This is a genomic window from Micromonospora sp. NPDC018662, from assembly GCF_044391475.1.
Lineage (GTDB): Bacteria > Actinomycetota > Actinomycetes > Mycobacteriales > Micromonosporaceae > Micromonospora.
On sequence record NZ_JBISAC010000006.1, the window covers coordinates 115108 to 172778 of the forward strand.

A 57671-nucleotide genomic window follows, 5' to 3' on the forward strand; every position below is an offset into this window, starting at 1 on the left:
CTCCAGTCCTTCGCCCGACGGTGCGCCGAGGCCGGTGTCACATTCCTCGGCGCCAGCGCGTCACGCAGCGAACGCACCGTGCCGCTGGAGGTGATCCGGCAGCTCGTCCGACGGGCCACAGTGGACGACACCGACCGGGACCGCGTCGGCCGGCTGCTGGACCGGGCCGTGCTGCGCTGGGGCGAGACGGCCGACGAGGAGGCGCTCGCCCCGCTCACCGCCGCGATCGGTGGCGAGCTGCTGGAACTCGCCGCGCAGGCACCCGCCGTCGTCGCCGTCGACGACGTCCAGCACGCCGACGCGCCGTCGCTGCGGTGCCTCGACCACCTGGCCCGACGGGTCACCGGCCTGCCGGTGCTGATCGTGCTGACCGAGGCGCCGCGCACCCGGCCGTGGCACCCCACCGCGTACGCCGACCTGCTCCAGCCGGCCCGGCTGCACCGGGTCCGGCTCCCGCTGCTCTCCACGGACGGGACGTACCAGATCCTGGCCGACCGGCTGGGCGCGGCGGTGGCGCGGCGGATCGCCGACGAGGCGTACCGGATCAGCGGCGGCAATCCGCTGCTCGTGCACGCGCTGGCCGACGACCACCCGGCCGGCGCCGAGACGCCGACGCCCGGCGAGGCGTTCCGGGAGGCGGTGCTGAGCTGCCTCTACCGCTGCGAGCACCTGGTGCTGAAGACCGCCCGCGCGCTGGCGGTGATCGAGGAGCCGCTGCACGGCCCGCTCCTGCCCCACCTGGTCGACCTCCCCTCCGAGCTGAACCTGCACGCGGTCGACGCGGCCACCAGCGCCGGTCTCGTCGTCGCCGACGGGCTCCGGCACCCCGCCGTACGGCGGGCGGTGCTCGACGGCATGACAGTGGAGGAACGAGCCCGGCTGCACCGGGCCGCCGCCCACCTGCTGCACGACGACGGCGCCCCGCCGCCACGGATCGCTCCGCATCTGCTGGCCTGCGACGAGCTGACCGAGCCGTGGATGGCGCAGACCCTGCTCGACGCCGGCGAGCACGCGCTGGCCGACGGCGACGTGGACACCGGCCGTCGCTATCTGCGCCGCGCCAACCGGGACTGCGCCGACGAGTGCCTGCGGGCACGGATCCGCTCCGCCCTGGCCCGCGCCGAGTGGCGTCTGGACCCGCAGGGCGCGGTCCCCCACCTCCTCGGCGTCGCCACCGCCGTACGCGCCGGCCACCTGGGCACCCGGCAGGCCGCCGGGCCGATCCAGTATCTGCTCTGGCACGGCCAGATCGGCCGGGCCGTCGAACTCATCCACCATCTCGGCGAGCGCGCCGACGGCGTCGACGCGCGTTCGGCCGCCGACTTGATGATCATCAAGGGGTGGATGGCCACGCTCTATCCCGGGGTTCCGCTCGACGGGGCCGCCCCGGCCGGCACCACCCGGGACCCGCTCGCCCTGGCCCGGGTCAAGCACCGGCTGCGCGGCGTCCTCCTGCTCGACACCGTGTTGGGTCGCGGCGACCTCGGCGCGCTGGAAGACGCCGAACGTACCCTCGGGACGCTCGGGCTGGACGACGAGCCGAGCATGTGGAACGCGGTCTGTGCGGTGATCGCGATGATCTACGCCGACCGGCTCGACCTGGCCGGCGAGTGGTGCGACCGGCTGGACCGGATCGCCTCCGCCCGCCGGCACCGCACGCCGCGCGCGCTGCTCACCGCCGTCGCGGCCACCGTGGCGGGCCGGCGCGGCGACCTGCGCCGGGCGCGCGAACTCGCCGAGTCGGCACTCAACCGGTTGTCCCCGAAGGGATGGGGCGTCGTCATCGGCGCACCGCTGGCCATCCGACTGTGGACGCTGACCTGCCTCGAGGAGTGGGACGAGGCCGCGGCGTGCCTGCGGACGCCGGTGCCGCCGGCGCTGTTCGAGACCCCGTTCGGCCTGCACTACCTGCACGCCCGGGGCGTGCACGCCCTCGCCGCGGGCAGCCCCGAGGCGGCCCTGGCCGACTTCCAGCTGTGCGGGCAGCTGATGACCTCGTGGCGACTCGACCAGGCGCCACTGGTCCCCTGGCGTACCGAATCGGCCCGCGCGCTGCTGCGGCTGGGTCGCCGGCAGCAGGCCGAGAAGGTGATCCGGGAGGAGCTGGACCGGCTCCGCCCGGCCGACTTGCGCTACCGGGGCGCCGCACTGCGGGTGCTCGGCACCGTCCACGAGGGGCCCGAGCGGATCCGGCACCTGCGGTGCGCGGTCCGGCTGCTGCGCCAGTGCGGGGACCGGGTCGAGCTGGCGCGCGCCCTCGGCGATCTCGGCCAGGCCCAGCAGCAGGCCGGTGACCTGCGCCAGGCGCGTAGCACGGCCCGGGCCGCACGGGACCTCGCCGAGGAGTGCGGGCTCCCGGTGCTGCGGCCGACCGCGGCCGGCCGGGCCACCGCGACCGGCCGCGCCGCGTCCCCGGATCCGGGCGCCGACGCCGGGATCCTGCTCACCGGCCTCAACGACGCCGAGTCGCGGGTGGCCGCGCTGGCCGCGCAGGGGCACACCAACCGGGAGATCGCCGAGCGGATGTTCCTCACCGTCAGCGCCATCGAGCAGCGGCTGACCCGGATCTACCGCAAGCTCGACGTCAACTCGCGCAGCGAACTCGCCGCCCGGCTGCGGCTCGACCGCTGAGCCCCGCCGCCCGGCCATCCCGCACTCCCCCGACGGTCGACCACGGCTGGCCACTCGGTCCATGGTGACCTGCCGGGATGCGGCCTCCTCTCCTCGATCGGCCGTCACCTGCTGTCCATCGTGGCGAAACCCGTCCGTCATCCGGCCGGCCGACGCCCCCCCTTCCGGTCGACCACGCAACCCCTAACCCCCCGTCGGCACCGCAGGTTTACCGCCGAAACGGTGGGGTCCCGGGACCGTTGTCGCACGCCAGGGCCGATGCCAGACTCGCCTGGAGCCGGAACGTCAGTCCCACGACGCGTTCCGGTGGGGCGGATTCCAGGGTCCACCCGGCCGGCGACCCGGTGCGCTTCACCCCTGTTTTCGCGTCTGCGACGGGTGTGGGGAAGGGGTTGCCGACGACACCGGGCGGAGCGGCGTGCCGGCGGCGGTGACCCCGTCGCGGCGCCGCCGACGAGAAGGGCTGACGAAACACGTGCTGGTACAGCGAGAGGAACAGCTCACCCTGCTGCGCGAGACCTTCCAGAACTGCGAACGGCAGCGGAAGGGACACGTCTCACTCGTCACCGGCGCGGTGGGCAGCGGCAAGACGAGCGTGCTGGAGTCGTTCGGTGACTGGGCGGCCTCCGCCGGCGGCCGGGTGCTCAGCGCGACCGCGTCGCGGGCCGAACGCGGACTGCACCTGGGGGTGCTGGGTCAGCTCCTGCAGGGGGCGCGGCTCGACCCCGAGACAGGGGTACGGGTGGAGCGCCTGCTGCGCCACACCCCGACGGCCCCGCCGGAACCCGGTCGCGACGGCAGCGACGACCCCGCCGACGACCAGGTCTGGGCGCCGGTGCTGCACGGCCTGTTCAGCACGCTGCTCGAGCTGGCCGAGTCGGCGCCGCTCGTGCTGACCGTCGACGACGTGCACCACGCCGATCCGGCGTCGCTGCACTGCCTGCTCTACGTCGCCCGCCGACTGCGGCACACCCCGATCATGGTGGTGCTGGCCGAGGCCCGCACGCTGCGCCCGTCGCACCCGCACTTCCGGGCCGAACTGTTCAGCCAGCCCCACTTCACCCGGATCACCCTGCCGCCGCTGACCGTCGAGGCCATCGCCCGGCTGGTCGACGACGACGTCGAGCCGGCGGCCCGCGAGGCGGCCGAACGCTGCCTGCGGATGACCGGCGGCAACCCGCTGCTCACCCGGGCGCTCATCGAGGAACGGCCCCGGCCGGCGACGGACGAGGAACCGGCCGCCGACGCCGCCCTCGGCGACGCGTTCGACCAGGCGGTGCTCGGTTGCCTCTACCGGCACGAGCCGGGCGTACGCCGGGTGGCGCAGGCGATGGCGGTGCTGGACCGGCCGGGCGGCCCGGCGGACCTGCTCGGCCACCTGCTCGACGTGGTGCCGGAGTCGGTCACCCCGATGGTCCGGATGCTGCGCACCACCGGCCTGCTCGACCAGGACCGGCTGCGACACCCCCGGATCCGGCGGTCCATCCTGGCCGACATGTCCGTCGACGAGCGACGCGGCCTGCACCAGCGCGCCGCCGAGGTGCTGCACGAACACGGCGTCGAGCCCGGCGACGTGGCCGAGCACCTGGTCGCCGCCGGCTGGGCGGAAGCCGGGTGGACCGTGCCGGTGCTGCACGACGCCGCCGCCCAGGCGCTCGCCGCCGGCCGGCCCGACGTGGCCGCCGGCTGCCTGCGCCTGGTCGGCCGCGCCGAGGTGGACGACGAGCAACGCGTCGCCATCACCGCCATGCAGGTCAGCGCCCGCTGGCAGATCAACCCGCTGGCCGTCAACGGCCAGCTCGACCAGCTCGTCGACACCGCCCGGGCGGGCGGCTGGCCGGCCGACGCCGCCCTGTCCGCCGTGCCGTACCTGCTGTGGCAGGGACGGGACGAGGAAGCCGACGAGGCGCTCGCCGGCTGCGCCGGGGACGACGAGCAGGCCCACGCCACTACGGCCGGCCGCCGGCGGACGATGCACCTGCTGCTGGGGCTCTCCCACCCGGACCACCTGGCCGCCGTACGCGAGGCGGCGGGCACGCCGCGGACCGCGCTGCTGGCCGGCGGCTCCTCTCCCGCGCAGGCGCTGAGCCTCGTCGGCGCGGCGCTCACCCCGACCGGCGACCACGACCCGGTGGCCGGCGCCGAACAACTGCTGCACCGCCACCACTCCGACGACGGCATGCTCCCGCTGCTGGCCGCGCCGCTGCTGGCGCTGCTCTGGGCCGGCCGCGCCGACCGGGTGGCCGCCTGGACGACGGCGCTGCTGGACCGGCCGGCGGTGCGGCACGCCCCGCTCTGGCGGGCGGTGCTGCGGGCGCTGCGCGCCGAGGCGGCGCTGCGCCTGGGCGACCTGACCGTGGCCGACCAGCAGGCCCGGGCCGCGCTCGACGACCTGCCGGTGGCCGCCTGGGGAGTCGCCGCGGCGGGTCCGCTGGCCACGCTGATCGCCTGCGCCACCGAGTCCGGACGGCACGCCGAGGCGGACCGCTGGCTGGCGCAGAGCGTGCCGGCCGGCGCGTTCCGCACGCCGCTCGGCCTGCACTACCTGGCCGCCCGGGCGCGCCACCACCTGGCGCTCGGCCGGGCTCACGCGGCCACCACCGACCTGCGCCGGTGCGGCGAACTCATGCGCGCCTGGGGCGTGGACGTCGCCGGGCTGGTGCCCTGGCGGCTGGAACTGGCCCGGGTGCAGCTCGCGGTGGGCAACAAGGCGCATGCCACCCAACTGCTGCAGGAGCAGCTGCGGGCGCCGCACGGGGTGGACGACCGCACCCGGGGCCGGGCGCTGCGGCTGCTCGCCGGCACCACCGCGCCGGACCACCGGCGCAAGCTGCTCTCCGAGGCGGTGAACCTGTTGCAGGGCTGCGGCGACCGGCTGGAGCTGGTCCGGGCGCTCGGCGACACCGGGCAGACGCTGCAACGGGCGGGCGACTCGGCGCAGGCCCGGCTGCTGGTCCGCCGGGCGTACCAGCTGGCCCAGGACTGCGGCGCGTCGGTGCTGGCCCAGCGGCTGGTCCGGCGCGAACCGGGCAGCGTGCCGGCGGGCCCGCCGGCCGAGGCGCCGGAGCCGGAGGACGGGCTCAGCGAGGCCGAACGCCGGGTGGCGGCGCTCGCCGCGCAGGGCCACACCAACCGGCAGATCTCCAGCAAGCTGTTCATCACGGTGAGCACGGTGGAGCAGCACCTGACCCGGGTCTACCGCAAGCTCGACGTCAAGCGCCGCTCCGACCTGCCAGCCCGGCTGGTGGCCTTCGCCGAGCCGCTGGGCGAGGAGATCCAGCCCGCCGCGTCCTGACCGCCCACGTGTAAGGCGGGGGCCCTTGTTAACACCGGGTGTTAACAAGGGCCCCCGCCTCTACCGAAAGCGTTAAGAAGGGCCCCCGCCTTCTAGCTCAGCACGAGGTCGGCGGCGGCTGTCACGCCGCCGGCGCGGCGCAGGCAGTCGCGCCAACGGGTGGCGCGGTCGCGGAACGACGGCTCGGCCAGCAGCCGGCGCAGCTTGCCGACGACGTCGTCGACGTCGAGCGGGTCCTCGTGCTCGACCGCCAGCGCCACGCCGGCGTCGACCACCCGCACCGCGCCGTCGTAGCAGTCGAACCAGAACGGCATCACCAGCTGCGGCACCCCGAACCAGGCCGCCTCGTGGATCGCGTTCGCGGCGGCGTGGTTGAAGAAGACCCGGACGTGCGGGTGCGCCAGCACCTCCACCTGCGACGGCAGCCACGACTCGACGCGCAGGTTCGCCGGCAGCTCGTCGGCCGGCGGGAGCAACCCGTGCCGGGCGGCGGGCAGCTTCCACAGCACCTGGTGCTCCGGCCCGAGCCGGGCGGCCACCTCGACCAGCGCGGCCACCTGCGCGGCGGTCGGGCGCATGATGGTGCCGAAGCCGACGTAGACCACCGACTCGTGGGCGTCCAGCCAGGCGCGCAGCTCGGCGCCGTCCGGGCTCGGCACGATCTCCCGGGGCACCATCGAGCCCACCATGCGCAGCTTCGCCGGCGCGGTGTCGAACGGGTACTCCAGCCCGAACACGGTGTAGGCGAGCAGCGCCTCGGCCGCCTCGGCGTACTGCGAGGGGCGCAGCTCGACGTTGCTGATGCCGGCGTCCGCGCGCCGCGCGGCGGCGGCGGTGCTGCGGGCGAGCCGCTCCGGCTCGGTCAGCGTGGCCACCAGCGCGGCCCGGTAGCGGTCGTTCGCCGCCCGCTGGCTGGGGTTCATCGCCAGCGGCAGCCCGGACAACGACATCGGGTACGCCGGCGGCAGGCTGTCCTGGAGGAAGTTCGACGGCGGCACCGTGACGCTGATGACGAACGGCACCCCGCGGGTGATGGCCGCGTCCATCCCGAACGAGGCGAACGAGTCCACCACCGCCCGCGCCGGACGCACCTCGTCGATGACCGCCAGGCACCGCTCGTACAGCTCGTGCAGGTGGTCGAAGTCGGTGGAGGCGTCCACGTAGCTGGCGAAGTTCACCACCCGGGAGCCGGTGGACATCCGGCGGTGCGTCTCGTCGTCCCAGTGCTCCGGGCGGACCTCCACCCGGGGCGGGCCGAGCGAGACGAAGCGCAGGTCGCCGTCGCCGGGCAGCGCCTCGATCTCGGCCCGCCGCTCGTCCGTGCAGGCGAACCGGACCGGTCGGGCGGCCCGGCGCTTCAGCTCGCCGGCCAGCGTGAGCAGCGGGTTGAACAGCCCCGCGCTGCCGGAGCTGACCAGCAGCAGCGGTCCGTCGTCGGGGGTCATCGCGGCCGGCCCCTAGTCCATCGCCCGGCGCATGAAGCCGCGGATGCCGACGGCGGTGAAGACCACGAACACCCCGGCGAGCACGACCAGATCCAGCCAGAGCGGCACCGACTCGACGCCGGGCGGGGCGACCAGCGAACGGGTCCCCTCGCTGACGTAGGTGAGCGGGTTGATCGCGCAGACGACCTGGAACCAGGGCAGCGAGTCCAGCGCCCGCAGCGGGAACTGGGTGGCGCCGGTGAACATCAGCGGCGTCAGCGTGACCGTGAACATGATCTGGATGCGCTGCGGCGGGACCAGCGTGCCGAACGTCAGGCCCATGGCGGCGCCGACCAGCGCGCCGGCCGCCAGCACGCCGATCACCGGCAGCAGCGTGGACAGCGGCCAGGTGACGCCGAGGATCAGCATGCCGACCGGGATGAGCACCAGGCCGGCGACCAGGCCGCGGATCGCCCCGAAGACGATCTTCTCGAACGCGACCAGCGGGATCGCCATCGGCGACAGCAGCCGGTCCTCGATCTCCCGGGTGAAGGAGAAGTCCATCACCATCGGCAGCGCGGTGTTCTCCAGCCCGATCAGGAACGCGTTGAGCGCGATGACGCCGGGCAGCAGCACGTTGGCGAAGTCGTCGGAGGCGTACCCGAGGTCCTTGAGCACCTTGCCGAAAATCAGCAGCATGAACAGCGGCTGGAGGAACACCTGGGCGAGGAACGCGCCCACCTCGCGGCTGGTGACGAACATGTCGCGCCACAGCACCGCCCGGAACGTGGTGAGCTGGTCGCGCAGGCGTACCGGCGGGGGTGCGGTGACGGCCGGCGGCGCCGGCGCGGCGGGGGCGGTGACGGTCACCGAAGTTCCCTTCCGGTCAGGTGGATGAACACGTCCTCCAGGCTGGGCTGGCCGACGCTGAGGTCACGGACCTCGCAGCCGAGGTCGGTGAGGACCTTCAACGCCATCGGCACGGCGTTGGCCGGCGCGCCGGCGGTGTAGACCCGGAACGACAGCGGCGCGTCCGGGTCCTCCGGCGTCGGCATCGGCGGCATGCCGGGGAACATCGGCATCTCCATCCCACCGGCGCGCAGCCGCTCGACCCGCTCCACGTCGGGGATGTCGCCGAGCGCGGACTGCACCGCCTCGACCGGGGCGCCGGGCGCGACCACCAGGGTCAGCGTGCTGCTGCCGGGCAGCGTCCGGGTCAGCGCGGCCGGCGTGTCCAGGGTGAGCAGCTTGCCGTGGTCGACGATGCCGACCCGGTCGCAGAGTTTCTCCGCCTCCTCCATGTCGTGCGTGGTCACCACGACGGTGACCCCGGACCGCTTCAGGTCGGCGATCCGCTCGTGCACGAACAGCCGGGACTGCGGGTCGAGGCCGGCGGACGGCTCGTCGAGGAAGAGCACCCGGGGGGCGTGCATCAACGCCCGGGCGATCATGGTGCGCTGGGCCAGGCCGCCGGAGAGGAAGTCGGTGCGGGCCTTCGCGAAGTCCTTCAGACCCATCTGTTCGAGCAGCTCGTCGGCCCGCCGGGAACGGCGGGACCGGGACACCCGGTGGTACGCGGAGTGGAACAGCAGGTTCTGCCGGACGGTCAGCGACCGGTCCAGGTTGACCCGCTGCGGCACCACCGCGAGCAGTTGCCGGGCCACGGCCGGCGCGCGGGACACGTCCGCGCCGCAGACCACGGCACGGCCGGCGGTGGCCCGTACCCGGGTCGTCAGCACCCCGATCGTCGTGGTCTTGCCCGCGCCGTTCGGCCCGAGCAGACCGAAGACCTCGCCCGCGGCGACCGAGAAACTCAGTCCGTCCACCGCCGGCGGCATGTCGGGCCGGTATTTCTTGACCAGCCCGTCGACCACCACTGCCTCGTCCACGTCGTCATGCTCCCGTCCTGGTTCCTGGTAAGACAGTTGTCCGCCACCGCGATAGGGGGCGCTAGGGGCAGCCAAGGGGCGGCCTCACAGCCCTTGCTCCGCGAGCCATCCGTCGACGGTGACGCCGAGCTCCGGGCCACGTTCGCCGACCATGGTGAAGTGGTCGCCGGCCGCGTCCCGCGTCTCGTGCGGGTACGGCCACACCGACCGCCACCCGCCGGGTTCCCCGGTCCACTCCCCCAGCGGCTCGCTGGCGCGTACGAGCAGCGTCGGCGCGGCCATCGGCACGGGGTGCCAGTCGAGGAACAGCGGCAGGTAGCCGGCCCACGCGGTGGCGCGGTGGTCGTCCATCGGGGTGTACGCGCTGTCCCGCTCGACCATCCCGTCGAGCAGTTGCGAGGTCCAGCCGCCCAGCACCTCGCTGCCGGGCGGGTAGGTGTCCATCAGCACCACCGCGGCCGGTGGCCGGCCCTGCCGGTCCAGCTCGGCGGCGAGCAGGTTGGCCACCATGGCGCCGCCGGAGTGGCCGGCCAGCACGAAGCCGCCGGACCCGACCGCGCGCAGCACCGTGTCCGCGTGCACCCGCAGCAGCGCGTCGAGGTCGGCGGGCAACTCCTCGCCGACGCCGAAGCCGGGGTTGGGCAGCGCCCACACGTTCCGCCGGCCGCGCAGTCCGGCGGCGACCCGGGCGTACTCGTGGGCGCCGGAGAGCAGCGACATGGTGCAGCAGCAGACCACCGGCGTGGCGGGCCCGTCGGCGAGCCGCATGACACCGGCCGGCCGGGTGAGGTCCGCCGGGCTGGTGAAGCTGGGCCGGAACTGGGCCAGCTTCACCAGCAGCTCGGCGTAGCCGGCCGCGTCGGCGCGCGCCTTGGGCTGCCGGAACAGTCCGCCGAGCAGGCCGCCCGCGCCGTCCGGTGAGCCCGCGTCGGCGGGCGCGTCGGCGGCCGGCCCGCCGAGGATCGCGCCGAGCAGGTGCCCGGCCAGCGCGACCGGGGTGGGGTGGTCGAAGAGCAGGGTGGCGGACAGCTCGGCGCCGGTCTCCTGCCGCAGCGCGTCGCGCAGCTCCAGCGCGGTGAGCGAGTCGAAGCCCAGTTCCAGGAAGTCCCGGTCCGGCTCGACAGCGCCCGGGCCGGCGTGCCCGAGGACGGTGGCCGCCTGCGCCCGGACCAGGTCCAGCAGGATCCGTTGCCGGTCGCCGGCGGGTACGGCGGCCAGCCGGTCCCGCAGCGCGGTCGCCGGGTCGGAGCCGGTTCCGGCGGCCGGGCCGGCGGCGTCGGCCACGGCGGCGTCGGGCACGCCGCGCAGCAGCGGGGCCGGGCGGACCGCGGTGAACGCGGGCACGAACGCCGGCCAGTCGACGTCCGCGACGGCGATCTCGTCGCCGCCGTCGGCGACGACCCGGTCCAGCGCGTCGAGGGCGACGCCCGGGTCCAGTGGGCGGATGCCCCGGCGACGGAGCTGCTCCGGGTCGGTGGCCTCGCCGTGCCACGGCGCCCACGCCAGCACGGTGGCCGGCCGGCCGGTGGCACGGCGGCGGGCGGCGAGGGCGGCCAGGCCGGCGCCGGTCGCGGCGGTGACCGCGGCGCCGCCGCTGCCCCAGGTGGCGGCCGTGGAGACGAAGATCAGGAACTCGTCGACCGGGTGGTCGGCGCAGGCGGCGTCGAGCCGGGCCACCGCAGCGAGGTGCGCGCCGACGGCGCCGGCCAACCGGTCCGGGTCGGCCGCCGCGACCGGCTCGCCGGCCCCGCCGGCGTCGGCCACGTGCAGCACGGTACGCACCGGCGTGCCGGCCGCGGCCAGCCGCGCCAACGCGGCGGCCAGCGCGTCCATGTCGTCCACGACGGTCACCTCGACGCCGTGCACCGTGGTCCGCTCGAAGCCGTCCACTGTGGTCCGCTCGACGCCGTGCGCCCCGGTCGCCTCGATGGCGGTCCGCTCGACGCCGTCCGGGCCGGCCCGGTCGGTGCCGGCCGGCAGCGGCGGACCGGCCAGCAGCAGGTGGGTCGCGCCCGCCTCGGCGAGCCGGCGCAGCAGGTGCGGGCGGCGGACCGGGGCGTCACCGTGCACCAGCACCGCGCCACCCGGCCGCCACGGCTGGGCGGCGCCGGCCGGCGAGCGTTCCAGGCGGCGGGCGCGCAGGCCGCCGGCGCGGACCGCGAGCTGGTCCTCGACACCGCCCCCGGCCACCACGCGGGCGAGCCGGGCGACGTCGGGGCCGGCCGGTTCGGCGGGCAGGTCCAGCAGGCCGCCCCAGAGCCGGGGGTGTTCCAGCGCCAGCACCCGGCCGAGTCCCCAGACGGTGGCGACCGTCGGGTCGGGCGCCGGATCGTCGGCGTCCACGGCGACCGCGCCCCGGGTGACGCACCACAGCGGCGCGGTCACCCCGGCGTCGGTGAGCGCCCGCACCAGCGCGACGGTGCCGGCGAGGGCGTGCGCCCCGGCGGGCAGCAGCGAGACCACCCGGACCGGGGTGAGCGTGTCGAGGTGCTCGCGCAGCGCGGCGCCCGGGTCGACGCCGGACGGCACCGGCACCGGGTCCAGGCCCTCGACGCGTACCGCGTCGGCGACGGTGTCGAGCAGGTCGCCGGGTGGGCCCACGATCAGGCACGGCCCGGTGGGCGCGACGCCGGTCGGCGGGTCGACCGGGGTCCAGCCGGTCCGGTAGCGCAGTCCGTCCAGGGTGGCCGCCCGGCGGCGGCGGTCCCGGTAGCCGGTCAGCGCCGGCAGCAGGTCGCCGAGCGGGCCGGCCGCGTCGTCGTCGAGGCCGAGCAGGTCGGCGAGCGCGGCCGGGTCGCCGCCCTCGGCGGTGGACCAGAACTCGCCGTCGGCCGGGTCGACGGGGCGCGGGGTCAGGTCGAGCCGGATCGGGTCGGGCCAGAACCGCTCGTGCGCGAACGCGTACGTGGGCAGGTCGACCCGGGTCGCGTCGGTGCCGGCGAACAGCGCGGGCCAGCGTACGCCGGCGCCGCGCAGGTCCACGGCGGCGAGCGCGGCGAGCAGGCCGGCCGGTTCGGACAGCTCACGCCGGGCGACCGGCACGAACGCGGCCGGTTCGGCGTCGGGCAGACACTCGCGGGCCAGCGCGGTCAGCGCGGCGTCCGGGCCCAGGTCCAGGAAGGTGCCGGTCCCGGCGGCGGCGAGCGTGGCCACCGCCGACGAGAACCGCACCGTGTCGCGGACGTGCTCGACCCAGTAGCCCGGGTCGGTGGCCTGCGCGTCGGTGAGCGGCTCGCCGGTGCGGTCGGAGACCAGCGGCACGTTCGGCGGCTGCCAGGTGAGCTTCTCGGCGACCACCCGGAACTCGGCCAGCATGTCGTCCATCCGGGCCGAGTGGAACGCGTGGCCGACCCGCAGCCGGCGGGTCCGGCGGCCCTGGGCGGCGAGCCGCTCGCCGGCGGCGAGCACCGCGTCCTCGTCGCCGGAGAGCACCACCGACTCGGGGCCGTTGACCGCCGCCAGCGCCACCCGCGCGTCGAGCAGCGGGGTCACCTCGGCGGCGGACGCGCGGACCGCGAGCATCGCGCCGCCGGCCGGCAGCGCCTGCATGAGCCGGGCCCGGGTGGCCACCAGCGTGGCCGCGTCGGGCAGCGACAGCACGCCGGCGACGTGCGCGGCGGCCAGCTCGCCGACGGAGTGGCCGAGCAGCTGCGCCGGGCGCAGGCCGAGCGCGGTGACCAGCCGGTACGCGGCGACCTGGTAGGCGAAGAGCGCGGGCTGGGTCCACTCGGTGCGGTCCAGCAGCGCCGCCTCCGGGGTGTCCGGCGCGGCGAACGCGACCTCGCGCAGCGGCCGGCTCAGGTGCCTGTCGAGTTCGGCGGCCGCCTCGTCGAACGCGGCGGCGAAGACCGGGAACCGGCGGTGCAGCTCGGCGCCCATGCCGGGTCGCTGGCCGCCCTGCCCGGGGAAGAGGACGGCGAGCTTGCCGGCGGTCCGGGCCACGCCGCGGACCACGCCGGGGAGGGGCCGGTCCTCGGCGACCGCGCGCAGCCCGGCGCGCAGCGCCGCCGGGTCGTCGCCGGTGACCGCGGCCCGGTGCGGCAGCGCGGCCCGCGTGGTGAGCAACGCGTATGCCACGTCGGCCGGGCGCAGGTCGGGGTGGGCGTCGAGGTGCTCCAGCAGCCGGCGGGCCTGCCCGGCGAGCGCCGGCCCGGAGCGCGCGGAGACCACCCAGGGCGCCGGCGGGGCCTGGCGGCCGGCCGGCGGGGTCGGCAGCTCCTCGGCCTGTTCGATCACGGCGTGGGCGTTGGTGCCGCTGACGCCGAACGCGGAGACGCCGGCCCGGCGTGGGCGGCCGGTCGCCGGCCACTGCCGCGCGCCGGTCAGCAGCTCCACCGCGCCGGCCGTCCAGTCGACGTGCGGGGTGGGCCGGTCGACGTGCAGCGTGGCCGGGAGCCGGCCGTGCCGCATGGCGAGCACCATCTTGATGATCCCGGCGACGCCGGCGGCGGCCTGGGTGTGGCCGATGTTCGACTTGACGGAGCCGAGCAGCAGCGGCGTGGACCGGTCCTGCCCATAGGTCGCCAGCAGCGCCTGCGCCTCGATCGGGTCGCCGAGCGTGGTGCCGGTGCCGTGCGCCTCCACCACGTCCACGTCGGCGGCGGTGAGCCCGGCGTTGGCCAGCGCGGCCCGGATCACCTTCCGCTGGGCGGGGCCGTTGGGGGCGGTGAGGCCGCTGCTGGCGCCGTCCTGGTTGACCGCGGTGCCGCGGACCACGGCGAGCACCGGGTGGCCGTGGCGGCGGGCGTCGGAGAGCCGTTCCACCAGCAGCATGCCGACGCCCTCGGACCAGCCGGTGCCGTCGGCGGCGGCGGCGAACGACTTGCACCGGCCGTCGGTGGACAGGCCGCGTTGCCGGGAGAACTCCACGAACACGGTCGGGGTGGCCATCACGGACACGCCGCCGGCCAGCGCCAGCGTGCACTCCCCCAGCCGTAGCGCCTGGCAGGCCAGGTGCAGCGCGACGAGCGACGACGAGCAGGCGGTGTCCACGGTGATCGCCGGGCCCTCCAGGCCCAGCGCGTACGCGATCCGGCCGCTGGCCACCGCCGCCGCGCTGCCGGTGCCGAGGTAGCCCTCGACGCCGCCGCCGACGCCGGTGAGCAGCGCCGCGTAGTCGCCCTGGCTGCTGGTGGCCGCGTAGACGCCGGTGGGCGCGCCGCGCAGCGTGGTGGGGTCGACGCCGGCGGACTCGAACGCCTCCCACGCGGTCTCCAGCAGCAGCCGCTGCTGCGGGTCCATCGCCAGGGCCTCGCGCGGGCTGATGCCGAAGAACGCCGGGTCGAAGTCGCCGGCGTCGGGCAGGAAGCCGCCGTCGCGGACGTAGGAGGTGCCCCGGCTGGCCGGGTCGGTGTCGTAGAGCGCGTCGAGGTCCCAGCCCCGGTCGGCGGGGAACGGCGCCATCGCGTCGCGGCCGGCGTCGACCAGCTCCCAGAGCTGCTCGGGCGAGCGCACGCCGCCGGGGAAGCGGCAGCTCATCCCGATGATCGCCACCGGCTCGGTGAGCCGGTCGGCGAGCTGCTGGTTCTGCTGCTTGAGTTTCTGGTTGTCCAGCAGCGACGCGCGTAGCGCGCCGACCACCTCGTCCAGCGAGACGCTCATCGGGCCCTCCCTGCGGCCGGCCGGGTCACGAGTCGGATCCTTCGAGCGCCATCCGGACGAGCCCGGCGACGTCGAGGTCGTGGATCTCGGCCGCCGGCACGTCCGGGGCCGGGTCGGCGGCCGGCGCGGCGGTGTCGTGGCCGAGGCGCAGCAGCTCGTCGAGCAGGCCGGCCTGGCGCAGCCGGTCCAGTGGGATCGCCGCGAGCACCCGCCGGACCGTCTCCTCGTCGGCGCCGCCGGCCGGCTCGTCGCCGCCGGGGAACAGCTCGTCGTCGAGGTACGCGGCCAGCCCGGCCGGGGTCGGGTAGTCGAACACCACAGTGGTGGGCAGTTCGCGCCCGGTCGCGGCGGTGAGCAGGTTGCGCAGCTCCACCGCGGTCAGCGAGTCGAAGCCGAGGTCGAGGAAGCCCCGCTCCGGCTCGACCGCGTCGACCGAGGGGTGGCCGAGCACCTTCGCCGCGTCGGTGCGTACCAGGTCCAGCAGCGCGTCCCGGCGGTCGTCGGCGGTCAGCGCGCGCAGCTCGGCGAGCCGGTCCCGGCCCGCCAGCCCGGTCGTCGTCGCTGGCGGCGGCTCGGCGGCGGCGGTGGCGAGTGCCCGCACGGCCGGCAGGTCGGCCAGCAGCGGGCTGGGCCGCAGCGCGGTGAACAGCGGGTGGAACGTGGCCCAGTCGACGTCGGCGACAGTGACGCAGGTGTCGTCGGCGGCGAGCGCGTGCCGCAGCCCGGCCATCGCCGGTTCGGGCGGCAGCACCCGCAGGCCACGGCGGCGCAGTTGCTCCGGCGCGTCGTCGTCGAACATGCCGGACTCGGTCCACGGCCCCCAGGCCACCGACGTGGCGGGCAGGCCGCGGGCCCGGCGCCGCTCGGCGAGCGCGTCCAGCGCGGCGTTGCCGGCCGCGTACCCGCCCTGCCCGCCGCTGCCCCAGGTTGCGGCGATCGAGGAGAAGAGCACGAACGCGTCCAGCTCGACGCCGTCGAGCAGCTCGTCGAGCAGCTCCGCGCCGGCCAGTTTCGGCCCGATGACGTACGCCAGGTCCTCCAGCGTGGTCTCGGCCAGCGGCACCACCTCGCTGACGCCGGCGGCGTGCACCACCGCGCGCAGCGGCGGCCCGTCGGCGCGCAGCTCGGCGATCAGCGCGGTCATGGCGGTGCGGTCGGCGGCGTCGGCGCGGGCGACCCGGCAGTCGACGCCGGACGCGGCCAGCTCGGCCAGCAGCTCGGCCGCGCCCGGCGTGTCGACGCCGCGCCGGCTGGTCAGCACGATGCGTTCGGCGCCGGCGTCGGCCACCCAGCGGGCCACGTGCCCGCCGAGCGCGCCGGTGCCGCCGGTGATCAGGACCGTGCCGCGCGGCTGCCACGGCGTGCGCTCCCCGTCGGTGGCGGCGGGGGCGAGCCGCCGGGCGTACGTCGCGTCGCCGCGTACCGCGAGCTGGTCCTCGGTGGTGGTGGTCAGCAGCGTGGCGAGCCGGCGGGCGGTCTCGTCGTCCCCGGTGGCGGGCAGGTCGACCAGGCCGGCCCAGCGGGCGGGCTGTTCCAGCGCGGCGACCCGGCCGAGGCCCCACAGCGCCGCCTGCCGGGGGCTGGGCGGGGCGTCGCCGACGTCGACCGCGCCCCGGGTGGCGCACCAGAGCCGGGCCGGCGCGTCCAGGTCGCCGAGCGCCTGGAGCAGTGCGACGGTGGCGGCCAGGCCGCGCGGCAGCGTCGGGTGCTCGGCGTGCGGCGTCTCGTCCAGCCCGAGCAGGGACAGGATGCGGGCCGGCCCGTCGGCGGTCGCGGCGGCGACCAGGTCGGTCAGCCGGGCGGCCAGCTCGTCGGCGTCGGCGGCGGTGTCCACCGGTGCGGTGGTGGCCGCCGGGCCGAGCGCGCCGGCCAGCGCCACCAGGTCCGGTTCGGCGGCCCGGTCGGCGGGCAGCAGCACCAGCCAGCGGCCCGGTCCGTCCGGCGCGGGCCCGCCGGTGGCGTGGGCCGGCTCCCAGCGCACCCGGTAGCGGCTGCCGTCCACCACTGACCGTTCCCGGCCGCGTCGCCGCCACGCCGACAGTGCCGGCAGCACCGCCTCGAACGGCTGGTCCGGGGCCACGTCCAGCTCGGTGAGCAGGCCGTCCAGGTCCTCGGCCTCGACGGCCGCCCAGAACCGGCGTTCCACGGCGGTGTCCTCGGCGGGCGGCGCGGTCAGCCAGGCCGGCGGCTGCGGCCAGTAGCGCTGCCTGTCGAACACGTGGGTGGGCAGGTCGGCCGGTTGCGGGTCGGCGTCGGCGTAGAGCGCGGGCCAGTCCACGTCGACGCCGTGCACGTGCAGCGCGGCGACCGCGCGCAGCAGGGTGAGCGGTTCCGGCCGGTCCCGGCGCAGCGTGGGCAGCACCGGCGGGACCGGCCCGTGGGCGGCCAGCACGCCCTGGGCCGGCGCGGTGAGCACCGTGTCCGGGCCGACCTCGAGGTACGCGGTGCAGCCGTGCGCGCGCAGCGCGGTGACCGCGTCGGCGAAGCGGACGGTGTCGCGGGCGTGCCGGGCCCAGTAGCCGGGCGCGCCGATCGCCGCCGCGTCGACCGGCGCGCCGGTGACGGTGGAGATCAGCGGCACGGTCGGCGGGTGGTGCGGCAGCCGGGCGGCGAGCGCGGCCAACTCGTCGAGCACCGGTTCCATCAGCGGGCTGTGGAACGCGTGGCTGACGGTGAGCCGCCGGGTGCGTACCCCTCGGGCGGTCCAGTCGGCGGCGGCCCGGTCGACGGCGTCGGTGGGGCCGGCGACCACGACGGCGGCGGGGCCGTTGACCGCGGCGAGCGCGAGCCCGTCGGCGAGCGTGGCGCGGACGTCGTCCTCGCTCGCGGCGACCGCGAGCATGGCGCCGCCGGCGGGCAGCGCCTGCATGAGCCGACCGCGGGTGGCGACCAGTTCGGCGGCGTCGGCCAGGGTGAGCACGCCGGCGGCGTGGGCGGCGGCGAACTCGCCGATGGAGTGCCCGGCCACCGCGTCCGGGCGCAGGCCCCACGCGGTGAGCAGCCGGAACAGCGCCACCTCGACGGCGAACAGGGCCGGCTGGGTGAACTCGGTGCGGTCCAGCAACGCCGCCTCGTCGCTGCCGGGGTCGGCGTCGAGCAGCGGGCGCAACGGCCGGGACAGGTGCGGGTCGAGCGCGGCGCACGCCTCGGTCAGCGCGGAGGCGAACACCGGGTACGCGGCGGCCAGGTCCCGGCCCATGCCGGGGCGTTGCGCGCCCTGCCCGGAGAACAGGTACGCCACCCGGGGCCGACTGGTCACCGCGCCGGTGACCAGCGCGGGCGAGTCGTCGCCGGTGGCCAGCGCGCGCAGCCCGGCGCGCAGCGCCCGGCGGTCGGTGGCGAGCACCACCGCGCGGTGGTCCAGCGCGGCCCGGGACACCGCCGCGGACCAGCCGACGTCGACCAGCGGCGGCGCGGTCGGCCCGGCGAGCCGGTCGGCCCACGGCGTGGCCTGCGCGGCCAGCGACGCGGCGGTACGCGCGGACAGCAGCACCGGCACCACCGGCGGCTCCGCCGGCTCCCCGGTCGGCACCGGCGGCTCGGGGGCCTGTTCCAGGATGGTGTGCGCGTTGGTGCCGCTGATCCCGAACGAGGAGACGGCGGCGCGGCGCGGCCGGCCGGTGAGCGGCCAGGGCCGCCCCTCGGTCAGCAGGTCCACCGAGCCGGTCGTCCAGTCCACCTGGTCGCTGGGCGCGTCGACGTGCAGCGTCGGCGGCAGGTAGCCGTGGCGCAGCGCGAGGATCATCTTGATCACGCCGGCGACGCCGGCGGCGGCCTGGGTGTGGCCGATGTTCGACTTGATCGAGCCGAGCAGCAGCGGCCGGTCCTCCGGCCGGCCCTGCCCGTACGTGGCGAGCAGCGCCTGCGCCTCGATCGGGTCGCCGAGCCGGGTGCCGGTGCCGTGCGCCTCGACCGCGTCCACGTCGCCCGCGTCGAGCCGGGCGTTGGCCAGCGCCGCGCGGATGACCCGCTGCTGGGCCGGCCCGTTGGGAGCGGTGAGGCCGTTGGACGCGCCGTCCTGGTTGACCGCGCTGCCCCGGACCACGGCGAGCACCGGGTGGCCGTTGCGGCGGGCGTCGCTGAGCCGCTCGACGAGCAGCACGCCGACGCCCTCACCCCAGCTCGTGCCGTCGGCGCCGGCGGCGAACGCCTTGACCCGGCTGTCCGGGGACAGTCCGCGTTGCCGGCTGAAGCCGACGAACACCCCGGGGGTGGACATCACGGTGACGCCGGCGACCAGGGCCAGCGAACACTCGGCGGCGCGGAGCGCCTGGCCGGCCCAGTGCAGCGCGACGAGCGAGGAGGAGCAGGCGGTGTCGACGGACACGGCCGGCCCTTCCAGCCCGAGCGTGTACGACACCCGGCCGGAGAGCACGCTGCCGGCGTTGCCGGTCATCAGGTGCCCCTCGGCGCCCTCGGCGGTGAGCATGAGGTTGCGGTAGTCCTGGTAGTTGGTGCCGACGAAGACGCCGGTGGGGGTGCCGCGCAGCGTCCGGGGGTCGATGCCGGCGCGTTCGATCGCCTCCCACGAGGTCTCCAGCAGCAGCCGCTGCTGCGGGTCCATGGCGAGCGCCTCGCGCGGGCTGATGCCGAAGAAGCCCGGGTCGAAGTCGGCGACGTCGGGCAGGAAGCCGCCCTGGCGGGCGTAGCTGGTGCCCTCGACGGCGGGGTCGGTGTCGAAGAGCCGGTCGAGGTCCCAGCCCCGGTCGGTGGGGAAGTCACCGATGGCGTCGCCGCCGGCGGCGAGCAGTTGCCACAGCCGTTCCGGGTCGTCCGCGCCGCCGGGGAAGCGGCAGCTCATCGCCACCACGGCCAGCGGCTCGTCGGGGGTGGCCACGGCGGCCGGCCCGTCGACCGGCGCGCCCGCGCCGGTGAGCAGCTCGTCGAGGTGCCCGGCCAGCACCGCCGGGTTCGGGTAGTCGAACGCGAGCGTGGCGGGCAACCGCAGCTCGGTGGCGGTGGCGAGCAGGTTGCGCAGGTCCACCGCGGTCAGCGAGTCGAGGCCGAGGTCGCGGAACGGGCGGGTGACGGGCACGTCGTCGGCGGCGCCGTAGCCGAGCGCGGTCGCGGCGCACTGGCGGACCAGGTCGCGCAACGTCTCGGTGCGCTCGGCGGCGGTCCGACCGGCGAGCTGCCGGGCCAGCGCCGAGCCGGGCTGGTCGGCCGGTTCGGGCGTGGTCGGCGTCTCGGCGGGGCGCAGCGCGTCCCGGACCTCGGGCAGGTCGCCGAGCAGCGGGCTGGGCCGGACCAGCGCGAACGCGGGCGCGAAACGACCCCAGTCGACGTCGGCGACGACCACTGTGGGTTCGTCGCGGCCCAGCGCCCGGGCCAGCGCGGCGACGGCGAGGTCCGGGTCCATGGCGACCATGCCGCCGCGCCGCAGCCGCTGCTGGGCGCGTTCGTTGTCGGCGGGCAGGCCGGCGCCGGCCCAGGCGCCCCAGGCCACCGAGAGCGCCGGCAGCCCGTCGGCGCGGCGTCGGTGGGCGAGCGCGTCGAGGTGGGCGTTGGCCGCGCCGTACGCGCCCTGGCCGGCGTTGCCGGTGGTGCCGGCGACGGAGGAGAAGAGCACGAACGCGTCCAGCTCGTGGTCTCGGGTGAGCGCGTCGAGGTGGTCGGCGGCGGCGCTCTTCGGCGCGGCGACGGTGTGCAGGCGGGCCGGGGTGACGGTGTCTACGATGCCGTCGTCGAGCACGGCGGCGGTGTGCAGCACGGCCCGCAGCGGCGCGTCGTCGGGCAGGTCGGCGAGGAGCGCGGCGAGCTGGTCGCGGTCGGTGACGTCGCAGCGGGCCACGGTGACGCGTACCCCGAGGTCGGTCAGCTCGGCGGCGAGGTCGCCGGCGCCGGGTGCGTCGGGGCCGCGGCGGCTGGCCAGCAGCACGTGCGCGGCGCCGGCGCGGGCGGCCCAGCGGGCCAGGTGCCCGCCGAGGCCGCCGGTGCCGCCGGTGACCAGCACGGTGTCGCGGAACCGGATCGTGTCGTCGGCGAGGTCGATGGTCCGGGTGAGCCGGCGGGCGTGGGCGCCGGTGTGGCGGACGGCGATCTGGTCCTCGACGCCGTCGGCGCCGAGCACCGCGCCGAGGAGCGCGGCGGTGGTGGCGTCGAGCTGGTCGGGCAGGTCGACCAGGCCGCGCCAGCGGGCCGGGTGTTCCAGCGCGACGGCCCGGCCGAGGCCCCAGACGGCGGCGGCGGCCGGGTCGGGGGCGGGATCGGTGTCGCCGGTGGTGACGGCGCGGCGGGTGGCGCACCAGAGCGGTGCCTCGACGCCGAGCGCGCCGAGCGCCTGGACCAGGTGGGCGGTGCCGGCGACCCCGAGTGTGGTGGCCGGGTGCGCGGGGTGGGGACGCCCGTCGAGCCCGAGCAGGGAGAGCACGGCGGCGGGCCCGTCGGCGGGCAGCGCGGCGCGCAGCCGGTCGGCGAGCGCGGCCGGGTCGTCGGCCGGGTCGACCGGCACGGGTACGGCTTCGGCGCCGACGTTGCCGAGCGCGCCGAGCACGCCGGTGACGAGCGGGTCGTCGGCCAGGTCGGCGGGTACCGGGACCAGCCAGGCGCCGGTGAGCCGGGTCAGCGGCAGGTCGGGCAGCGGGGTCCAGGTGACGCGGTAGTGCCAGCGGTCGGGGTCGGGTTCGTCGTCGCGTTCGGTGACGAAGCGCGGCGGGGCGGGCCAGTACCGCTGGTGGTCGAACGCGTAGGTGGGCAGCGCGACGGTGTTCGTTCCGGCGAGGACCGTGGTCAGGTCGACCGGCAGGCCGATGCTGTACGCGGTCGCCAGGTTGGTCAGCAGCCGGGTCGGGTCGTCCTCACCGCGGCGCAATGTCGACAGCGTATGCCCGGCCGTGCCGGTGTCGTCAAGGATCGCGGTGACCGGCATGGTCAGCACCGGATGCGGGCTGATCTCCACGAACGTGCTGTGCCCCGCCTCGACCGCCGTCCGCACCGCCGCGTCGAAGCGGACCGTGCGGCGCAGGTTGTCGTACCAGTAGTCAGCCGTCATCGTCGCCGGATCCACCCAGTCCCCGGTCAACGTGGACACCAGCCGGGTGTGACCGACCTGCGGCGTCACACCCGCCAGGTCGGCACGCAACTGCTGCGCGACCTCCTCCACGGCGGCGGAGTGCGAGGCGTAGTCCACCGGGATCAGCCGGGCCCGGATCCCGTCGGCCTGACACGACTCCACCAGGTCGGCGACCGCCTGCGGCGGACCGGAGACCACCACGGTCGCCGGGCCGTTGATCGCCGCGATTCCCACGCCCGCGAACCGTGATCGGTTCGCGGCCGGACCGGTGTCGCCGACGGACGCCGTCGCGCTGCCCGCCAGCCGCGCGGTGACGTCGTCGGCCGACAGGTCGACCGACGCCATCGTGCCGGTGCCGCGCAGCACCGACAGGGCACGTGACCGCAACGCCACCGTCTTCGCGGCGTCGTCCAGGGACAGGATCCCGGCGACGCACGCCGCGCCGATCTCCCCCTGTGAGTGCCCGATCACCGCCTGCGGCGTGACCCCGACGTGCCGCCACACCGCGGCGAGGGCGATACCGACGGCCCACAGGACCGGCTGCACCACCTCGACCCGGTCCAACCACGACTCGTCGTCGCCGGTCAGCACCGACACCAGGTCCACGTCCAGGTACGGCGCCAACGCCGCCTGACACTCGGCCAACGCGGCGTCGAACACCGGCGTCCGACCCACCAGACCGGAAGCCATCCGCGCCGACTGCGCACCCTGACCCGGGAACACGAACACCGGACCGGCGGGCCGCTCGGCCGTGCCGGTCACGACCGCCGTCGACGGCGTGCCCGCCGCGAGCGCGTCCAGGCCGGACAGCAACTCGTCGACCGACGCCCCGACCACGGCGGCCCGCTGGTCGAACGCCGACCGGGTGGTGGCCAACGACCAGGCCACCGCGGCCGGCTCGGCCGGGTGGGCGCGCAGGTGGGCGGCCAGCCGCGCGGCCTGCCCGGCGAGCCCGCCCCGAGTACGGGCGGAGACCGGCCAGGTGGTGACGTCGGCGGCGAGCAGCCCCGGGGCGGGGACGGGGGCGGTCGGCGCGGGCGCTTCCGGCGCCTGTTCCACGATGACGTGCGCGTTGGTGCCGGAGATGCCGAACGAGGAGACCGCCGCCCGGCGCGGACGGTCGCGCTCCGGCCACGGCCGCGCCGACGTCACCAGTTCCAGCGCGCCGGACGACCAGTCGATGTGCGGGGACGGCGCGTCCACGTGCAGCGTCGCCGGCACCAGGCCGTGCCGGATGGCCAGCACCACCTTGATCACCCCGGCCACCCCCGCGGCGGCCTGGGCGTGCCCGATGTTCGACTTCACCGAGCCGAGCAGCGCCGGCCCGGCGTCGCCCCGGTCCTGCCCGTACGTGGCGAGCAGCGCCTGCGCCTCGATCGGGTCACCGAGGTTGGTGCCGGTGCCGTGCGCCTCGATGACGTCCACGTCGGCGGTGGCCAGCCGGGCCGCGGTGAGCGCCTGGCTGATCACGCGCTGCTGGGCGGGCCCGTTCGGGGCGGTCAGGCCGTTGGACGCGCCGTCCTGGTTGACCGCGCTGCCGCGCAGCACGGCGAGCACCGGGTGGCCGTTGCGGCGGGCGTCGGAGAGCCGCTCCACCAGCAGCCAGCCGACGCCCTCGGAGAACCCGGCGCCGTCGGCGGCGGCGGCGAAGGAGCGGCACCGCCCGTCCGGGGACAACGCGCGTTGCCGGCTCGACCCGATGTAGAGGCCGGGCGTGGCCATCACGGTGACGCCGCCGGCGAGCGCCAGCTCGCACTCCCCCGCCCGCAGCGCCTGGGCGGCCAGGTGCAACGCGACCAGCGACGAGGAGCAGGCGGTGTCGATGGAGACGGCCGGGCCCTCCAGGCCGAGCGTGTACGACACCCGGCCGGAGGCGACAGCCGCCGCCCCGCCGGTCATCGAGTGGCCCTCGTCGCCGTCGGGCGACATCATCAGCAGCGTGCCGTAGTCCTGCCCGTTGGTGCCGACGAACACCCCGGTGCGGCTGCCGCGCAGCGTGGCGGGGTCGATGCCGGCGGACTCGACGGCCTCCCACGCGGTCTCCAGCAGCAGCCGCTGCTGCGGGTCCATGGTGAGCGCCTCGCGGGGGCTGATGCCGAAGAACGCGGCGTCGAAGTCCCCGGCCCCGTCCAGGAAACCGCCCTCGCGGGCGTACGAGGTGCCGGGGTGGTCGGGGTCGGGATGGTAGAGCCGGTCCAGGTCCCAGCCCCGGTCGTCGGGGAACGGGGCGACCGCGTCCCGACCCTCGGCCAGCAGCTCCCACAGGTCCTGCGGGTCGCGTACGCCGCCGGGCAGCCGGCAGCTCATTGCGACGATCGCCACCGGCTCCAGTTCCTGGGACTGGGCCTCGCTGAGCCGGCGGCGGGTGTCGTGCAGGTCCGCCATGACCCGCTTGAGGTAGTCGCGGAGCTTGTCTTCATTGGCCATCGGGGTGCCGCTTCCTCGCAGGGGACGGGAGTGAGCCGGTGCGGGTCAGGACAGACCGAGGTCGCGGTCCACCATGGCGAACAGCTCGTCGTCGCTGGCGTCGCCGAGATGCCGGCCCAGGTCGTCGCCGCCTCCGCCCTGGCCGAGCCGGGTGAGCATGGCCTGGAGGCGGACGGTGGCCCGGACCCGGGCGGCCTCGTCGCGGGCCACCACGTCGAGCCCGTCGGCGATCCGGTCGAGGTCGTCGAGCAGCGCGGTCGGGGTGACCACGTCGTCCTGGGCCACCTCGGCGTACAGGTACTCGGCCAGCGTGGTCGGCGTCGGGTAGTCGAAGACCAGGGTGACCGGCAGCGCCACCCCGGTCGCCAGGCCGAGCCGGTTGCGCAGCTCGACCGCGGTGACCGAGTCGAAGCCCAGCTCGCGGAACGCCCGGTGCTCGTCCACCGACTCCCCGGACGGGTAGTTGAGCACGGCCGCGACCTGGCCGCGGACCAGTGCGAGCAGCACCGCCATCCGGTCGCCGGCGGGCAGCCCGGCGAGCCGGTCGCGCAGCGACTCCGGGCCGTCGGGCACCTCGCCGCCGGTGGTCCGCTCGACCGTGCGCAGCCGGCGTACGTCCGGCAGGTCGCTGATCAGCGGGCCGGGACGGGTGGCGGTGAACGCGACGGAGAACCGTTCCCAGGCGATGTCGGCGACGGTGAGGAACGCCTCGCCGTGGTCGACGGCCTGGTGCAGCGCGGCGATCGCGGCCTCCGGCGGCATCTCGGGTACGCCGTGCCGGTGCAGCAGCTCGCCGAACGGGCCGTCGGCCATGCCGCCGCCGGCCCAGGCACCCCAGGCGATGGACGTGCCGGGCAGGCCGAGGCCGCGCCGGTGCTGGGCGAGCGCGTCGAGGAAGGCGTTGCTCGGGGCGTAGTTGCCGACGCCGGAGCTGCCCACCGAGCCGGCGAACGAGGAGAACAGCACGAACGCGCCGAGGTCGAGGTCGAGCGTCAGTTCGTGCAGGTGGTACGCGACGTCCACCTTGGCTGCGAGAACCCGCTCGATCTGGTCGATGCGCAGCTCGTTGATCAGGGCGTCGTCGAGCACCGCGCTGGCGTGCACCACGGCCTTCAGCGGCCGGTCGGCGGGGATGGCGTCGATCAGCGCGGCCAGCGCGTCCCGGTCGGCGGCGTCGCAGGTGACCACGCTGGCGGTGGCGCCGAGCGCGGTGAGGTCGGCGACGAGTTCGGCGGCGCCGGGGGCGTCCATGCCGCGTCGGCTGGCCACGATGATGTTCTCCACCCCGCTGCGGGCGAGCCAGCGGGCGGCGTGCCCGCCGAGCGCGCCGGTGCCGCCGGTGACCAGCGCGGTGCCGGCGGGCTGCCACGGGTGCGCGGGCCGGCTGTCGCCGAGCGGGACGCGGGTGAGCCGTCGGCCGAGCAGTCCGCCGGGGCGTACCGCGATCTGGTCCTCCTCGCCGGCGGCGGTGAGCGCCGCGACCAGCAGGCCGGCGCTGCGCTCGTCGACCGCCTCCGGCAGGTCGACGAGTCCGCCCCAACGCTGCGGGTGTTCCAGCGCGGCGACCCGGCCGAAGCCCCAGATCATCGCCTGGCCCGGCGAGCGGAGCAGTTCGGCGCGGCCGACCGAGACGGCGCCGGAGGTGACCGCCCACATCGGGGCGGCCAGGCCGATGTCGCCGAGTGCCTGGACCAGCGCGACGGTGGCGGCGAAGCCGCCGGGCACTGACGGGTGCATCGGGTGCACCAGCTCGTCGAACGCGAGCAGGGACACCACGCCGGTCACCTCGGTGAGCGTGCCGTCCGCACCGGTGGTGAGCGCCTCGCGCAGCAGCTTGCCGAGCAGGTCCCGGTCGATGTCGGTGGTGCTGACCGGCAGCGGGACGACGGTGGCGCCGGCGGCGGCGAACGCCTCGACGCACGCCTCCTGCCAGGGCTCGACGATGTCGCCGGTGGGCAGCACGACCAGCCAGGTGCCGGCCATGCCGCGGTTGGTGATGCCGGTGAGCGGCTTCCAGGTGTCCTGGTAGCGCCAGCTGTCGATGTCGGACTGGCGGCGCTGCTGCCGCCGCCAGCGGTGCAGCACCGGCAGTGCGGGGGCGAGCGCGTCGAGCGCCTGCTGGGCGGGGGTGTCGTCGCCGGCGAGCACGTCGGCGAGGCCGGGCAGGTCGCCGCGTTCGACGGCGGCCCAGAAGCCGCTGTCGTCCGGGCCGGTGTGGTCGGCCGCCTGGTCCTCCCGGTCCGGGCCGCCGCTGCCGTCGAGCCAGAGCCGCTGGTGGTCGAAGGCGTAGGTGGGCAGCGCGACGGTGTCCATCTCGGCCAGCACGATGGTCAGGTCGACCGGCAGACCGATGCTGTACGCGGTCGCCAGGTTCGTCAACAGGCGCGTCGGGTCGTCCTCACCCCGACGCAACGTCGACAGCGTGTGCCCGGCCGTGCCGGTGTCGTCCAGGATCGCGGTCACCGGCATGGTCAGCACCGGATGCGGGCTTATTTCCACGAACGTCGTGTGTCCCGCCTCGACCGCCGTCCGCACCGCCGCGTCGAAGCGGACCGTGCGGCGCAGGTTGTCGTACCAGTAGTCAGCCGTCATCGTCGCCGGATCCACCCAGTCCCCGGTCAACGTGGACACCAGCCGGGTGTGACCCGCCTGCGGCGTCACGTCCGCCAGGTCGGCACGCAACTGCTGGGCGACCTCCTCCACGGCGGCGGAGTGCGAGGCGTAGTCCACCGGGATCAGCCGGGCGCGGATGCCGTCGGCCTGACACGACTCCACCAGGTCGGCGACCGCCTGCGGCGGGCCGGAGACCACCACGGTCGCCGGGCCGTTGACCGCCGCCACCCCGACACCGTCGAAGCCGGACAGCCGGGCCGTCACCTCGTCGGCCGACAGGTCGACCGACGCCATCGTCCCGGTGCCGCGCAACGCGGACAGCGCCCGCGACCGCAACGCGACCGTCTTGGCCGCGTCGTCCAGCGACAGGATCCCCGCCACGCACGCCGCGCCGATCTCGCCCTGCGAATGGCCGATCACCGCGTCGGGCGTCACGCCGGCCGCGCGCCAGACGGCGGCGAGCGCGACGCCGACCGCCCACAGCACCGGCTGCACCACCTCCACCCGGTCCAACCACGACTCGTCGTCGCCGGTCAGCACCGACCCGAGGTCGACGTCCAGGTGGGGCGTCAGCGCGGCCTGGCACTCGGCCAGCGCGGTGTCGAAGACCGGGCATCGGCCGACCAGGCCGGCGGCCATCCGGGCGGACTGGGCGCCCTGACCGGGGAAGACGAAGACCGGGCCGGCGCCGGCGGCGGACGCCGTACCGGTGACCAGGTTGCCGGCCGGCAGGCCGGCGGCGAGCGCGTCCAGGCCGGCGAGCAGGTCGGCGGGGTCCGCGCCGACGACGACGGCGCGCTGGTCGAGCGTGGACCGGGTGGTCGCGAGGGACCAGGCCACCGCGGCCGGGTCGGCCGGCTGCGCGCGCAGGTGGGCGGCCAGCCGGGCGGCCTGCCCGGCGAGCGCGCCCCGGGTCCGGGCCGAGACCGGCCAGGCGGTGGGGCCGGCGGCGAACAGGCCGCTCGGGCGCGGCGCGGAGGTGTCGTCGGCGGGCTCGGCGGCGGTCGGGCGGTACTCCTCGACGATGACGTGGGCGTTGGTGCCGCTCACCCCGAACGAGGAGACACCGCCGCGGCGGGGCCGGCCCAGCTCCGGCCACTGCCGGTTCTCGGTGATCAGCTCCACCGCGCCGGCGTCCCAGTCGACGTGCGGGGACGGCGCGTCCACGTGCAGCGTCGCCGGCAGCGTGCCGTGCCGCAGCGCCATCACCATCTTGACCAGCCCGGCCACGCCGGCGGCACTCTGCGTGTGGCCGATGTTCGACTTCACCGAGCCCAGCCAGAGCGGCCGGTCGGCGGGCCGGTCCTGCCCGTACGTGGCCAGCAGCGCCTGCGCCTCGATCGGGTCGCCGAGCGTGGTGCCGGTGCCGTGCGCCTCGACCAGGTCGACGTCGGCCGCGCCGAGCCGGGCGTCGGCCAGCGCGGCCCGGATCACCCGCTGCTGGGAGGGGCCGTTCGGGGCGGTCAGGCCGTTGGACGCGCCGTCCTGGTTGAGCGCGCTGCCACGGATCACGGCGAGGATCGGGTGGCCGTTGCGTTCGGCGTCGGCGAGCCGCTCCACCACGACCACGCCGCCGCCCTCGCCCCAGCCGGTGCCGTCGGCGCCGGCCGCGAACGCGCGGCACCGCCCGTCGACGGACATGCCGCGCTGGCGGGAGAAGACGATGAACACGCCCGGGGTGGCCATCACCGTGACGCCGCCGGCGATCGCCAGGTCGCACTCGCCGCGGCGCAGCGCCTGGCCGGCCAGGTGCAGCGCGACGAGCGACGACGAGCAGGCGGTGTCGACAGTGACGGCGGGGCCGTTGAGGCCGAGCGTGAACGAGATCCGGCCGGAGGCGACGCTCGTGGTGTTGCCAGTGCCGAGGTACATGTCCACGCCGTCCGGCACGTACGGCAGGCCCATCCCGTAGTTGGACGTGCTCAGCCCGACGAAGACACCGGTCTGGCTGCCGCGCAGCGACAGCGGGTCGATGCCGGCCCGTTCGATCGCCTCCCACGACGTCTCCAGCAGCAGCCGCTGCTGCGGGTCCATGGCGAGCGCCTCGCGGGGCGAGATGCCGAACAGGGCCGGGTCGAAGTCGCCGGCACGGTCGAGGAAGCCACCGACCCGGGTGTAGCTCTTGCCGGGCTTGTCCGGGTCGGGGTCGTACAGCCCGTCGAGGTCCCAGCCGCGGTCGTCGGGGAACTCGGTGAGCGCGTCGCGGCCGTCGGCGACCAGGTCCCACAGTTCCTCCGGGGACCGGACGCCGCCGGGGAACCGGCAGCTCATCGACACGATGGCGAGCGGTTCGGTGTCCCGCGCCTCGACGGTCTGCAGCTTGCGCTTCGTGTCGTGCAGGTCGGCGGTCACCCGCTTGAGGAAGTACCGCAGCTTGTCGTCGTCGCTCATCGCGTCCCTGCCTCGATCCGCGGTTCGGTCATGTCAGGAGATTCCAAACTCTTTGCTGATGAAGTCGAAGATCTCGTCGTCGCTGGCCGCGTCGAGATCGGGTCGCTCCGGTTCGTCGGCCGGGCCGGCGAGGTCGGTGGCCTTGGCGAGCAGGTCACGCATCCGGGTGGCGAACCGGTCCCGGGTCGCCGGGTCGAGCGCCAGCGTGGTGAGCAGCGACTCGACCGCGTCGATGCCCTGGAACAGCGGCTGGGTGGAGGGCGCGGCGTCGGCGGCGATCTCGCCGGCCAGCTTCTCGGCGAGGGCGTGCGGCGTCGGGTAGTCGAAGACCAGCGTGGCGGGCAACCGCAGCCCGGACAGCGTGTTGAGCCGGTTGCGCAGGTCGACAGCGGTCAGCGAGTCGAAGCCCAGGTCGGTGAAGAGGCGGCCCGGGTCGACGGCTTCCGGCCCGGCGTGGCCGAGCACGGCGGCCACGTTCGCCCGGACCACGTCGAGCAGCACCTTGCGCCGCTCCGGGTCGGCCAGGCCGGCGAGCCGCTGGGTGAGCGGCACGCCGCCGGTGCCGGCGCCGCCGGCGTCGACCGAGCGCCGCAGCGGCACCCGGACCAGGCCGCGCAGCAGCGGCGCGAGCACGCCGGCCTCGGCCTGGCCGCGCAGCGCCGCCACGTCCAACCGCATCGGTACGACGGCGGCGGTGTCCAGCCGCCAGGCGGCGTCGAACAGGTGCAGTGCCTGCTCGGTGGCCAGCCCGGCGGCGCCCTGCTCGGCCATCCGCCGCACGTCGGCGTCGGCGAGGTGGCCGGTCATGCCGCTGGCCTGTTCCCAGAGGCCCCAGGCCAGCGAGATACCGGGCAGCCCCTGGGCCCGCCGGTGCGCGGCGAGCGCGTCGAGGAACGCGTTGGCCGCGCCGTAGTTGGCCTGGCCGGCGCTGCCGAGCGTGGCGGCGGCGGAGGAGAACAGCACGAACGCGCCGAGGTCGCGGCCGGCGGCGAGCCGGTGCAGGTGCCACGCCGCGTCGATCTTGGGGATGCCGACCGCGTCGATCCGGTCCGGGGTGAGCGATTCCAGCACGCCGTCGTCGAGCACCCCGGCGGCGTGCACCACGGCGGTGAGCGGGTGCGCGGCGGGGATGCCGTCGAGCAGCGCGGCGAGCGCGTCCGGGTCGGCTGCGTCGCAGGCGGCGACCGTGACCTCCGTGCCGGCCCCGGCCAGCTCGGCGACCAGGTCGTCGATGCCGTCGGCGGTCGCGCCGCGCCGCCCGGCGAGCAGCAGGTGCCGCATGCCGTGGGTGGTGGCGAGGTGCCGGGCCAGCAGCCGGCCCAGCACGCCGGTGCCGCCGGTGATCAGCACGGTGCCGTCCGGGTCGACGCCGCCGGGCCGGGGCTCCAGCCCGGCCGGTACGCGGGCCAGGCGCGGGGCGCGTACCTGGCCGGCGTGCACGGCCAGCTGCGGTTCGCCGGTGCCGATCGCGGCGGCGAGCAGCGCGGCGCCGGCCGGGTCGGCGTCCAGGTCGACGAGCTGGATCCGGTCGGGGTGTTCGAGCTGGGCGGTGCGGACGAGTCCCCAGGCGGGGGCCGACCGCAGATCGACCTCGGCCGGGTCACCGGTGGCCACGGCGCCACGGGTGACCAGCACCAGCCGGGTGTCGGCGAACCGGTCGTCGGCGAGCCAGGACTGAAGGGTGCCGAGCAGGCGGTGGGTGGTGGCGCGGGCCTGCGTGGCCAGCTCGGGGCCGGCGCCGTCCCCGGCGCCGCCGACCGGCACGATCAGCGTCTCGGGGGCGGGTTCCCCACCGGCGAGCAGCTCGGCGAAGGATTCCGGGGCGAGGTCGGGGCGGACCCGGGCGCCGGCCGCCTCGGCGGCGGCGTTGAGCGCCAGGTCGTCGCCGAGCACCACCCATCCGGTGGCAGCCGGCGACGGTCCGGCGGTCACCGGCAGCACCGGCCAGTCCACCTGGAACAGTGACTCGTGGCGGCCGGAGCGGGCCGCGCCGAGCGCGTCGCCGGTGACCCGGCGCATGATCAGCGAATCGGCGTGCAGGACCGGGGCGCCGGTGGCGTCGGCGACCTGGAACGTGACGCCGACGTCGCCGGCCGCCGCGACGCGGACCCGCAGCGCGGTGGCCCCGGCGGCGAGCAGCGTGACGCCGGTCCAGGCGAACGGCAGCCGGGGCGCGGTGGCGTCGGCGCCGTCGCCCATCCGGCCGAGGAAGCCGCCGATGGACATGGCCTGGAGTGCGCCGTCGAGCAGCGCCGGGTGCAGCCCGAACCGGCCGGCCTCGGCGTGGTGGTCGGCGGGGAGCGCCACCTCGGCGAAGACCTCGTCGCCTCGGGTCCAGGCGGCGCGCAGGCCCCGGAAGACCGGGCCGTAGCCGAAGACGGTCGACTCGATGCCGGCGTAGAAGGAGTCGGAGGCGACCGCTGTGGCGCCGGGCGGCGGCCACACGCCGAGGTCGAACGCGGGCGGTTCGGCGCCGCGCGGGGCGAGCAGGCCGGTGGCGTGGCAGGTCCAGGCCACGTCCGCGAGGATCTCGTCGGACCCGTCCCGGTACGGGCGGGAGTGCAGTTGCACCGGGCGGTGGCCGGTCTCGTCGCGCTCGCCGACGGTGAGCTGGATCTGGAGCGACCCGAGTTCCGGCAGGACGAGCGGGGCGAGCAGGGTGAGTTCCTCGACCACCGGGGCGCCGGCCTGCTCGCCGGCGTGCGCGGCCAGCTCGACGAAGGCGGTGCCGGGCAGCAGGATCGCGTTCATGACGCGGTGCTCGCCGAGCCACGGGTGGGTCCGCACGGAGAGCCGGCCGGTGAAGACCAGCCGTTCGCTGTCGGGGAACGTGACGGCGGCGCTGAGCAGCGGGTGCCCGGCGTCCTGGAGGCCGGCGGAGGCGACGTCCTGGGCCCGGTGGGCGGGCGGGTCGAGCCAGAACCGCTGCTGCTCGAACGCGTAGGTGGGCAGCGCGACGGTGTCCGACTCGGCGAGCACGATGGTCAGGTCGACGGGCAGGCCGACGCTGTGCGCGGTGGCCAGGTTGGTCAGCAGCCGGGTCGGGTCGTCCTCGCCCCGGCGCAATGTCGACAGCGTGTGCCCGGCGGTGCCGAGGTCGTCCAGGATCGCCGTGACCGGCATCGTCAGCACCGGATGCGGGCTGATCTCCACGAAGGTGCTGTGCCCCGCCTCGACCGCCGTGCGCACCGCCGCGTCGAAGCGGACCGTCTGCCGCAGGTTGTCGTACCAGTAGTCCGCCGTCATGGTGGCCGGGTCCACCCAGTCCCCCGTCAACGTGGACACCAGACGGGTGTGACCCGCCTGCGGCGTCACGTCCGCGAGGTCGGTACGCAGTTGCTGCGCCACCTCCTCCACGGCGGCGGAGTGCGACGCGTAGTCCACCGGGATCAACCGGGCCCGGATCCCGTCGGCCTGGCACGCTGCCACCAGTTCCGCGACCGCCTGCGGCGGACCCGACACCACCACGGTCGCCGGGCCGTTGACGGCCGCGATCCCCACGCCGGGGAACGGACCTTCGTCCGGCGTGACGCCGTCGCCCGGGGCCGCTCCCGCCAGTCGCGCGGTGACCTCGTCGGCGGACAGGTCGACCGACGCCATCGTCCCGGTGCCGCGCAGCACCGACAGCGCTCGCGACCGCAACGCCACCGTCTTCGCGGCATCGTCCAGGGACAGGATCCCCGCCACGCAGGCGGCGCCGATCTCACCCTGCGAGTGACCGATCACCGCCTGCGGGTTGACACCCACGTGCCGCCACACCGCCGCCAGGGCGATGCCGACGGCCCACAGGACCGGCTGCACCACCTCCACCCGCTCCAACCACGACTCGTCGTCACCGGTCAGCACCGACACCAGGTCGACATCGAGGTAAGGAGAGAGGGCCACCTGGCACTCGGACAACGCCGCGTCGAACGGCGCACACCGGCCCACCAGGCCCGCCGCCATCCGCGCCGACTGCGCGCCCTGACCCGGGAACACGAACACCGGACCGGCGGTGGCGAAGGCCGTGCCGGTGACCAGGTGCGGTGACGGCGCCCCGGCGGCGAGCGCGTCCAGGCCGGACAGCAGCTCCTCGACCGACGAGCCGACCACGGCGGCCCGCTGGTCGAACGCCGACCGGGTGGTGGCCAGCGACCAGGCCACCGGGGCGGCGTCCACGTCGCCGTGCGCGCGGACGTGGTCGGCCAGGCGGGTGGCCTGCCCGGCCAGTGCGGTACGGGACCGGGCGGAGACCGTCCACACCGTTGCGGCGGTGTCCAGCAGCCCGGCGCCGGTGGCGGCCGGGGCGGTCGGTTCGTCGCCCTGTTCCACGATGACGTGCGCGTTGGTGCCGGAGATGCCGAACGACGACACCGCCGCCCGGCGCGGGCGGTCGCCCGCCGGCCAGGGCCGTGCCTCGGTGGCCAACTCCACCGCGCCGGCGTCCCAGTCGATGTGCGGGGACGGCTCGTCCACGTGCAGCGTGCGGGGCACGGTGCCGTGCCGCATGGCCTGCACCATCTTGATCACACCGGCGACGCCGGCGGCGGCCTGGGCGTGGCCGATGTTCGACTTGATCGAGCCGAGCAGCAGCGGCCGGCCGTCGGGACGGTCCTGCCCGTACGTGGCGAGCAGCGCCTGCGCCTCGATCGGGTCACCCAGCGTGGTGCCGGTGCCGTGCGCCTCCACCACGTCCACGTCGGCCGGGGACAGCCGGGCCGCGGCCAGCGCCGCCCGGATGACCCGCTGCTGCGACGGCCCGTTCGGGGCGGTCAGCCCGTTGGACGCGCCGTCGGAGTTGACCGCGCTGCCGCGCACGATCGCGAGCACGTGCCGGCCCTGCCGGCGGGCGTCGGAGAGGCGTTGCACCAGCAGCAGGCCGACGCCCTCGGCCCAGCCGGTGCCGTCGGCGGACGCGGCGAACGACTTGCACCGGCCGTCGGCGGCCAGGCCGCGCTGGCGGGAGAACTCCACGAACGCGGTCGGGGTGGCCATCACGATGACACCGCCGGCGAGCGCCATGTCGCACTCGCCGCGGCGCAGCGCCTGCCCGGCCCAGTGCAGCGCGACCAGCGAGGACGAGCAGGCGGTGTCGAGCGAGACCGCCGGTCCCTCCAGCCCGTACGTGTAGGCGACCCGGCCGGAGATGACGCTGCTGGTCATGCCGGTGAGCGCGTACCCGGAGGTCTCCTCCGGCGCGAACGCGAGCAGCGAGCCGTAGTCCTGGCCGCTGGTGCCGACGAACACGCCGGTGCTGCTGCCGCGTACCCCGGTGGGGTCGATGCCGGCCGACTCGAACGTCTCCCAGGTGGTCTCCAGCAGCAGCCGCTGCTGCGGGTCCATGGCGAGCGCCTCGCGCGGGCTGATGCCGAAGAAGCCGGGGTCGAAGCGGTCCACGTCGGCGAGGAAGCCACCGCCACGGGCGTAGAACGTGCCGGCGGCGTCCGGGTCGGGACTGTAGAGCGTGTCCAGGTCCCAGCCCCGGTCGCCGGGCAGGTCGGTGATCGCGTCGACGCCGTCGGCGACGAGCCGCCACAGGTCGTCCGGGGTGGACACGCCGCCGGGCAGCCGGCAGGCCATGCCGATGATGGCCAGCGGCTCGTCGTCGCCGACGGTGACCGGGGCGGCCGTCGGCCGGGCCGGGACGGGGACGCCGGCGATCTCGGTGTCCAGGTGGGCGGCGAGTTCCTGCGGGCTCGGGTAGTCGAAGACCAGGGTGGCGGGCAGCCGCAGGCCGAACGCGTTGCCGAGCCGGTTGCGCATCTCGACGGCGGTGAGCGAGTCGAAGCCGAGGTCGCTGAACGCGCGGCGCGGGTCGACGGCGGCCGGGTCGGGGTAGCCGAGAACGGCGGCGGCCTGCCCCCGGACGATCTCCAGCAGCGCGGCCCGCCGGTCGGCGTCGGCGAGCGCGGCGAGCTGCTGCACCAGCGACGCCCCGGTGGCCGGCGCGGCGGCGGCGCCCCGGCCGGCGCGGATCAGCGCCCGGTACAGCGGCGGGACGGCGCCGGCGAACTGGGCCCGCATGGCGGCCAGGTCGAGGCGGGCCGGCACCAGCGCGGCGGCCGGGACGCGGCAGGCGGCGTCGAAGAGCGCCAGCCCCTCCTCCGCCTCCATCGCGGACACGCCGGAGCGGGAGATGCGGTTGAGGTGGACGTCGTCCAGTTCGGTGGTCATGCCGCTGCGGTCGGCCCAGAGGCCCCAGGCCAGGGTGAGCGCGGCGAGGCCACGGGCGCGGCGGTGGTGGGCCAGCCCGTCGAGGAACGCGTTGGCGGCGGCGTAGTTGCCCTGGCCCGGCCCACCGGCGGTGGCGGCGAGCGAGGAGTACGAGACGAACGCGGTGAGGTCGAGGTCGGCGGTCAGCTCGTGCAGGTGCCAGGCGGCGTCGACCTTGGGGCGCAGCACGCCGTCCACCCGGTCCGGGGTGAGCGAGGAGATGACGCCGTCGTCGCGTACCCCGGCGGCGTGGACCACTGCGGTGAGCGGGTGGTCGGCGGGGAGGTCGGCGAGCAGCGCGGCGACCGCGTCGCGGTCGGCGACGTCGCAGGCGGCGACCGTGACGGTGGCGCCGAGCGCGGCCAGCTCGTCGCAGAGTTCCGGGATACCGGCGGCGTCCCGGCCGCGCCGGCTGGTGAGCACCAGGTGCCGCACGCCGTGCCGGGTCACCAGGTGCCGGCTCATGAGCTGGCCGAGCGTGCCGGTGGCGCCGGTGATCAGCACCGTCCCGTCGGCGTCGAACGCCGGGTCGGCCGGCTCGGCGGGCGCGGGTACCCGGGCGAGCCGGGCGCCGGCCGCGACACCGGCGCGGATGGCGAGCTGCGGTTCGTCGGTGTCCAGCGCCGGCACCAGCGCGGCGGCGGCGGTCGCCGGATCGTCCACGTCGACCAGCACGAACCGGCCCGGGTTCTCCGACTGGGCGGAGCGCACCAGGCCGATGACGGCGGCGCCGGCCAGGTCGGTGAGGTCGGCGTCCGGGTCGGTGGCGACCGCGCCGCGGGTGAGCACGACCAGCCGGGTGGCCTCGTAGCGGTCGTCGGCGAGGAACCGCTGGAGCACGTCGAGCGCCCGGTGGGTCACCTCGGCCACCCAACGCGGCACGTCGCGCTCGCCGCGCGGGTCGAGGAACGACGCCACGAGCACCGCGGGCGCGTCGCCGCCGTCGTCCAACGCGCCGGTCAGGGCCGCGAGATCCGGGTACGCGGTGACGGCCGTCCCGGTGGCGGCCACCGCATCGGCGAGCGCGGCGTCGGTGTCGAGCACCGCCCACGTGCCGGCGGCCGGTCCGGTGGGCAGCGGGAGCGGGGTCCAGTCGATCCGGTACAGCGACTCGGGTCCGCTGCCGCCGGCGGTGCGGAGCTGGTCGGCGGTGACCGGCCGCAGGACCAGCGAGCCGACCGAGGCGATCGGGGCGCCGTCGACGCCGGCGAGGAGCAGCGAGACGCTGTCCGGGCCGGTGTGCCGGACCCGGACCCGGGCGGCGGCGGCGCCGGCGGCGTGCAGCGCGATGTCGTTCCAGGAGAACGGCAGCCGGCCGTGGCCGGGGGGCAGGCCGGGGCCGGTCGACGCACCGGCGGCGCTGGTGAGGCCGAGCGTGTGCAGCGCGGCGTCGAGCAGCGCCGGGTGCACGCCGTAGCCGCCGGCCTCGGCGGCCGGCGTCTCGGGCAGGGTCAGGTCGGCGAAGAGGTCGTCGCCGCGCCGCCAGGCGGCCCGCAGCGCGATGAACGAGGGACCGTAGTCGTAGCCCTGCGCGGCGAGGTGCGGGTACAGGTCGCCGGTGGGCACCTCGGTGGCGTCCGGCGGCGGCCAGGCGGCCAGGTCGGACCAGCCGGGTACACCGGGTTGCGCCGGCCGGTCGGCGAGGACGCCGCTGGCGTTGCGGGTCCAGGCGCGGTGGTCCCCGTCGGCGGGTTCGCGGTCGGTCTGCTCGTCGCCGGGCCGCTGGTCGTCGGGCGCGGAGTGCAGCGACACGGACCGGCAGCCGGTCTCGTCGGCCGGGCCGATCCAGAGCTGGATGTCGACGCCGCCGGTCTCGGGCAGGATGAGCGGCGCTTCGAGGGTCAGTTCGCGGACGTGGTCGGCGCCGACGTGCGCGCCGGCCTGGAGCGCGAGTTCCACGAAGCCGGTGCCGGGCAGCAGCACGGTGTCGAACACGACGTGGTCGGCGATCCACGGGTGGGTACGCCGGGACAGCCGGCCGGTGAACAGGAAGCCCTCGGCGTGGGCGACGCCGACGGCGGCGCCGAGCAGCGGGTGCCGGGCGGGGCGCAGGCCGACCGCGGTGACGTCGCCGGTCCAGCCGCCGCCGGCCTCCGGCCAGTAGCGCTGGTGCTGGAACGCGTAGGTGGGCAGGTCGACGCGGGTGGCGCCGGTGTCGGTGAACCAGGGCGTCCAGTCGACGCGGACGCCGTGCACGTGCAGTTCGGCCAGCCCGGCCAGCAGCGCGCCGGTCTCGTCCCGGTCGCGGCGCTGCACGCCGGTGGCGACCACGGTCTCGTCGTCCGGCAGGATCTCCGCCGTCAGCGCGGTCAGCACGCTCTGCGGGCCGATCTCCAGGAACGTGTCCACCCCGGCCGCGCGCAGGGCGGCCACGCCGTCGGCGAACCGGACCGCCTCCCGGACGTGCCGCACCCAGTACTCCGGGCCGGTGATCTCGTCCCCGGCCAGCGCGCCGGTCACGTTGGACACGACCGGCAGCGTCGGGGCGGCGAAGCTCAACCCGTCGAGGACCGCGCGGAACTCGGCCAGCATCGGCTCCATCAGCGGGCTGTGGAACGCATGCGACACCGCCAACCGGCGCACCCGGACGCCCCGGTCCCGCCAGGTTCGCTCGATCTCGTCCAGCGCGTCGACCGGCCCGGACAGCACCACCGAGGACGGCCCGTTGACCGCCGCGATCCCCACGTCCGCGCGGTCCGCGACCGACGCGGCCACCTCGGACTCGGACGCCGCCACCGCCAGCATCCCGCCGCCGGCCGGCAACGCCTGCATCAACCGACCCCGCGCCGCGACCAGCGCACACGCGTCCGGCAGGGACAGCACGCCCGCGACGTGAGCGGCGGTCACCTCACCGATCGAGTGCCCGCCCACGAAGTCCGGGGTCACCCCGAACGACTCCACCAGCCGGAACAACGCCACCTCGACCGCGAACAGACCGGCCTGGGTGAACTGCGTCTGATCCAGCAGATCACCATCGCCGAACAGCACCGGCTTCAACGGCTGCGGCAGCAGCGGATCAAGCTGCGCGCACACCTCGTCCAACGCGGCGGCGAACACCGGGAACGCCTCGGACAACTCCCGACCCATGCCGGCACGCTGCGCACCCTGCCCGGAGAACAGCACCGCCAGGCCCTGCCGGTCGGTGGCCGCGCCGGTCGACGTGGTCGCCGTCGGCGTCCCGGCCGCGAGTGCCCGCAGGCCGGCGAGCAGGTCGTCGCGATCGGTGGCGGCCAGCACGGCCCGCCGGTCCAGCGCCGCCCGGCTGGTGGTCGACGAGAACGCCACGTCGAGCGCTGTCGACGCCGGGTCGGCGGCCAGCCGCGCGGCCCAGCGGCCGGCCTGGTCGGCGAGCGCGGCGTCGTCGCGGGCGGACACCAGCACCGGTACGACCGGGCGGATGCGTGCCGGCGCGTCGTCGGCCGGGGCGGGCTCGTCCGGCGGCGCCTGTTCGAGGATGGTGTGCGCGTTGGTGCCGGACACGCCGAACGAGGAGATCGCCGAGCGGCGGGGCCGGTCCACCGCCGGCCACGGGGTGGCCTCGGTGACCAGCTCGACCGCGCCGGTGTCCCAGTCGACCTGCGGCGTCGGTGCGTCCACGTGCAGCGTGGGCGGGACGAGCCCGTGCCGCATCGCCTGCACCATCTTGATCACCCCGGCGACGCCGGCCGCGGCCTGCGTGTGCCCGAGGTTCGACTTGACGGAGCCGAGCAGCAGCGGCGCGGCGTCGCCCCGGTCCTGCCCGTACGTGGCCAGCAGCGCCTGCGCCTCGATCGGGTCACCGAGCCGGGTGCCGGTGCCGTGCGCCTCCACCACGTCCACGCCGCCGGCGGCGAGCCCGGCGTTGGCCAGGGCCTGCTGGATCACCCGCTGCTGGGACGGGCCGTTCGGGGCGCTCAGCCCGTTCGAGGCCCCGTCCTGGTTCACCGCGCTGCCGCGCAGCACGGCGAGGATCGGGTGGCCGTTGCGGCGGGCGTCGGAGACGCGTTCCAGCAGCAGCACGCCGACGCCCTCGGACCAGCCGGTGCCGTCGGCGGCGGCGGCGAACGCCTTGCACCGGCCGTCGGCGGCCAGCCCGCGCTGGCGGGAGAACTCGACGAACGCGCCCGGCGTACACATGGCGGTGACGCCGGCGACGACGGCGAGCGTGCACTCCCGCTGCCGCAGCGCCTGCCCGGCCAGGTGCATCGCCACCAGCGACGACGAGCAGGCGGTGTCGACGGTGACCGCGGGCCCTTCCAGGCCGAACGTGTAGGCGATCCGGCCGGACACCACGCTGCCGGCGTTGCCGGTCATCAGGTGCCCCTCCAGGCCCTGCGCGGCGGCGGTCATCAGCACCGTGCCGTAGTCCTGGCCGGTGCTGCCGGCGAACACGCCGGTACGGCTGCCGCGCAGCGTGTGCGGGTCGATCCCGGCCCGCTCGAAGACCTCCCAGGTGGTCTCCAGCAGCCACCGCTGCTGCGGGTCCATGGCGAGCGCCTCGCGCGGCGAGATGGCGAAGAAGCCGCTGTCGAAGTCGGCGAGGTCGGTGACGAAGCCGCCGTGGCGCGCGTACGAGGTGCCGGCGTCCTCGGGGTCGCCGGCGTGCAGCGCGTCGAGGTCCCAACCCCGGTCGGTGGGGAACTCGGTCATCACGTCCCGGCCGGACGCCACCACCTCCCAGAGCTGTTCCGGGGTACGGATGCCGCCGGGGAAGCGGCAGCTCATGCCGACGATCGCGACCGGCTCCTGCTCGCCGGCCTCCACCTCGCGCAGCCGCTGCCGCACCTGGTGCAGGTCGGCGGTGACCCGCTTGAGGTAGTCGAGAAGCTTCGCCTCGTCAGCCATGGTCCGCCCATTCCCTGTGTTGCCCCGAGCCGGCAGTGGTCACGTCAGGACACCCCCAGCTCGCGGTCGATGAAGTCGAAGACCTCGTCCGGGGTGGCGTCCTGGAGCTTCCCGGCGACGCCGTCGCCGTCCGCCGGGGCGTCCACCTCGTTGAGCGAGGCCAGCAGCGTCCGGAGCCGTTCGGTGATGCGCAGCCGCGCGCCCCGGTCGGGGGCGGCGCCGGACAGTGCCGCCTCCAGCCGCTCCAGCTCGCCGAAGACCGGCGCGGCGCTGGTCACTCCGCCGTCCACGACGGCGGCGCGGACGTACTCGGCGAGCAGCGCGGCGGTCGGGTAGTCGAACACCACAGTGGCGGGCAGCCGGACGCCGGTGGCGGCGGTGAGCCGGTTGCGCAGCTCCACCGCGGTCAGCGAGTCGAAGCCGAGTTCCCGGAACGCCCGGTCGGGCTCGACGGCGGCGTCCGAGGCGTGCCCGAGCACCGCCGCGGCCTGGCCCCGGACCAGGTCCAGCAGCGTCTTGCGCCGTTCCGCCTCGCTCTGCCCGGCGAGCAGGGCGGCGAGCGACTCGGCGGACGGGCCGGCGTCGTCGGCACGCTCGGCGGTGGCGCGGCGGGCCTCGGGGATGCCGGTGAGCAGCGGGCTGGGCCGGACCGCGGTGAAGCCGGGCACGTACCGGGCCCAGTCGACGCCGGCGACCACGGTGACCGGTTCGCGGCGGGCGAGGCAGCCGGCGAGCGCGGCGAGCGCGAGGTCGCTGTCGAGCCGGGCGACGCCGCTGCGCCTGCGGCGTTCCGCCACGGCCGGGTCGGCGTCGGCCATGCCGCCGGTGGCCCAGGGCCCCCAGGCGACGGAGGTGGCCGGCAGGCCCCGCCGGTGCCGCTGCTCGGCCAACGCGTCCAGGTAGGCGTTCGCGGCGGCGTAGCTGCCCTGCCCGGCGGCGCCGAGCTGGCCGGGCAGCGCGGAGAAGAGCACGAAGGTACGCAGGTCCTTGTCGGCGGTCAGCTCGTGCAGGTGCAGCGCGCCGAGCACCTTGGGTCGCAGCACGTCGGCGATCCGGTCGGCGGTGAGGCCGTCGAGGACCCCGTCGTCGAGGACGCCGGCGGTGTGCACGACGCCGGTCAGCGGCGCGTCGGCGGGCACCTCGTCGAGCAGCTTGGCCAGCGCGGCCCGGTCGGCCACGTCGCAGGCGGCGACCGTGACCCGGGCGCCCCGGTCGGTGAGGTCCCGGACCAGGTCGGCGGCGCCGGGCGCGTCGGCGCCGCGCCGGCTGACCAGCAGCAGGTGCGCCGCGCCCCGGTCGGCGAGCCAGCGGGCCACCTGGCCGCCGAGCGCGCCGGTGCCGCCGGTGACCAGCGTGGTGCCGGGGTGGTCGGGTGCGGGGTCGACGCCGCCGCCGCCGGGCGCCCGGACGAGCCGGCGCACCAGCAGCGTGACGCCGTCGACGGCGAGCTGGTCCTCCCCGTCGGGCCCGGTGAGCGCGGCGCAGAGCAGGTCCCAGCCGTGGTCGTCGAGCGTGGCCGGCACGTCGACCAGGCCGCCCCAGCGTTCCGGGTGTTCCAGCGCGACGACCCGGCCGAGGCCCCAGAGCAGGGCCTGTTCGGGCCGGCCGGCGCCACCGTCGCGGGTGGTGCCGGCGGCGCCCCGGGTGAGGCACCACAGCGGCGCGGCCACGTCGAGGTCGCCGAGCGCCTGGACCAGGGCGAGCGAGCGGGCCAGGAACGGCGGCACGGGCTCGGTGGCGTCGACCGGGCCGTCGGTGAGCGCGAGCAGGGAGAGCACCCGGTCGGCCGGGTCGGTGCCGGCGGCGGTGAGCCGGGCGGCGACGGCGGCGCGGTCGGTGGCGTCGGCGGGCAGCAGCACCAGCCGGGCGTCCGCGCCGCGCCGGGTCAGTTCGGCCACCGCCGTCTGCGCCTCGGCGGTGACGGCCTCGTCGGCGACGACCCACCAGACGCCGATGAGGTACCCGACCGGAACTCCGCCGTACGGCTGCCAGACGGCGCGGTAGCGCAGGTCGTCGAGCATGGACCTGTCGCGTTGCCGGCGCCGCCAGTCGGCGAGCAGCGGCAGCGCCGCGCCGAGCCGGTCGAGCGATTCGGCGGCGTCGGCGGCGGTGAGGTCGGCGAGCGCCGCGAGGTCCTCGTTGTCGACGGCGGCCCAGAAGGCGGCGTCGACGCCGGTCGGGCTCTCCCCGGAGGCGGGCGCGTCGGCGTTGGTGCGTGGCCAGTAGCGGGCCCTGTCGAACGCGTAGGTGGGCAGCGCGACGGTGTCCGTCCCGGCGAGGACCGTGGTCAGGTCGACCGGCAGACCGATGCTGTACGCGGTCGCCAGGTTGGTCAGCAGGCGCGTCGGGTCGTCCTCACCGCGACGCAGCGTCGACAGCGTGTGCCCGGCCGTGCCGAGGTCGTCCAGGATCGCGGTCACCGGCATGGTCAGCACCGGATGCGGGCTGATCTCCACGAACGTCGTGTGTCCCGCCTCGACCGCCGTCCGCACCGCCGCGTCGAAGCGGACCGTGCGGCGCAGGTTGTCGTACCAGTAGTCCGCCGTCATCGTCGCCGGGTCCACCCAGTCCCCGGTCAACGTCGACACCAGACGGGTGTGACCGGGCTGCGGCGTCACACCCGCCAGGTCGGCACGCAACTGCTGGGCGACCTCCTCCACGGCGGCGGAATGCGAGGCGTAGTCCACCGGGATCAGGCGGGCCCGGATGCCGTCGGCCTGACACGCGTCCACCAGATCCGCGACCGCCTGCGGCGGACCGGAGACCACCACGGTCGCCGGGCCGTTGACCGCCGCGACGCCGACACCGTCGAAGCCGCCCAGCCGGGCGGTCACGTCGTCGGCCGACAGGTCGACCGACGCCATCGTCCCGGTACCCCTCAGCGCGGACAGGGCACGCGACCGCAACGCGACCGTCTTGGCCGCGTCGTCGAGGGACAGGATGCCCGCCACGCAGGCGGCACCGATCTCCCCCTGTGAGTGCCCGATCACCGCCTGCGGCGTGACCCCGACGTGCCGCCACACCGCGGCGAGGGCGATGCCGACGGCCCACAGGACCGGCTGCACCACCTCGACGCGCTCCAGCCAGGACTCGTCGTCGCCGGTCAGCACGTCCACGATGTCCACGTCCAGATACGGCGCCAACGCCGTCTGACACTCGGCCAACGCGGCGTCGAACACCGGCGTCCGACCCACCAGACCCGCCGCCATCCGCGCCGACTGCGCACCCTGACCCGGGAACACGAACACCGGGCCGGCACCGTGCGCGGCCACCGCGCCGGCCACCAGGTTGCCCGCGGGCGCACCGGACGCGAGCGCGTCCAACCCGGACAGCAACTCCTCGACCGACGCCCCGAGCACCACGGCCCGCTGGTCGAACGCCGACCGGGTGGTGGCCAGCGACCAGGCCACCGCGGCCGGGTCGGCCGGGTCGGCGCGCAGGTGCCGAGCCAACCGCTGGGCCTGCCGGGCGAGCCCGTCGCGGGTCCGCGCCGACACCGGCCAGGCGACGACGCCGGCGTCGAGCAGTCCAGGCCGGGCGGGACGCGCGTCGGGAGACGCCTCGTCGGGTAGTTCGAGGATGACGTGGGCGTTGGTGCCGGAGATGCCGAACGAGGACACCGCCGCCCGCCGGCCGGAGCCGCTGCCCGGCCACTGCCGGTTCTCGGTGACCAGCTCCACCGCGCCGGCCGACCAGTCGATGTGCGGCGAGGGCGCGTCCACGTGCAGCGTCATCGGGACGACCCCGGCCCGCATGGCCAGGATCATCTTGATCACACCGGCGACGCCGGCGGCGGCCTGGGTGTGGCCGATGTTCGACTTCACCGAGCCGAGCAGCAGCGGCTCGACGTCCGCGCGGCCCTGCCCGTACGTGGCGATGAGCGCCTGCGCCTCGATCGGGTCGCCGAGCGTGGTGCCGGTGCCGTGCGCCTCCACCACGTCCACGTCGGCCGGGGACAGCCGCGCATTGGCCAGCGCCGCGCGGATGACCCGCTGCTGCGACGGCCCGTTCGGGGCGGTCAGCCCGTTGGACGCGCCGTCCTGGTTGACCGCGCTGCCGCGCAGCACGGCGAGCACCGGATGGCCGTTGCGGCGGGCGTCGGAGAGCCGTTCGACCAGCAGCATCCCGACGCCCTCCCCCCATCCGGTCCCGTCGGCGGCGGCGGCGAACGCCTTGCACCGCCCGTCGGCGGCCAGGCCGCGCTGGCGGGAGAACTCGACGAACAGCCCCGGGGTCGACATGACGGTCACGCCGCCGGCGAGCGCCAGGTCGCACTCGCCGCGTTGCAGCGCGGCGGCCGCCAGGTGCAGCGCCACCAGGGACGACGAACACGCCGTGTCCACCGAGACCGCCGGTCCTTCCAACCCCAACACGTACGCCACCCGCCCCGAGACCACGCTCGCCGCGTTCCCGGTGCTCGCGAACCCTTCGACCTCGTCCGCGGACACCATCAACAGGGCCCCATAGTCCTGTCCGTTCGTGCCGACGAACACCCCTGTTCGTGAACCCCGCAAGCCACCCGGGTCAACCCCTGCCCGTTCGATCGCCTCCCACGACGTCTCCAGCAGCAGGCGCTGCTGCGGGTCCATGGCCACCGCCTCGCGTGGTGAGATGCCGAAGAACCCGGCGTCGAAGTCGGCCACGTCGTAGAGGAACGCGCCGGTGCGGACGTAGGAGGTGCCGGCGGAGTAGGGGTCGGGGTCGTACAGCCGGTCGACGTCCCAGCCGCGGTCGCCGGGCAGGTCCGAGACGGCGTCCCGGCCGGCGTGCAGCAACTGCCAGAACCGCTCCGGGTCGGTGACGCCGCCCGGGAACCGGCAGGACATGGCGACCACCGCGACCGGCTCGTCGTCGGCCAGCGGCGCGGGGCCGGCGACCGCCTCGGTCTCGGCTCCGCCGCCCAACTCCTCGTCCAGGTGGCGGGCCAGCACCGTGGCGGTCGGGTAGTCGAAGACCAGCGTGACCGGCAGCCGCAGCCCGGTGGCGGTGCCGAGCCGGTTGCGCAGCTCGACCGCGGTGACCGAGTCGAAGCCGAGGTCCCGGAACGCGTGGTGCGGGTCGACGGCCTGGCCGCCGTCGTACTTCAGGACCGTGGCCGCCTGGTCGCGGACCAGGTCGAGCAGCGCCTGCCGGCGCTGCGCGGACGCCATCCGGGCGAAGGCGCCGACCGGCTCGACCTCGGTGGTCTCCTCCGGTTCCCGGTCGGCGGCGAGCCGCCGCACCTCGGGGATCTCGGCGATCAGCGGGGCCGGGCGGGTGGCGGTGAGCGCGACCCGGAACCGGTCCCAGGCGATGTTGGAGATGGTCAGGAACGTCTCGTCGTGGGCGAGCGCCTGGTGCAGCGCGGCGATCGCAAGCCGGGGCGCCATCTCGGGCGCGCCGTGCCGGTGCAGCATCCGGCCGAACTCGCCGTCGGCCATGCCACCGCCGCCCCAGGCGCCCCAGGCGATGGAGGTGGCCGGCAGGCCGAGGTCGCGGCGGTGTTCGGCGAGCGCGTTGAGGTAGGCGTTGCCGGGGGCGTAGTTGCCGACGCCGGAGCTGCCCACGGTGCCGGCCATCGCGGAGAACAGCACGAACGCGTCGAGGTCGAGGTCGCGGGTCAGCTCGTGCAGGTTGACCGCGGCGGTGACCTTGGCGGCGAGCGCGTGGTCGAGCTGGTCGACCGTGAGCGCGCCGATCACCGCGTCGTCGAGCACGGCGGCGGTGTGCACGACGGTGGTGAGGGGATGCTCGGCGGGCACGGCGGCCAGCACGGCGGCGAGCGCGTCCCGGTCGGCGGCGTCGCAGGCCGCCACCGTGACCCGGGCGCCCAGCGCGGTCAGCTCGGCCTCCAGCTCGGCGACGCCGTCGCCGGACCGGCCGCGCCGACTCAGCAGCACCAGGTGGTCGGCGCCGTTGGCGGCGAGCCAGCGGGCCACGTGCCCGCCGAGCGCGCCGGTGCCGCCGGTGACCAGCGCGGTGCCGGTGGGCCGCCAGTCGCGCGGGGCGGGGGTGTCGCCGAGCGGGGCACGCCGCAGCCGCCGCCCGTACGCGCCGGTGGGGCGCAGCGCGACCTGGTCCTCCCCGTCGACGCCGGCGAGGACGCGGGCGAGCCGGACGGCGGTGCGGTCGTCCGGGCTGTCGGGCAGGTCGACCAGGCCGCCCCAGCGGTCCGGGTGTTCCAGCGCGGCGATCCGGCCGAAGCCCCAGGCGAGCTGCTGCGTCGGGTGGGTCAGCGGGTCGGCGGGGCCGGTGGAGACCGCGCCCCGGGTGAGCGTCCACAGCGGCGCGCGGACGCCCGCGTCGCCGAGCGCCTGGGTGAGCGTGACGGTGCCGGCGAACCCGGCCGGCACGTGCGGGTGGCCGGGCAGCGGCGTCTCGTCGCGCGCCAGGAGGGAGACCACGCCGGTGGGCGGGGCGTCCCGGTGCGTGTCGCGCAGCCGGTCGGTGAGCGCCTCCCGGTCGGGCGCACCGGTCAGCGCGATCTCGACGACGGTGGCGCCGTGCCGACGCAACGCGTCCGCCACCACGTCGCGGTCCGCGTCGACATCGGCGGCGGTGACCAGCCACCAGGCGCCGGTGAGGGTCGGCGCGGCGGAGCCGTCGGGGGCGACCGGAAGCCAAGTGTCGCGGTAGCGCCACGAGTCGATGGTGGCCTGGTCGCGGTGGCGGCGACGCCAGGCGGCGAGCGCCGGCAGCAGCGCGGTGAGGGCCTCCTCGGACACCTCGGCGACGTCGGCCAGCTCGGCGCCGACCGCGGCCGGGTCCTCGGCCTCGACGGCGGCCCAGAACCGGGCGTCGACCTCGTCCACCTCGACCGTGCCGGCAGTTGTCTCGGCGGTCGCGGCGGCAGCCGGGCGCGGCCAGTAGAGCTGCCGCTGGAACGGGTACGTGGGCAGGTCGAGCCGGCGGGCGGGGCGGCCGGCGAACGCGGGCCGCCAGTCGACGGCGGCGCCACCGGCGTACACCTCGGCGACCGCGCGGTGGAACCGGCCCAGGCCGCCCTCGTCGCGGCGCAGCGTGCCGGTCACGGTGACCGCGGCCGGGTCGGCGGCGGCCGACTCGACGCTCTCCTGCATCGCCATGGTGAGCACCGGGTGCGCGCTGACCTCGACGAACGTCTGGTGGCCGGTGGCGGCGAGGTCGCGGATCGCCGCCTCGAAGCCGACCGTCTGCCGCAGGTTGCGGTACCAGTAGTCGGCGTCCAGGCCGGCGGTGTCGAGCCAGTCGCCGGTCACCGTGGACCGGAAGCGGATGCCGCCGGTGCGCGGGCGCAGGCCGGCGAGCAGCTCCCGCAGCCGCTCGCGCAGCGGTTCGACGTGCGCGGAGTGCGACGCGTAGTCCACCGGCACCCGGCGTACCCGCACGTCCCGCCCCTGGTAGTGGGCGACCAGCTCGTCGAGCGCGGCGGAGTCGCCGGAGACCACCACCGCGGTGGGGCCGTTGATCGCGGCGAGCGAGATCCGGCCGTCCCAGCGGGTGATCGTCGCGGTGACCTCGTCGGCGGTGGTGGCGACGGAGACCATGCCGCCGTCGCCGGCGATGCCGGCGATGATCCGGCTGCGCAGGGCCACCACGGCGGCGGCGTCGTCCAGGCTGAGCCCACCGGCGACGTACGCGGCGGCTATCTCGCCCTGGGAGTGGCCGACCACGGCCGAGGGGTGCACGCCGTAGGAGCGCCACAGCGCGGCGAGGGACACGCCGACCGCGAACAGGGTCGGCTGCACCACGTCGACCCGGTCCAGCGACGGCGCGCCGGGCACGCCGCGCACCACGTCCGTCGGCGACCAGTCGACGTGCGGGCGCAGCGCCTCCGCGCAGGCGGCGAACGCCTCGGCGAAGACCGGGGCGGTGTCGAGCAGCTCGGCGGCCATGCCGGTCCACTGCGAGCCCTGGCCGGGGAAGACGAAGACCACGTCGCCCGGCGTACCGGGGGCGCGGGTGACGGTGTCCGGCGCGGGCCGGCCGTCGGCGAGCGCGCCCAGCGCGGCGGTCAGGTCGTCGCGGCCGGCGGCGAGCACCACCGCGCGGTGCTCGTGGGCGCTGCGCGTGGTCGCCAGCGACCAGGCCAGGTCGGGCAGCGCGGCGTCCGGTACGGCGTCCAGGTGCGCCCGCAGGTCGCGGGCGCGGGCGGCGAGCGCGGCGGCGGTCCGCCCGGACAGCGTCCAGGGCAGCTCCCCGGCCGGCCCGGCGTCGTCGTCCGGCGTCGGTTCCGCCGGCGGCGCCTGCTCCAGGATGGTGTGCACGTTGGTGCCGCTGATGCCGAACGAGGAGACGCCGGCGCGGCGGGGCTGGTCGCCGGCCGGCCAGGGGCGGGCCTCGGTGAGCAGCGCGACAGTGCCGGCGGACCAGTCGACGTGCGGGGTGGGCTCGTCCACGTGCAGGGTGGGCGGCAGCACGCCGTGGCGCAAGGCGAGCACCATCTTGATCACGCCGGCGACGCCGGCCGCGGCCTGGGTGTGGCCCAGGTTCGACTTGACCGAGCCGAGCCAGAGAGGCCGGTCGGCGTCCCGGGCCTGCCCGTACGTGGCGATCAGCGCCTGCGCCTCGATCGGGTCGCCGAGCGTGGTGCCGGTGCCGTGCGCCTCGACGGCGTCGACCTGGTCGGGGGCGAGCCCGGCGTTCGCCAGGGCCTGCCGGATGACCCGCTGCTGGGCCGGCCCGTTGGGGGCGGTGAGCCCGTTGGACGCGCCGTCGGAGTTGACCGCGCTGCCGCGTACCACGGCCAGGACCGGGTTGCCGTCGCGGCGGGCGTCGGAGAGTCGCTGGAGCACCAGCAGGCCGACGCCCTCACCCCAGCCGGTGCCGTCGGCGGCGCCGGCGAACGGCTTGCAGCGCCCGTCGGCGGCCAGGCCGCGCTGCCGGGAGAAGCCGACGAAGATGCCCGGCGTGGCCATCACCGTGGCGCCGCCGGCCAGCGCCAGGTCGCACTCCCCCGCCTGCAACGCCTGCGCGGCGAGGTGCAGCGCGACCAGCGACGCGGAGCAGGCGGTGTCGACAGTGACGGCCGGGCCGTGCAACCCGAAGGTGTACGCGAGCCGGCCGGAGATGACGCTGGCGGAGACGCCGGTGGCGAGGTAGTTCTCGTCGCCGTCCCCGGCGGCCAGCAGCAGCGAGCCGTAGTCCTGGCCGTTGGTGCCGACGTAGACGCCGGTGCGGCTGCCGCGCAGCGCGGCCGGGTCGAGCCGGGCCCGTTCGAACGCCTCCCAGGCGGTCTCCAGCAGCAGCCGCTGCTGCGGGTCCATGGCGATCGCCTCGCGCGGGCTGATGCCGAAGAACGCCGGGTCGAACTCGCCGGCCGAGTCGACGAAGCCGCCCTCCCGCACGTAGCTGGTGCCGAGGTGCTCGGGGTCGGGGTGGTAGAGCTCGGCGACGTTCCAGCCGCGCTCCTCGGGCATCGGCGACAACGCGTCGGTGCCGTTCGCGACGAGGTCCCAGAGCTGTTCCGGCGAGGCCACGCCGCCGGGGAACCGGCAGCTCATGGCCACGATGGCGACGGGTTCGCGGTGCCTGTCGACGTCGGCGGCGACGACCGCGCCGCCGGTGTGGTCGTCGGCCTGGCCGTGCAGGTGGGCGGCGAGTTCGGCGACCGTGGGGTGGTCGAAGACGAGCGTGGCGGGCAGCGTCATGCCGGTCTCGGCGGCGAGCCGGTTGCGCAGCTCGACCGCGGTGAGCGAGTCGAAGCCCAGGTCGCGGAACGTGCGGTCGGGCAGCGGCCGGCCGGCCGGGTGGCCGAGCACCAGCGCGGCCTGGGTGCGGACCAGCTCGGTGAGCTGCGGCAGGGACCGGCCGACCACCACCGCCGGGGCCACCCGGGCGGGTCCGGTGGGCACGCCGGGCAGGCCGGCGAGCAGCGGCGCGGGCCGGCCGCGTACGGCGGCGAGGCGTCCCCAGTCGACGTCGGCGACGGTGACGGCCGGCGCGGCGGCGCCGACGATCCGGCCGAGCGCGGCGGCGGCCGGCTCGGCGGGGAGCGGGTTGACGCCGCCCCGGGTCAGCCGGGCGGTCAGCTCGGCGCTGGCGGCGGCCATGCCGTCGGCGGCCCAGGCGCCCCAGGCGATGGCGGTGGCCGGCAGCCCGAGGCCGCGGCGCCAGGCGGCGAACGCGTCCAGGAAGGCGTTGGCCGCCGCGTAGTTGCCCTGTCCGGCGCTGCCGATCACGCCGGCGAGCGAGGAGAACAACACGAACGCGTCGAGCCGGCGGTCGGCGGTGGCGTCGTGCAGCACCCGGGCCGCGCGCACCTTGCCGTCCAGCACGGCATCCAGGCGGGTCAGGTCGAGGCCGTCGAGGATGCCGTCGTCGACGACGCCGGCGGTGTGCACCACGGCGGTCAACGCGGGCAGCTCGGCGACCAGCGCGGTGACGGCGGCGGGGTCGGTGACGTCGCAGCGCACCACCCGGGCACCGGGCAGCTCGGCGGCCAGGTCGGCGGCGCCGGGCGCGTCGGGGCCGCGCCGGGAGGCGAGCACCACCTCGGTCGCGCCGGCGGCGAGCAGCCAGCGGGTGACCTGCCGGCCGAGCGCGCCGGTGCCGCCGGTGACCAGCACCGTGCCGGTCGGCCGCCAGCCGGGGCCGGCGGACGGGCCGGCGGGGACGAGCCGGCGGCCGAACGTGCCGTGCGGCCGGACGGCGACCTCGTCGTGGCCGCCGTCGGCGAGCACCGCGCGCAGCGCGTCGGCGTCGATCCGCTCCGGCGTGGCGTCGGCGGGCAGGTCGACGAGACCACCCCAGCGGTCGGGTTGTTCCAGCGCGACGGTCCGGCCGAGCCCCCAGGCAGCCGCCGCGTACGGGTCGGCGAGCGGCTCGCCGCCGCCCACCGAGACCGCGCCCCGGGTGACGCACCAGAGCCGGCCGGTCCGGCCGGTGTCGGCGAGCGCCTGCACCAGCGTGAGCAGCAGCGCGGTCCCGGCCGGTACGGCGGGCGCGTCGGGTCGCGGCGCGTCCGGGCCGGGCAGCACGCAGAGCACGCCCCGCCAGCCCGCCTCGTCGTGGCCGCGCAGCAGTGCGGCCAGGTCGGCGCGGTCGGTGTCGGCGGGCACGGTGAGCACGTCGACGTCGGCGCCGGCCACCGCGAGTGGGGCCGCCCAGGGGGCTGGATCGTCGACGGCGACGACCAGCCAGCGGCCGGTCAGTGCCGGGGCGGGCGCGGGCCGGACCGCCTCCCACTCGACCCGGTACGACCAGCCGTCGAGCACCGCGTCGCGTTGCCGGGCGCGCCGCCACGACGACAGCACCGGCACGGCCGGGCCGAGCGCGGCCACCGCGTCCGGGTCGTCCTGCACGGCCAGTTCGGACGCCACGGCCGGCAGGTCGCCGCGTTCCACGGCGGCCCAGAACCCGCCGTCCGCGCCGTCGGCGCCGTCCAGGCCGACCGCCGGGCGGGCCACGCCGTCACCGGCCCAGTACCGCTCCCGCTGGAACGCGTAGGTGGGCAGGTCGACCCGGTGGGCGCCGGTGCCGGCGAACCAGTCGGTCCAGGTGACCCGGTGGCCGTGCACGTGCAGCTCGGCCAGCGCGGCCAGCAGCGCCTCGACCTCGGGACGGTCGCCGCGTTGCGCGGCGACGGCGCGGACCGGCTCACCGGGCAGGAGGTCGGCGGTCAGCGCGGTCAGCACCGCGCGGGGGCCGAGCTCCAGGAACGTGTCGGCGCCGGCGGCACGCAACGCGTGCACACCGTCGGCGTGCCGGACCGCCTCCCGGACGTGCCGCACCCAGTAGTCGGCGGTGCGGATCTCGTCCGGGTCGGCCAGCTCGCCTGTCACGTTCGACACCACCGGCAGCGTCGGCGCCGCGAACGTCAGCCGCTCCAGCACCGCCCGGAACTTCGTCAGCACCGGCTCCATCAGCGGGCTGTGGAACGCGTGGCTGACGGTCAGCCGGCGGGTGCGTACCCCCCGGTCCCGCCAGAGCCGCTCCAGCCGGTCGACCGCGTCGGCGGCGCCGGACAGCACCACGGCGGCCGGGCCGTTGACGGCGGCGACGTCGACCGGCTCGTCCGGCTCGTCCGGGTCGGTCAGCGAGGCGCGGACGTCGGCCTCGGACGCGGCCACGGCGAGCATCGCGCCGCCGGCCGGCAGCGCCTGCATGAGCCGGCCGCGCGCGGCGACCAGCGCGGCGGCGTGCTCCAGCGACAGCACGCCGGCCACGTGGGCGGCGGTGACCTCGCCGATGGAGTGGCCGCCGACCAGGTCGGGCGTCAGGCCGAACGACTCGACGAGGCGGAACAGCGCCACCTCGACCGCGAACAGGCCGGCCTGGGTGAACACGGTCTGGTCCAGCAGGTCGCCGTCGTCGAACAGCACCTCCTTCAGCGGCCGGGGCAGCGCCCGGTCCAGGTAGGAGCACACCTCGTCCAGCGCGGCGGCGAACACCGGGAACTGCGCGTACAACTCGCGGCCCATGCCGGCGCGTTGCGCGCCCTGGCCGGAGAAGAGCACCGCGAGCTGGCCCCGGGGCGTGCCGGCGCCCGTGACGACGGTGCCGGCCGGCTCGCCGGCGGCGAGCGCGCGCAACGCGGCGACCAGGTCGTCCGGGCCGGTGGCGGCGACCACCGCCCGGTGGTCGAGCACGGACCGGGACACCACCGAGGAGTACGCGACGTCGAGCGGGCGCACGTCGGAGCCGGCGGCGAGCCAGGCCGCCCAGCGGCCGGCCTGGGCGGCGAGCGCGTCGGCGGACCGGGCGGAGAGCAGCACCGGCACCACCGGCCGGGCGGCCGGGGTCGGCTCGTCCTCGGCGGGTTCCGGCTCGGGCGCCTGCTCGATGATGGTGTGCGCGTTGGTGCCGGACACGCCGAACGAGGACACCGCAGCCCGACGCGGCCGGTCGGTGGCCGGCCACGGGGTGGCCTCGGTGGCGAGCGTGACCGCGCCGGCGGTCCAGTCGATGTGCGGCGACGGCGCGTCCACGTGCAGCGTCGGCGGGACGACGCCGTGCCGGACGGCCAGCACCATCTTGATCACGCCGGCCACGCCGGCGGCGGCCTGGGTGTGGCCCAGGTTCGACTTGACGGAGCCGAGCAGCAGCGGCGTCTCCCGCTCCTGCCCGTACGTGGCGAGCAGCGCCTGCGCCTCGATCGGGTCACCGAGCGTGGTGCCGGTGCCGTGCGCCTCCACCACGTCGACCTGCTCGGGGGTGAGCCGGGCGTTGGCCAGCGCCTGCCGGATCACCCGCACCTGGGACGGGCCGTGCGGGGCGCTCAGCCCGTTGGACGCGCCGTCCTGGTTGACCGCGCTGCCCCGGATCACCGCGAGCACCGGGTAGCCGTGCTTCTGCGCGTCGGAGAGGCGGGCCAGCAGCAGCATGCCGACGCCCTCGGACCAGCCGGTGCCGTCGGCGGCGGCGGCGAACGGCTTGCACCGGCCGTCGGCGGCCAGGCCGCGCTGGCGGCTGAAGCCGACGAACACCGCCGGGGTGGGCATCACGGTGACGCCGCCGGCCAGCGCCAGTTCGCAGTCGCCGTTGCGCAGCGCCTGCACGGCCAGGTGGATCGCCACCGAGGAGGAGGAGCAGGCGGTGTCGATGGTGACCGCCGGCCCTTCCAGGCCGAGCGTGTACGCGATCCGGCCGGAGACGATGCTGGTGGAGTTGCCGGTGAGCGAGTGCCCCTCGCCGTCCTGCCCGGACTGGGCGAGGATCGCGTCGTAGCCGTGCGCGGCGGCGCCGACGAACACGCCCGTGCGGCTGCCCCGCACGGCCGGCAGCGGCAGCCCGGCGCGTTCGAACGCCTCCCAGCTCGCCTCCAGCAGCAGCCGCTGCTGCGGGTCCATGGCGACCGCCTCGCGGGGGCTGATGCCGAACAGGTCGGCGTCGAAGTCCCCGGCGTCGTAGACGAAGCCGCCCTCCCGCACGTAGCTGGTGCCCGGGTGGTCGGGGTCGCTGTGGAACAGCCGGTCGAGGTCCCAGCCGCGGTCGGCGGGGAACGGGCCGATCCCGTCGCGGCCGTCGCGGACCAGCTCCCAGAGCTGCTCCGGCGACCCGACGCCGCCCGGGTAGCGGCAGGTCATCGCCACCACCGCGACCGGCTCGGTGTCGCGGGCCTCCAGCGCCCGCAGCCGCCGCCGGGTGCGCCGCAGCTCCGAGGTCGTACGCTTCAGGTACTCGACGTACTTCTCGTCCTCGCTGTTCACCGTGGTCCTACCCTCACTCGGCGTACCGATGTCGTCGCGGCCGGCGGTCAAGACGTCTCCAGCTCACGGTCGATCAGGTCGAAGATGTTCTCGGTGGTGGCCGACTCCAGGTCGCCGTCGTCGGCGGCCGCCTCCCGCGCGGTCAGCCGGTCCAGCAGGCCGTGCAGCCGCTCGGTGATGCCGCGGAACGCCTCGTCGTCCGGGTCGAGCCCGGCCAGCGCCGCCTCCAACCGGTCGAGGTCCCGTCCGACGCCACCGGAGGCGTCGGCCGCGCCGTCGGGCACGGCGATCTGCGTGGCCAGGTGGGCGGCGAGCGCGGCGGGGGTCGGGTTGTCGAAGACCAGCGTGGCCGGCAGCCGCAGCCCGGTGGCCGCGCCGAGCCGGTTGCGCAGCTCGACCGCGGTGAGCGAGTCGAAGCCGAGTTCCCGGAACGCGCGGTCCGGCTCCACCGCGGCCGGGTCGCCGACGCCGAGCACCACGGCGACGTGCGCCAGCACCAGGTCCCGCAGCGCCCGTTCGCGTTTCTCGGCGGACAGGCCGCGCAGCGTCTCCGCGTACGCCGGGCCGCCGGCCGCCTCGGTGACCGCGCCGCGTCGGGTGCCGGCGCGGACCAGCGCGGTGAGCAGCGGGTGGACCGGGCCGCCGGCACCCTGCGTACTGATCTTCGCGGGCATCAGCGTGGGCCGTTCGGAGCGCCAGGTGGCGTCGAACAGCGCGAGCGCCTCGTCGTCGGTGAGTGCCACCAGGCCGCTGCGTTCCAGCCGCCGCCGGTCGACCGCGCCGAGGTGGCCGGTGATGCCGCTGGCGGTGGCCCACAGGCCCCAGACCAGGGAGACGGCCGGCAGCCCGGACGCGCGCCGGTGCTCGGCGAGGGCGTCGAGGAACGCGTTGCCGGCCGCGTAGTTGCCCTGGCCCGGCCCGCCCATCAGGCCGGCGGCGGCGGAGTAGAGCACGAACGCGGTCAGCTCGTGGTCGCGGGTGGCGCGGTGCAGGTTCCAGGCCGCGTCGACCTTGGGGCGCAGCACCGCGGCGAGCCGCTCCGGGGTGAGCGACTCGACGGTGGCGTCGTCGACGACGCCGGCGGTGTGCACCACGGCGCGCAGCGGGTGCCGCGCGTCCACCAGGGACAGCACGTCGTCGACGGCGTCCGGGTCGGCCAGGTCGGCGGCGACGAGCTGCACCTCCGCGCCCAGCGCCTTGAGGTCGGCGAGCAGCTCGTCGGCGCCTTCGGCGTCCGGGCCGCGCCGGCTGACCAGCAGCAGGTGCCGGGCGCCGTGCGCGGCGACCAGGTGCCGGCAGAGCAGCGCGCCGAGCGTGCCGGTGGCGCCGGAGACCAGGACGGTGCCGTCGAGCCGGGGCGCCAGCGGGATGCTCAGCGTGAGCTTGCCGACGTGCCGGGCCTGGCTGAGGAAGCGGAACGCCTCGGGCGCGCGCCGGACGTCCCAGGTGCGGCGCGGCAGCGGGCGCAGCGCGCCGTCGGCGAACAGCGCCATCAGCTCCGCCAGCATCCGCCCGACCGTGGCCGGGCCGGCCGCCATCAGGTCGAAGCCCTGGTAGCTGACGCCGGGGTGGTCGGCGGCGACCCGGGCCGGGTCGCGCGGGTCGGTCTTGCCCATCTCGACGAACCGGCCGCCGCTGTCGAGCATCCGCAGCGACGCGTCCACGTACGCGCCGGCGAGCGAGTTGAGCACCACGTCGACGCCGCGCCCGTCGCGGCGGGCCCGGAACTCGTCGACGAAGTCGAGGGAACGCGAGGAGGCGATGTGCGTGTCGTCGAGGCCGGTGGCGCGCAGCACCGGCCACTTGCCAGGGCTGGCCGTGCCGTAGACCTCGGCGCCGAGGTGCCGGGCGATCTGCACGGCGGCCATGCCGACACCGCCGGTGGCGGCGTGCACCAGCACCGACTCCCCGGCGGTGAGCCGGCCCAGCTCGACCAGCCCGTACCAGGCGGTCAGGAAGACCACCGGCACGCCGGCCGCCTCCGCGTACGACCAGCCGTCCGGGATGCGGGTGACCATGCGATGGTCGGTGACCGCGACGGTGGCGAACGAGCCGGCGAAGATGCCCATCACCCGGTCACCGGGCTTCAGGTCGGTGACGCCGGGGCCGACCTCGCGCACCACGCCGGCGCCCTCGCTGCCGAGCACCTCCTGGCCGGGGACCATGCCGAGCGCCAGCACCACGTCCCGGAAGTTGAGGCCGGAGGCGCGCATCTCGACCGCGACGTGCCCGGCCGGCACCGCGCCGGCCTCGACCGGCACCGGCAGCAGCGCCAGGTTCTCCAGCGTGCCCTTCTCGGTGACGTCGAGCCGCCACGGCTGCCGGTCGCCGGGCGGCGTCAGCACGCCGGTGTCCCGGGCCCGGACCAGTCGGGGGGTCAGGGCGGCGCCGTCGCGGAGCGCGAGCTGCGGTTCGCCGGACGCGAGCGCGGCGGGCACCGCGTCGAGCGTGGCGGCGGCGTCGTCCAGGTCGAGCAGCGTGAACCGGCCGGGGTGTTCGGACTGGGCGGAGCGGACCAGCCCCCACACCGCGGCGCGGGCCGGGTCGCGGGGGGCCTCGCCGGGCGCGGCGGCGACCGCGCCGCGGGTGGCGAGCACCAGGCGGGCGGCCTCCAGGCGCGGTTCGGCCAGCCACTGCCGCACCAGCGCGAGCGCGTCGCGGGCGGCGGAGTGGGCGTCCGCGTCGACCCGCTCCGGGTCCGGGTCGGGGCCGCCGCGCAGGTCGACCACGATCTCCGGTACGTCGTCGCCGCCGTCCACGGCGGCGAGCAACGCGTCCAGGTCGGGGTGGACGGTCACCCGGTGACCGGACTCGGTGAGCGCGGCGGCCAGCCCGTCGTGATCACCGCCGGCCCGGCCGTGGCCGGTCTGTTCCTTGGCGGCCAGCTCGGCGCGGTCGTCGGTGAGCAGCGCCCAGCGGGCCGGGGCGGTGACGGCGTCGGTGGCCGGCAGCGGCGTCCAGTCCAGGTGGAACACGGCGGTGCGGCGCAGCGCGGCGGTGCCGTCGTCCTGACCGGCGGCGACCGGGCGGAACGTCAGCGACTCGACCGTGGCGACCGGACGGCCGGCCGGGTCGGCGAGCGTGACGGCGACCGTGTCCGGGCCGAGCGAGCGGATCGTGACCCGCAGCCGGGTGGCGCCGTGGGCGTGCAGCGTGACCGCGCGGAGCGTGAACGGCAGCCAGCCGCTGCCGGCCTCGGCCGGCGTGCCGAGCAGCGCGGTGGGGCCGGTGGCGTGCAGGGCCGCGTCGAACAGCGCCGGGTGC

9 protein-coding genes and 2 pseudogenes (2 of these 11 only partly in view) are annotated in these 57671 nt (G+C 76.4%); 2 read left to right on the forward strand and 9 right to left on the reverse strand.

Features of this window, described 5'->3' with window-relative positions:
• Both ACH495_RS19350 and ACH495_RS19355 read left to right on the forward strand, forming a co-directional pair.
• Positions 1-2631, forward strand: partial view of an AAA family ATPase gene (locus ACH495_RS19350; RefSeq protein ID WP_396859115.1) — the 3' portion only. It extends 141 nt beyond the left edge of the window; 2631 of the gene's 2772 nt are visible here — the last part of the coding sequence; its start codon lies beyond the left edge, outside the window; it ends in the stop codon at positions 2629-2631.
• Positions 2632-3106: 475 nt separating this feature from the next.
• A complete protein-coding gene (locus ACH495_RS19355; RefSeq protein ID WP_396859116.1) occupies positions 3107-5926 on the forward strand; it encodes an AAA family ATPase in 2820 nt (939 codons plus the stop codon).
• 92 nt (positions 5927-6018) lie between these two features.
• Here the strand turns inward: ACH495_RS19355 and ACH495_RS19360 are convergent, their stop codons facing one another.
• From ACH495_RS19360 to ACH495_RS19400, 9 genes and pseudogenes are all read right to left on the reverse strand, one after another.
• Entirely contained in the window at positions 6019-7371 is a 1353-nt protein-coding gene (locus tag ACH495_RS19360) for a glycosyltransferase (protein ID WP_396859117.1), read from the reverse strand.
• 12 nt (positions 7372-7383) lie between these two features.
• A complete protein-coding gene (locus ACH495_RS19365) occupies positions 7384-8220 on the reverse strand; it encodes an ABC transporter permease (RefSeq protein WP_343447410.1) in 837 nt (278 codons plus the stop codon).
• Complete coding sequence (locus ACH495_RS19370) at positions 8217-9239, reverse strand: ABC transporter ATP-binding protein (RefSeq protein ID WP_396859118.1); 1023 nt, start codon at positions 9237-9239, stop codon at positions 8217-8219. Before ACH495_RS19370 ends, ACH495_RS19365 begins: the two co-directional genes overlap by 4 nt.
• An 84-nt stretch (positions 9240-9323) precedes the next feature.
• A pseudogene (locus ACH495_RS19375) lies at positions 9324-14840 on the reverse strand (type I polyketide synthase); the annotation flags it as partial.
• 25 nt (positions 14841-14865) lie between these two features.
• Positions 14866-24279, reverse strand: coding sequence for a type I polyketide synthase (locus ACH495_RS19380; protein ID WP_396859119.1), 9414 nt, complete (start codon positions 24277-24279; stop codon positions 14866-14868).
• 45 nt (positions 24280-24324) lie between these two features.
• Positions 24325-29283: a type I polyketide synthase gene (locus tag ACH495_RS19385; RefSeq protein ID WP_396859120.1), complete on the reverse strand. Its 4959-nt coding sequence runs from the start codon at positions 29281-29283 to the stop codon at positions 24325-24327.
• 33 nt (positions 29284-29316) lie between these two features.
• Positions 29317-40299, reverse strand: a complete 10983-nt coding sequence (locus tag ACH495_RS19390; RefSeq protein ID WP_396859121.1) for an SDR family NAD(P)-dependent oxidoreductase — start codon at positions 40297-40299, stop codon at positions 29317-29319.
• Between the two features lie 44 nt (positions 40300-40343).
• Positions 40344-54407, reverse strand: a complete 14064-nt coding sequence (locus ACH495_RS19395; RefSeq protein WP_396859122.1) for a type I polyketide synthase — start codon at positions 54405-54407, stop codon at positions 40344-40346.
• Between the two features lie 47 nt (positions 54408-54454).
• A pseudogene (locus ACH495_RS19400) lies at positions 54455-57671 on the reverse strand (type I polyketide synthase); its annotated part runs 8048 nt beyond the window's last position; the annotation flags it as partial.

Bases quoted from the DNA above. Each gene is read 5' to 3' on its own strand.
- ACH495_RS19360 (WP_396859117.1), bottom strand. From the start codon at position 7,371: ATGACCCCCGACGACGGACCGCTGCTGCTGGTCAGCTCCGGCAGCGCG.
- ACH495_RS19380 (WP_396859119.1), bottom strand. From the start codon at position 24,279: ATGGCCAATGAAGACAAGCTCCGCGACTACCTCAAGCGGGTCATGGCG.
- ACH495_RS19385 (WP_396859120.1), bottom strand. From the start codon at position 29,283: ATGAGCGACGACGACAAGCTGCGGTACTTCCTCAAGCGGGTGACCGCC.
- ACH495_RS19390 (WP_396859121.1), bottom strand. From the start codon at position 40,299: ATGGCTGACGAGGCGAAGCTTCTCGACTACCTCAAGCGGGTCACCGCC.